Here is a 57,671-nt window from a genome sequence, read left to right on the forward strand (position 1 = left end):
AATGTTAATTTCATAATTATATACCAAATTTAATCCGTTTTTAATAAAGACATGATTGGCTTCCTGTAAAGCACCGTGATGCGAATGATAGTTTTCATTTAAATCATTTATATACAATGTCTTACTGCCATCTTCGGTAGTTCTGATCTCTCTTTCCATCTTAAATTTTTCCAAAATTAATTTAAAATTTTGATATTTGAAAAATTATATTAAATTTGTAGAACATCAAAAATAATTTTTAATATGATAATTCAAAAATCTACCAATCCAAGAATTTCAAGCTTTGATCCTGAAAATTTTTCTTTTGGAAATACGTTTATCGATCACATGATTATCTGCGAATTTGAAGACGGAAAATGGGGCGATGTTAAATTGGTTCCATATGGTCAACTTCCGTTTTCTCCTGCTATGATGGGCGTAAATTACGGTCAAGCCTGTTTTGAAGGAATGAAAGCATATAAAGATAAAGACGGAAAAGTCTTTCTCTTCCGTCCGGAAAAGAATTTTGCGAGAATTAATAAGTCGGCTGCACGTTTGGCAATGCCGGAAGTTACTGAAGAAATGTTTTTGGAAGGTTTGAAGGCGCTTGTCGATATGGACAGAAACTGGATTCCTCAGGGAGAAGGAATGTCTTTATACATTCGTCCACTGATTTTTGCTACGGAAGAAGCTTTGAAAGCGAGAATTGCAAATAAATATATGTTTGCGATCGTTGCAACTCCTGCAAAAAGTTATTACACCGAACCTGTTTCAGTAAAAATATCAGATTTCTATTCCAGAGCAGCAAATGGTGGAGTAGGTTCTGCAAAAGCAGCCGGGAATTATGCAGCTTCATTTTATCCTACGAAATTAGCGATGGAAGAAGGCTACGACCAGATCATCTGGACTGATGATTCTACCCACGAATATTTTGAAGAAAGTGGAACAATGAATGTTTTTGTGAGAATCAATGATACGATTTATACGCCACCAACTTCAGAAAAAATTCTCGACGGTATTACGAGAGACAGTTTTATTGCATTAGCAAATAAGAGAGGAATTGAAATGAAAATTGAACCTATTTCTGTAAAAAATGTTGTTGAAGCTCAAAAGAACGGAACTTTGAAAGAAGTTTGGGGAGTTGGGACAGCTGTTGTAACGACCGTTTTCGAGGCATTAGGTTATAAAGGAGAAAAATTAATGCTTCCGAGATTATCATTAGAAGAAAGTTTCGCATTAACGCTTCAAAAAGATTTGGTAGATATTCAAACCAATAAAGCGGAAGATCCTTTCGACTGGAGGGTTTTGGTAGAAAAAAATGTTTTAGAAACTGTTTAATTTCGATCTAAATTAATATAAAAAACCGGAAAAAATTTTTATCCGGTTTTTTCGTTTTATAATGTGGTGCGAATTTCTTATTTTCGCAAAAGTTTTTATGCAAAAAATAATTATAATTTCCTCGCTGTTTCTAATGGGTTGTGCACAGAATACCCAAACTCATCCTCCTGTAGGCGGATTTTTGAGCGAAAAAGATATGAATACTTCCAGGAACAGAGCGAAAAATTTGAATGTTACCGAAAGAATACAAATTCAGGACTGGATCAGAAATCAAGACCAGAAATTTTATCCAATGAGTTTGAATTATTGGGTAAACATTGATGAGTTGCAGAAGAATCCCAGAAAAAATGATGGTGATGTCATTTCCTACAGATACGATATCTTTGATTTCGATCACGTGAAACTTCTTGATACCTCCAAAGAAAGAATCAATGTTCATTTTGGACATTTTGAAGAGTTAAAGGCAGTCGAAGATGCATTGAGGTATTTACAAAAAAATCAGGAGGCAACGCTTTTGGTACCGTCAGTTTTAGCTTTTGGGACCTATGGAGACAATGAGAAAATCGCAAATGATATGCCCTTGATCATCAAAATAAAAGTACTATAAATCTTATATTAATGTTAAAGAAAAATTTTTTAATCGCAGTAGCGGCACTTTCGCTAACTAGTTGCACCTCAATTTATAAAAAAATGAACGTAGACAAAGAAACTTACGAAGGTCTGAAAGAAGGTCTTTATGGCAATTTCCAAACTTCAAAAGGAAATATGATCGTTAAATTCGAAGACAAAGATGCTCCCGTTACAGTTGCCAATTTTGTTGGTTTGGCTGAAGGGAAAATCGATAACAAAGCAAAAGCTAAAGGAGTTCCTTTTTACGACGGAACTATTTTCCACAGAGTGATAAAGGATTTTATGATTCAGGGAGGTGATCCTCAAGGAACGGGAATGGGTGATCCAGGTTATAAATTTGACGACGAGAAAAATAATTTGCAGCACACTGGGAAAGGAATTCTTTCTATGGCCAATTCTGGTCCTAATACCAACGGTTCTCAGTTCTTCATTACTGAAGTTGCGACGCCTTGGTTAGATGGAAAACACACTATTTTTGGTAAAGTAGTCAACGGTTTAGACATTGTTGATGTCATTGCAAATGTTGAAAAAGGACCACAGGATAAACCTAAAACCAATGTTGTTTTAGAAAAAGTGTCGATCTTCTCTAAAGGTGACCAGTACAAAGGTTACGATGCAGCAAAAATTTTCACTGAAGGAAAATCTAAAATTGCAGAAGATAATAAAGCCATGATGGCAAAGATCGAAGCCGATAAAAAGAAAAAAGAAGAAGAATTTGCAGCCAATCAGCAAAGGCTTGTTGATGATTTGAAAGCTACAATGCAATCAACTCCATCAGGATTATTTTATAAGATTACCAAAAAAACAGACGGCGTTGTTCCACAAAAAGGCGACGAAGTTTCTGTACATTATGCTGGTAAATTAGTTGATGGGACTGAATTTGATTCTTCATTCAAAAGAAATCAACCGATCGATATTCCAATCGGAGTTGGTCAGGTAATTAAAGGTTGGGACGAAGGAATATTATTATTGAAAGAAGGCGAAACTGCAACTTTGCTTATTCCGTCTGAATTAGGATATGGCGCAAATGGAGCAGGAGGAGTAATTCCACCAAACGCATGGTTAATTTTTGATGTTGAACTTGTAAAAGTAAAAAGCAATCTGTCAAAATAATTGATATCATATGGTGTAAAAATCACCATTTATTTTAAATAAATACAAACAACACTTCTTATTGAAGTGTTGTTTTATTTTAGGCGTAACATTTAATTTTAAAAAAATAACCTTTTATTTAAAAATAGGGTGATTTCACGGTTGATCGTGATAGAATTAACTTCTATATTTGAGCATCGAAAAGAATCAAACAAAACACAAATGATGGAAACTTTTCAATGATGATCTGTTCGACAGAGCAGGGATTCGAAAGAAACTCTAAACAAACAAAACACAAATGATTGGGGAGTTCGACAAAGATGCATTTTTTAAATGCATCTTTTTTTTATTTTAATTTTTCCGCGCAAATTTTGCAAAATCTGGCATCGTCATCATTATCACTATTACCGCATCTCGGGCAACTTTTATACAAATCCTGACGCTTATTTCGCATCTCTGCCGTTACAATTCCGGTCGGAACTGCAATAATAGAATAACCTGCAAGCATCAAAAGAACCGAAAGAAATTTTCCCAGCGGAGTACCGGGGGAAACATCACCGTAGCCAACCGTCGTCACGGTGACAACTGCCCAGTAAATACTTTGTGGGATACTTTCAAATCCTTCCCGATGTCCTTCTACCATAAACATGAGCGAACCAACGATTACGGAAAAAATCATCAGGAACATCAAGAAAATATAGATTTTACGGGAACTGTTTTTTAAAGCAGTTACAATAAATTTACCGTCATTCATAAAATCCAGTAAATTGAATATTCTGAAAACTCTCAGCATTCTCAACATTCTGAGAATCAAAAAATACTTGGTAATTGGGATGAATAAACTTAGATAAAAGGGCAGTATGGCTAAGAAGTCGATGACTCCAAAAAAACTAAAAATATAGGCTTTCTTATTACGGAGCGTGACAATTCTTAAAATATATTCTATTGTAAAAATGACCGTAATAAAAATTTCTATCACAATAAAGATATGATGAAGTTTCGCATCATAAACACTTACACTTTCCATCATTACGATGAAAGTACTTAGCAAAATAAGAAAAAGGAGAATAAGGTCAAATGCTTTACCAGGTTTTGTATCTGCCTTAAAGATAACCCTGAAAACCAGTCGTTTCCATTTTGTCCTCTCCGGTAAAAAATCGTGTTCTCTTTCCATATTTAGCAAAAAATTAAATTTAAAGAAATTATCCTTAATTTCGCTACAAACTTAAGAAAATGACTATTAATAAAGCAATTTTTGAAATTCAAAAGCGAATTCCTTTAAAACAGGCAGAAGATTTCGATAATGTTGGACTTTTGTGCGGAAATCCTGATCGGGAATTAACTGGGATTCTAATTTGTCATGATGCGCTGGAAAATGTGGTAAACGAAGCGATTGAAAAACATTTAAATTTAATAATTACTTTTCATCCGATTATTTTTTCAGGATTAAAGTCGTTGACTGGAAATAATTACGTAGAGCGATCAGTATTGAAAGCCATCGAAAACCAAATTGCAATTTATGCGATTCATACTGCTTTTGACAATCATTACTTCGGAGTGAATTATGGCATTTGCGAAAAGTTAGGTTTAAAAAATCAACAAATTTTGATGCCTAAATCGAATAATTTAAAAAGTCTGGAAGTTTATGTTCCCACTGAATATTCAGAAAAAGTGAAAGAAGCTTTATATGCAGCTGGTGCGGGAAATATTGGTTTTTATGATGAATGCAGTTTTACAGTTTCAGGAAATGGAACTTTCAGACCAAATGAGGGTTCAAATCCTTTTTCAGGCCAGCAAGACACTCGAGAAAACGCAGACGAGCAAATGATTTCAGTCATATTTGAATCGTACAAACAAAATCAAATACTTGCCGCAATGAAAACTTCGCATCCTTATGAAGAGGTCGCACACAAGATTTTAAGTTTAGAAAATGATAATCAATACGCTGGTTTGGGACGTTTCGGAGACTTGGAAAAAGAAATGACCGAAAATGAATTTTTAAAATTAGTGAAGGATCAATTTAATCTGAAAATAATCCGACACTCTAATTTCAATGGAAAAAATATTAAAAGAGTCGGCGTTTTGGGAGGAAGCGGAACCAGCGGAATAAAAGCTGCATTTTCAAAAAATTGCGATGCTTACTTAACAGGTGATGTAAAATACCACGATTTTTTTAAAAATGAAGACAAAATGATGATCTGCGACATTGGTCATTTTGAGTCCGAACAATTTGTAACTCAACAATTATTTGAGGTTTTATCGGAAATTTTTCCTAAATTTGCAATCTCAAAATCTCTTGAGAAAACCAATCCTGTAAATTATTTTTTATAACAATATGGCTAAGAAAACTGTAGAAATCTCCGTTGAAGATAAGTTAAGAGCGCTTTACGATTTACAAATAATCGATTCCAGATTAGATGAAATTCGTAACACCAGAGGTGAATTGCCGATTGAAGTTGAAGATTTGGAAAGTGAAATCGAAGGTCTTGCTAAAAGATCCGAAAAATTCGCAGCTGAAATTAAAGAACAGAATGACGAAATTAATACAAAAAATGAAGTCATCAATCACGCGAAATCTTTGATCGATAAATACAAATCGCAACAAGATACCGTACGAAATAACAAAGAATTCGAAGCTTTAGACAAAGAAATTGAATTTCAAGAACTTGAAATGCAACTATCAGATAAAAGAATTAAAGAATTTTCTGCGAAAATCTCTCATAAAAACGAAACTTTCGAAGAACTGAATAATAAAATTGCAGAATTAAAAACCCACCTTAAATTTAAAAAAGAAGAGCTGGAAAATTTAGTTTCTGAAACTCAAAAAGAAGAAGATTTTCTGATCGCTAAATCAAAAGAATTTGCAGCAAATATCGATGCGAGATTATTGGCTTCTTACCAAAGAATCCGTACGAACTCTCCAACAGGACTTGCTGTTGTAGGCTTAGAAAGAGGTGCGCCAAAAGGTTCATTCTTCACTTTGCCTCCGCAAAAACAAATGGAAATTGCACAGAGAAAGAAAATCATCATTGATGAACACAGTGGAAAAATTCTTGTTGACGACGATATGGTGAATGAAGAAAACGAAAAAATGAAAGATATTATTAAATTCTAATAATTTCCGAAAAATAAAAAAAGCCAGTTTGAAAATTTCAAACTGGCTTTTTTGTAAATTGTATTTAAAGAAAATTAACTGATCGTGCTGTTTTCCAAACAATCTTTAATTCTTTTCATGGCTTCTATCAGCTCTTTTTCGGATGCGGCATAAGAAAACCTCACACAGTTTGAGTTTCCGAATGAAACACCTCCCACGGTTCCGACATGAGCTTCATCCAGCAAAAACATTGCAAAATCATCTGCATTATTAATAATTTTCCCGTTTAGAGATTTACCAATGTAATAGGAAATATCAGGAAAAAAATAGAAAGCCGATTCCGGATAATTCACTTTAAATCCCGGAATTTCTTTCATCAAATTATAAACGATATCGCGTCGTTTTTTAAATTCCTCAATCATGTAACGATATTCAGAATAATCTGTTTTCAAAGCAGTTACCGAAGCTTTTTGAGCCATCGAATTCGCGCCGCTCGTCATTTGTCCCTGAATTTTTTCGCAACCGATTGCCAACCATTTCGGACAAGCAGAATAACCAATTCTCCAGCCTGTCATTGCAAAGGCTTTCGACATTCCGTTGATCACCGCAGTTTGTTCATAAACCTGCGGAAATTCAGCGATAGAAGTGTGTTTTCCGTCGTAATTAATGTATTCGTAGATCTCATCGGAAATAATAGTAATGTGAGGATATTTCGCGATCACATTTGCAATTTGCTCCAGTTCTTCATATTTATAAAAACTTCCGGAAGGATTACACGGTGAACTGTAAAGCAAAGCTTTTGTTTTAGGCGTGATGGCTTTCTCCAATTGTTCTGCAGTCATTTTAAAATCAGTTTCAATTGAAGTTTCAATAAAAACAGATTTTCCGCCCACCATTTTTACCATTTCATCGTAACTCACCCAATATGGCGCAGGTAAAATCACTTCATCACCATCATTAATAATAGCCGATAAAACATTTAAAATCGACTGTTTTGCACCGTTAGAAACGCATATTTGAGAGGGAAAATACTCTAAATGATTATCTCGTTTTAATTTTTCGCAAATTGCTTCCCGCAAATCCAGAAATCCTGGAACAGGAGAGTAGTGACTGAAGTTATTATTGATAGCAGCAAAAGCAGCTTCTTTAATATTTTTCGGAACATCAAAATCAGGTTCACCAAGGGTTAAACTGATAACATCGATTCCTTTCGCCTTCATTTCCCGCACCTTGTTGCTCATCACAAAAGTCTGCGAAAAACTCATCCGATTCAGTCGCTCTGAGTAATTATTCATAATTATTTTTAAGTTTCTCAAAGATAATTTTTTTCTGCAAAGTTTTAAACTTGTTTCTTTAAATTTGTAGAAATTATAATCAAAGCATGTCAGTTGAATTAATTCAAAAATATTTCCCGGATCTTTCTAAAGTTCATATCGAACAGTTTGCAAAATTAGAGGAACTTTATAAAGAATGGAATGAAAAAATAAATGTGATTTCCCGGAAAGATATGGATTCTCTTTACGAAAAACATATTCTGCATTCCCTCGGAATTGCAAAAGTGATGAAGTTTTCACCCACCACAAAAGTTCTGGATATTGGGACTGGAGGAGGTTTCCCCGGAATACCGCTTGCTATTTTGTTTCCTGAAGTTCACTTTACACTCGTAGATTCAATCGGTAAAAAAATTACAGTCGTGAAAGAAGTTTCAGAAGGAATCGGTCTCAAAAATATCACTGCTATTCATGGAAGAGCCGAAGATGTGAAAGGTCAATTTCACTTTATTGTAAGCAGAGCTGTAACTCAAATGCCTATTTTTCTCCGTTGGTTAAGAGGTAAATTTGAAAAAGAACAGTTTAATCCAAAACACAATGGCGTGCTTTATTTGAAAGGCGGTGATCTCACTGAAGAATTGGCTGGAATGAAAACTGAAATATTTAATCTTCAAAATTATTTTGAAAGTGAATTTTTCGAAACAAAAAAGGTGGTATATTTATCTAAGGGAAATTTTAATTCTTAATATTGCATAATAAAGGTTTTATGTTTATCGTTTTAATAATATAAATAGGACATCATGAAAAAAATATTACTTTTTAGTTTACCAATAATATTGACTTTCAGTGTAATGAGTTGCAATGACCGTTTCGAAGGAGACGAAATTCTAAATACCGAAGCACTCAAAATTGACAGCGTGAAAATTGCACAGGACACGATGGATGTTTTGACTACCCAAACTATTAAAACATACTCCAATTATACCGCAAAATGCGAAGGATTTTATGGATACGATTATTTGCATACGTCCGAGTTTGAAAGAAAGGTGATCTCCTATAAATTTAAAACAACTGCAGCTTGCGGAGATCTGGTGACTAAATCTTCTCAGATTAATTTTAATCCGCAGAAAATAGGAACTTATCTTTTCAAATTTTACAACGGTCAGGATTCTGCAGGTCAAAATATCTACATTCAAAAAAATATCGTCGTTCGATAAATCTTATTTTCAACAATTATAAAACCTCAGGAAAAACTCATTTTTCTGAGGTTTTCTATTTTAATTTTCTTATTTTTCATCTTTCCATTTTTATATGAAATTTCTTCAAAAAATAATTACCGAACTCCTGGAACAAAATGCTGATTTATCGGGATTTGATATTGTTCTTCCCGGTAAAAGACCGATTGTTTTCATCAAGAAAATTTTGAGAGAAAAACAATATTCTGGTTTTCTACCCAACTTCTTTACCATTGAGGATTTAATAACAGATCTTTCCGGAAAGCAGCCTGTTCAGGGAATTTCTTTATGGCTATTTGCTTTCCAGATCTATCATGAACTTCATCCGTCGGAAGATTTCGCCAATTTTTTGAAATGGTTTCCGACTTTGTTGAAAGATTGGGATGATATTTTGAAATTTTCTGAAAGCGATAAAGCGGTTTTAGAATATATGTTTGATGAGGAAAGAATTAAAAACTGGTCCGAAAACTTAGGAGATTCAGAAGATCTTCCACGCAGAAAGTTTTTAAATTTCTGGCAGAAGATGAATGTTTTTCTACCCATTTTAAAGCAAAAACTGAACGAAAAAAATTGGGCAACTTCTGGAATGATTCACGAATCAGCCAAAGATAAAATTGAAAATTTTGCGCGAAAGACGGTGCAAAAATTTGTGTTTTGTGGCTTTAATGCCTTTACGCCAGTTGAGGAAAAATTGATAAAAAGTCTTTTACAATGGGATAAAGGACAATGTTTTTTTCAGGCAGATTCGTATTATTTCAATGATGAAAGACAGGAAGCCGGGAAATTTTTGCGCAGTCATAAATTTTGGAAAGAGTTTACAGAAAAAAGACCTTTCCAATGGATCGAAAATGATTTTGCCCAAGCAAAAAATATTAAAGTTTATGAAGTTTCCGGCAACATAACGCAGACAAAGGTTTTACCTGAAATCTTCAAAGAGATCAATGATCCAAATCTTTCTAAAACAGCAGTGGTTTTACTCGACGAAAATCTGCTTCCTGCGAGTTTAGATGCCATGAATTCAGTGCAATATCTTAATATTACGATGGGATTTCCGTTGAAAAATTTAGGGTTTAGCAATGCGATGAAGCAGCTTTTCTATCTTCAAAAGCAATTGGAGAAAAAGAATTCCTCGTATTATTACAACGACGTTTTGTCCGTTTTAGAAGAATTGCCTAATTCAGAAATTGATCAGGAAATTATTACCAATTTTAAATTTAATATTGAAGAAAGAAACATCGTTTATATTTCTAAAAAACAGTTCACAGAATTTCTTGCGGAGCTCTCTTATTTTGAACTTTTCAAGAAAGCATCTTCAATTAAAGACTTTTTAGATCTGCTCATTAAATTTTGCTATGAGTTGAAATTCAGAGATCTGGATGATATTTTATACGAAAATATCGCTCATTTTGAAAAGAGTTTTAAAATCATTCAAAATCAAATTTCACCGTATTCTTTTGAAATTAAAATGGAAACGCTGGAAGTCTTGATCAATCAACTGGTAAGTTCGGAATCCATTGATTTTCAAGGAGAACCACTGCAAGGGTTACAAGTTATGGGACTTTTGGAAACACGTCTTCTCAATTTCGAAAATGTAATCCTTTTATCCGTAAATGAAGGTAAATTACCGCTCGGAAATTCACAGAATACCTATCTACCGTTTGATGTACGTCAACATTTTGATCTGCATACTTTTTTGGAAAACGACAGCATTTATGCTTATCATTATTATCGCTTAATTCAGGATGCCAAGAATGTTCATCTTCTTTTTAATGCTTTAAATTCCGGCGTAAATACGGGAGAAAAAAGCCGTTTTATTACCCAGATGGAAATTGAAGATGTTCATCATCAAATTGAAAATGTCATCATTGAAAATTCCTCAGATCCAATTCAGCAGGAATTGATTCAAATTGAAAAAACTCCAAAAGTTCTAGAGAAATTGGAAGAATGGAAAACCCGGGTTTCCGCGTCTCATTTAACATCTTATCTCTATAATCCGGTAGATTTTTATCTTACAAAAATTTTGAGTACGCGGGAGACAAATGAAATTGAAGAAGAACTGTCCCAAAGAAGTTATGGCAATTTAGTGCATTATGCACTTCAATATATTTATGAGAAATTAGTCGGTAAAAAACTAACTGTAAAGGATTTGACTCTTACTGATGAAGCGTTACTCGAATCCATTAATGCAGCCATAGAAACTTTAAAACACCAGGTTGAATTTTATGCAAAAGGAATGAATTTTATTCACAAATCAATTGCGGAAAGAGTAGTGCGCAATGTTTTGGATTACGATAAAAAAATGGTGGAGGAAGGAAATTCTCTCGAGATCTTAAGCGTTGAGGGAAATTTCGAAGGCATTGATTTTTATTTAGATGAAGCGAAAACGGACAAAGTTTCTTTTTATGGATTCATTGACCGGGTTGACCGACTCAACGGAAATTTAAGAATCATCGATTTTAAAACTGCAAAGACGAAAAACCTCTCCATTTCAGCTCCAAAAAAACCAGAAGATGTAGAAAAATTAGAACAGCTTTTTTTCCGCGATGATTACAAACAGGCGATGCAATTGTGTATTTATGCGTATTCAGTTTTAAAGCAAAACAAAAATCCCGATAATTTCGTCGAATGTGGAATCTGGAGTTTTGCAGAAGTGAATAAAGGGGTTCAGAATTTACAGATTTTTGGAGAAGATGAAATATCATTAAAACTTTTGGAAACTCCCATGAAATCAATAAAAAATGTAATTCTTGATATCTTAGATAAGGAAAAACATTTTGTTGAAGAAGAGAAAGTAAGTTGGTAATTGAATTAAAATTCGAACTTTTTAAGACCTAAAAAAAACCTTCAATTAATTGAAGGTTTTCTATTTTATTTGAAAGAATTAAAATTATCCGAAAGCATTAATTCCTGTAATATCCATTCCGGTGATCAATAAATGAACGTCATGCGTTCCTTCATAAGTAATTACAGATTCAAGATTTGCAGCGTGACGCATCATCGGGAATTCACCCATAATTCCCATTCCGCCAAGAATCTGACGCGATTCTCTCGCGATGTCTATCGCCATTTTTACGTTATTTCTTTTCGCCATAGAAATCTGTGCAGGCGTAGCTTTATGGTCATTTTTCAACCTTCCTAACTGAAGACAGAGCAATTGTGCTTTTGTAATTTCTGTTAAGAATTCAGCTAATTTTTTCTGTTGCAACTGGAATCCGGCAATGGGTTTTCCAAATTGTGTTCTTTCTTTTGCATATTGTAAAGCGGTGCAATAACAATCTACTGCAGCACCGATAACGCCCCATGAAATTCCGTAACGTGCAGAATTTAGACAAGATAAAGGACCTTTTAATCCTGTAACATTTGGTAATAAATTTTCTTTTGGAACTTTGACGTTATTAAAAACCAGTTCCCCGGTTTTCGAAGCACGAAGACTCCATTTATGATGCGTTTCGGGAGTTGTAAAACCTTCGAAAGCTCTTTCTACAATCAATCCCTGAATTTTTCCTTCTTCATTTTTTCCCCACACAACGGCAATATCACAAAGCGGTGCGTTGGTGATCCACATTTTAGCACCATTCAATAAATAATGATCACCTTTATCTTCGAAATGCGTTTCCATGGAACTTGGATCAGACCCGTGATTAGGCTCTGTCAATCCAAATGCACCGATCATTTCTCCCGAAGCCAAATGAGGTAAGAATTTTTTCTTTTGCTCTTCAGAACCGAACTCATTGATAGGAAACATAACCAAAGAACTTTGTACAGAAGCCGCTGAACGAATCGCAGAATCTCCGCGCTCCAATTCCTGCATAATTAATCCGTAAGAGATCTGATCTAAACCAGAACCGCCGTATTCTTCGGGAATGTAAGGACCTAAAGCTCCAATTTTCCCCAATTCTTTCATCAGGTTTGGAATATCGGTATGGTTTTGTGCAGCTTCATCAATTTTCGGCATCACAAAACTTTCAACCCAGTCTCTCACCGATTGCCGAATCAGCTTGTGTTCTTCGGTCAATAGTTCATCCATTAAATAGTAATCAGGAAGGGTCGTAAGAGGGTAGTATGACATTTTTTAGATTTTGTTAAAATTAAGATTTTTTGGAACGATGAGGAAATTTTTAAGCGTATTTCCGGAAGATCTTACTGAAATAAATGAGTAGTATTCGTAGAATTTCATGAAAGTGATCATTAGAGTAATTCGTACAATTTTTTATCTGCAAATTTATAAAGGTAAGGTGCTTTATTTGCAGAACCATCGAATAGTTTTTCCAGTCTCTCCAAGGAATTTAAGGCTAAAATTTTTCGCTGGAAATTATTTCTTCTGAATTTTTCATCAAGTACAATTTCGTAAACGGTCTGTAATTCTTTCATGGTAAATTTTTCCGGCAACAAACTGCTTGCAACGATCTGAGTATCAATATTTCGACGGATAAATTCCAGTCCTTTCTTAATAATTTCTTCATGATCGAAAGCCATTTTTGGGAGATCATTTACTTCAAACCATTTACATTCTTCAATTATATTATTGGGAAAAGTATCTACCAAAGAAAAATCGATCAGACTGCAATAGCCGACTGTCACGAAACGTTGGAATGTCCAGTGATCTTTCGGAACCTCAATGTGTTTGCTTGCGAGTAAAACCCGGTGTGCATTATTCTCAGTTCTATTCCGATCTCCAAAAGTCTGAAACTGTTCCAAGAAAATATTTGAAAGATGTGTGCGCTCGTACAAAACACGAGCTGCAGCGTCATGTAGATCTTCATCATTAAAAACGAAACCTCCAGGTAAAGAGCACAGATTGAGATCATGATATTTGAGAAGCAAAACTTTCATAATGCCCTTATGAAACCCAAAAATCACGCAATCAACAGATATATGCTGCACAAAATCCCGTGTATCCAGAAGTTCCTGTAGGTTTTGTTTATTTTTAGAATCGTCGATTTTCATACGGAGAAATTAATAAATAAAGCTTTTAAAAATTTGATTAGTCTAAAGTAGTTAAACTTATCACATGAACTATGTTTATTGCAATAGATAATGAAAATTGCTACAATCATTTAAATTTATATGATATTACACTGATAAGATCAGTCTTATTTTACCGTCATTTTTTTATCAAAATCCTTGCAATCAACTTGTTTCAGACTTGAACCATCAAATTTAAGTTTGGAGGTATTTACATATAAATCTTTTTTATCTTCAACTTTATGGTCGCCAATACCTTCTTTTAATAGATCTTTCTTTTTCAGGAAATAAATTTCGCGCTCCGACTTCATACCTTCTGACTGAAAAGTGTAGTTTAGTTTTAAAGTATCGCCGTTCTGCGTTCCCACAATATCGCCAAATGAACTGTCTTTTTCCGCATTTTTATAACGCATTTTTCCTGTGATAGTGCCCAGATTATCATCCAGAGAAATAAATACAGAGTCTTTTCCTGTAACTCCTAAATAGCAGGTTTGTTGGGTAGAAGATTCTATTGGTTCTGAATTTTCCGGAACAACGACAACCGAATCGTTTGTATTTTTTATATTAATGTTTTCGGAGATTTTTTTTTCGCAGCTCAGAATAAAGAGCAATGCACACGTTGTCAAAAGATATTTTTTCATGTCAGTTTTAATTGTTTAGTGGCTCAAATTTAATGTTTTTTAGCTGAAAAAAGTTTCGTTGTAAATCAGCTTGCTAGAAATTTATTTAATTCCGGTGATGATGATGAAAACTTTTAAGCTGAGTTTGTAGATTTCCAGCTAAGAGAATTATTTTCTTTACACTTAAACTTTTCGCTAACAGTTTATTGGAGTTAATAAATATTTTAAAGCTAATCGATGAGAATCTGCTGAATTATTTAATTCAGATAAATCCCGGGAAAAGAGGATTTGGTGTAAAGTAATATGGTCAATACACCCATATTTTAATTTCTCTAAAAAGTCCTATAATTTATATTATGTTAAATAGAATATATTTTCTGAATTATAATGTTATGAGAAAATTCATTGTCATAAACTCGGAACTAATTATCAAACCCGTTAACTATAGGAGTTCAACGAATGACTTTCTTCTATTTCTTCATATAAAGTTTCCTTTGTCTGCATTTCAAATTTCCTTCCGTTAACCAGGATTCTGACCATTTTTTTGCGCCGGATAAATTATCCAGCCAAAGATGTCCCACATTTTCCAGCGAAGTATTTCTCCAGTGAAAATGATCAACCAATCGTAAAGCTTCTATGGCAAAAGCGGTGACAATATCTTTATCCCGAATTTCCAGTAAATTATCACCATTTTTTTGTTCCGGACCGAAAGCTAAATTTGAACTTCCACAATAAACCACCGGATCATTTCCTTTAAAATTGACAACGATAAATTTATGATGAATTGCGTAACCATCTATTCCGGGAACTGTTCCGAAAGGTTCTGGTAGATTGTTTTCAATTCCTCTTGCCGCAACTCTAATTCCTCTTTTTGAGTTCGGTTTGTACAGGAAAATTCCAAAATCTTCGTCATTTTTTCCGATGGTATCGGTAATTCCGTAGCTGAAAACATTTTCATTTGATATCTGTTTGCGAAGTGAACTTAAAATACTTCCTGCGCTTCGATCATTCATCACTGCAAATAAAATATCTGTAGTATCTGCTTTCTCGATTTTGGTGCTGATCCGGTCAAAAATCCTTTCTGCATCTACTTTGCTATGAGGTGCAACAGTCACTGTCATTTCAGGAGATGACGCCGTTTTAAGAATTTGGTGGTCTTTCTGTGGAAACGCTTCTGCTTTAAAATTCTTCATATTTTCATCTCCAAAAGAAGCATCAAAAATATCAGAATAAAGTTGTGCTATTTTAGAGTTTTTAAAAATAATTACGTGATTGCTGTTCACATAAAATCCGTTCGTAGAGAAATTTGCAGATCCTGTCAACACTTTTTTTGGAACGGCTTTTTTCAATTGAATCATTATTTTACAATGCGCCAAAGCACTGAAATGTCCTCTTTTGATATGATCAGTATCGCTTACTTTGAGAAATTCTGTTTCAAAAATTGTTTCAAAAGCTTTTTCTTCTTTGTGACCCTTGGAATCATCCAGAATGATTAGCAAGCGTTTTTCTTTTGCCAACTGAAGCAATCTTTTACAAATTTCAGGTTCATCTAAATCGAAGGCAAAAACCTTTAAATTTAAAGTTTTATCTTTTATCGTCTCCTCTAAAAATTCTATAATTCTGTTTCTTGCCTGCCATCCTAACCATTCATGCTGTTCCTCAAAAGTGTATGGAACCAGCTCATTTTTCCGGGTCGTTTCGTTCCATCTCATTGCAGAATCAGCGATTTGCTTGATGTTAAAGATCAATTCATTATTATTCTTCGGGCGAACAGAATTATTTTTCCGACTGAATCTTGTAGCGTACGCAACGGAGGAAACAAATCCTCTCGTAAAAGCCAGTGTTGTACTTTTTTCCTGATAAGGTTTTACCGGAATATCAATTTCCACAGAAAGATCTGAATTGAGCGGCAACAATTTCCCGTCTTCGATAGATCTCGGTGTAATGGTATAAATATAATCTCCAAAAATTGCTTTCTTGGTTGTGATGTCGGTGTTTGGCACGTGAACCCAATTGAATTTTTGTATGGGTGAATAAAGGGTTGAATTTCTGTCATATTGTTTAATTCCGCTATTTTTTCTGAACTCATCATCGAAAGTCAGGCGGTTGTAAATATACTTTTCAATCCATTGATCACCTTCTTTGTACTTGAAAGCGATTGAAAAACCTGCTAAGTTTTTAGTCAAATGCTCGGTAAGATCGAATGCCAAAAGTGTGATCGCATCTCCGCTGTAAGCACGAACACTTACCCCATTTTTGGTTTTAAAATTTTCCATGGTTATCGTTTTTGATTAGTTTTATGAAATAAAATTACAACTAATTTACTGATAACCAATTGATACGGAAAAAATATTGAAGGAGAACTACTTTAAAACATCAATTTATTTGGAGTTCTGCTTTTAAAAAAATCGCTCCTCCCCTTTTTAAAAACGATTTTTTATCGTCTTTCAATTTTAAAATAATCATCCAAAAAAAAGTCTTCCATTTCAGGAAGACTTTATCTTTATTTTTTTAAACATTTTTCCAGAAACTGATCTTCTTCCCAAAGAACATGGAAAATATTTTCTTTCGCTGCATAACCGTGAGCTTCTTTCGGTAAAAGTACCATTCTTACTGGTGCTCCCAGGTTTTTCAAAGCCTGAAAATATCTCTCTGTCTGAAGCGTAAAAGTTCCGGGATTATTGTCGGCATCACCATGAATCAATAATAGTGGAGTTTTCATTTTATCTGCATTCATAAAAGGTGACATTGCATTATAAATTTGCGGAATGTCCCAGTAGTTTCGCTGCTCGCTCTGGAATCCAAATGGTGTTAAAGTTCGGTTATAAGCGCCACTTCTTGCAATTCCACACGCATAATCTTTGGAATAAGTGAGAAGATTTGCCGTCATAAATGCGCCATAAGAATGACCACCAACTGCAACTTTATTGCGATCGATATACCCTAATTGATCAACCGCATCGATTGCAGCTTTTCCATTGGCAACTAGTTGTGTTATAAATGTGTCGTTGGGTTCCGTTTTTCCTTCGCCAATAATCGGGAAGGCTGCATCATCTAAAACCGCATAACCTTTCGTCACCCAATAAATGAAAGATCCATAACTAGGAAAAGTAAAATCATTCGGATTCTGCGTATTTTGACCCGCAGTATTTTTATCCTTATATTCAGTTGGATAAGCCCAAATTAGAAGCGGTAATTTCTCTGTATGATTTTTTCTGTCATAATTTGCTGGTAAATAAAGCGTTCCAGTTAATTCTACGCCGTCATTTCTTTTATATTTAATAACTTCTTTATACACCTTTTTTAAAGATTCAAAAGGATTTGCAAAAGCGGTCACGGGAGTTGATTTCTTCGATCTGATATTTCTGACGAAATAATTAGGATACGAATTTGCAGACTGCTGAATGGTTAAAACATCACCTTTTTGCGCATCAAGAATATCGATCAGGTTTTCTTTAGCTCCAGTTAAATTTGAAGTATACCATCTTTTTTTCTGCTGGGTTGTTAAATCCATTTCATCGATGAACGGTTTTTGTCCGTCTTTCGTAAAACCGGCGCCAATTAAAAATGCTTTATTGTTTTTAATGTCAATCACATTTCTGCCATACTGGTTTTTAGTTTTATTAAAATTACCGGGATCGCTGTAAACATCTTGTGAATTCCGGTCTTCAATGACTTTCGAAGTATTGTCTTTTAAATCGATCAAATAAGTTTTAAAATTTCTGGTATCATACCAATCTTCGGATACGAAAGCATAATCTGAGTTTGACCAATCTAAACCGGCGTATCTTTGTTTGGTTTTGAAGAAAGATTTCGGAGAGTTTGCAAAAGGAGCTTCCCAAATAAAGATCTCATCCCGAAAATCAACTGATTTTGCTTGGTCTCCACCGTCTAAAGCTTCTGCATAAACTAAAGTTGAAGGCTTATCATCTCGCCATTCCATGTATCTTTTGCCGGTTCGGACAGATGAAAAACCTTTCGCCATAATTTCATTTAAAGGAACTTCATTTACCGTTTTTACCAATGATCCGTTTTTATCATAAACGTTCGTTACCATTGGAAATCTGCTCAACGGAACGATATAAGAAAAAGGTTTTTTAATGGTTGTTGCCATCAAATAATTACCATCTGGGGAGAAACTTAAACCAGCATATAGATCAGCCTCTTTAAATGGAATGGCATTTCCATTCAAATCAATTTTATATAATTCCGCCGAAGTCAAGATCTCAAAATTCTTTTCGTCTTGTGGATTTTTCAGTAAATCCTGATATGTTCTGTTTTGCGAAACTTTTCCGTCTGAAGTCGAAACAATTGGTCCTGTTGGCAGATCTTTTTTGGTGTCCAGAAGTGCAGGCCGATCTTTTGGCAACATTTTTACCAAAAGATTTTCGGAATCTTTAAACCAGATAAATGGTGAACCTAAGTTTGAATTTAAATTAGAAGAAGATATTTTTTTTGCAGTTGCGGTTTCCAAATCTAAAACCCAGAGTTCTACTCCACCTTTGACAGTATTCGTAAAGGCAATTTTTCTTTCATTTGGTGACCAGGAAATATTGGTGATCTTTAGATTTTCCGGTAAACCTTTGACCTGAATCTCAGACTTATCTTTCAATTTCCGAACCTTCAAATTATTGACATAAGTAACACTGCTGGAAATATTGGTAACAGGATTAATCCGTAAACCACCGAGTTTTACTTCATCCTGATTGAGATCCTCTAAAGTTTTATAAGTATTTCGGTAAGAAAAAATCATCCAGTTTTTTTTACTGTCCATCATGACAGAAGGCGCTCTCTGAAAATCAGCAAGTTTCAGAATTTCTGCGGAAGGCTTTTGATAAGTAATATTTTCCTGCGCATCGCTAAAATTCAAAAACGCAAGCAAGCAAATTGTTAATTTTAATTTCATAAAAATTCTAATTTAAGTTTATAAAAAAAACAGCAAAAAAATTACTGTTTATTTGTGATCTGTTGAATCTGTAATTTCAGACATTACCAGCGAGATTCTCTCCTTTTGCTGATCATAGCGTCAATCGAAAATCTTCCCGGTCCTAAAGCCAAAATTAACAGATATACGGAAAGATATAGCAAACTTAGTTCACGCGTCGCAAAAACATCTGCGCTGTGTATAAATAATCCTGCTACAGCCATTGTTATCACCAGAAAGAAAACGGCTATTCTTGTGAACAGTCCTAAAATGATAAATATTGAGCAAACAAATTCGGCAAAAACAGCAATTGCTAAAGAACTTTTTGCACCCATTCCCAAAATATCGACAAACTTAATTTCTTCGCCAGAAAATAAAAGCTGAAGTTTGGGAAAACCGTGCGAAAGCATTGCGAAACCTATAAAAATTCTAATAACAAGAAGAACAATATCTGTAATTAAAGGATTGTTTTTCGTCGAAGTTAAATAATTCATTCAAATAATTTTAAAAGCAAATTTAATAAATCCTCTCCGTAACGGTATTCTGTGGTTATTTAGTTTTAGCTGTACCCAAAATTCTTTAAATCTCTGTCATTTTTTCGCCAGTCTTTTTTCACTTTTACAAATAAATTAAGATGGATTTTTTTCGAAAAGAATTTCTCCAGATCTAATCTTGCTTCTGTTCCTACTTTTTTTATTGCATCTCCTTTATGCCCGATAATAATACCTTTCTGGGTATCTCGCTCCACATAAATAATAGAATCAATAAAAATAATTCCTTCTTTTTCGTTAAAGATTTCGGTGACTACTTCTACGGAATAAGGAACTTCTTTATCGTAATTTAATAAAATTTTCTCCCGAATTGCTTCATTGACAAAAAATCGCTCCGGCTTGTCGGTATATTGATCTTTGTCGTAGTAGGGCGGATTTTCTGGTAATAAAGATTTCAATTTTGGCAAAATAGCATCGGTATTAAAACCTTTCAATGCAGAAATTGGCAGAATCTCCGCTTTTGGAATCCTTTCGTGCCACAACTCCATTGTTTTTTCTAAATCTTCCTGGTTTGACTCATCAATCTTATTAACCAAAATTAATACAGGTACAGGAATTTTATTCAGTTTGTCAACCAGAAATTCGAAGGGTTCAGTCCGGTCTAAAATATCAACGATGAAAAGGAAAACATCGGCATCCTGTAAAGAATCTTTCACATAATCCATCATTTTTTCCTGCAAACCATACTTCGGATCTAAAACTCCCGGCGTGTCAGAAAAAACGATCTGCAAATCTTCTTCATTATAAATCCCGAAAATTCGGTGTCTCGTTGTCTGTGCTTTCTGGGTTACAATTGCTAACTTCTCTCCCATCAATTGATTGAGAAGTGTCGATTTACCGGCATTCGGTTTCCCTACTATATTTACAAATCCTGCTTTGTGCATTCTTTTTTATTGAAGTAATTAAAAATTAAAAGACCTCGAAAATTCGAAATCTCTACAAAGGTAGTGAAACATTGTTGTACCACTAAAACTATAATTATCTAATGATCGATATTTTTATCAAAGGTTACTAAAAATTTATTTTCGATTGACCTAAAAATGTTACACAATCTTTCGCCCACAAATCATAACAGAGTTCTGAAGGATGAATTCCATCACTGAAAAATTCCCAAACTGTTTGACCTTCTTTGAGTTTTCCGAGCCATTCTTTAAAATTTATTTTTTCAGTCGGGAAATAAACATTTTTGTTCTTTAGAACTTGTGTGTTGAGATGATCTGCAAGAATATCTTTGTGATTTCCTAAAACCAGCTTCATTTCTTTCGAAAAGGCAGGAAACATTTCGATAGTCGGTAACTGCGCAAATAAAACTGGAGTTTCAGGAAATTTTTTTCGAAGATCATTAATTAAGCATTGAACACTTTCACGCCATTTTTTAGGTTGATTCAACTCAAAAGTATCATTCCCACCAATGCCGATCACCAAAAGGTTGCACTCTTTTTCAACAATTAAAGGAATAAGTTTTCTTTGAATTTTGTCAACATTATAACCTGTTTTAGCATAAACTTTCCAGTTGATATTATAATGAAATTTTTCGCTTAAAGCATTTGAGAAATGACCGGCAAAACCATTTTTGTGATTTTCTACGCCAACTCCGGCAAATGAACTTTCCCCAATAAATAAAATCTTTAAATTTTTATAGGAATTTGCGTTGATAAAACCTTCCGGATTTTTTGCTTCTGGGAATAATTGAATTTCTTTTTTGATCTTCTTTCCCTGAAAATAGATAATCGGTAATAACGGAATCGACTTTAATAAATGGAGGAAATAATTGTTTTTCATTTCAATTATTTTCATTTATTTCTTAGAAACGACGGGTAAAATTTCGTTCTCCATTAAAGAAAATCTTTCCCGTTCATCCCTTGAAAATTTCCTTGAATAAAAATTGATATCTGCTTCAAAACCAACATTTTTCAATCGATCAAAATAATCCATTCCGTACCAGCGAACATGGTCGTATTGTCCGAAATGTTTTTGTCTTTCTTTTGGATCTTTAATGGTGAAATCTTCGTAAGTCTTTTCTAAAGAATTCTTCATAGGAACCTGAAAAATTCCCCAGCCGCCTTTTCTCATCACCCGAAATAATTCGCTCATGGCTTTTTTATCGTCTTCAATATGTTCTAAAACATGGTTGCAAAAAACGATATCGAAACTTTCATCTTCAAAAGGTAAATCTAAAATATCTGCTTTTACATCGACGATCGGCGAGTAAAGATCCGCAGAAATATAATCCAGATTTTTCATTTTTTTGAATTTTCTGAGAAATTCCTGTTCAGGAGCGATGTGAAGAACTTTGTAATTTTTAGTAAAAAAGTCGGTTTCATTTTGCAGATACAACCACATTTGGCGATGACGTTCCAAACTTAATGTTCCGGGAGAAAGTGCATTTTCACGCTGTTTGCCGTAACCATATGGCAGAAACTTCCGATAAGATTTACCGTCGACTGGATCAGTAAATTTGTCACCTTTAAAAAATTGAACGATTAAAGGTCGCGCCAAAATACTCGCTTTGATCAATAAAGGTCTTGGGATTTTATTTAAGAGAAATTTAGTCAGGGTTTTCATTAAAAATCCAAAGTAAATGGTTTTTCCTCCTCACTTACGATTCCCAATGCTTCATAAATATATTTGTACGTAGAAAGTAAAACCGGTTTTCCGTTGATGATGCAAACGTCGTGTTCAAAATGTGCAGAAGGTGAATTATCAAGAGAAGTCACCGTCCAACCGTCATCATGAAATTTTACTTTTTCGGTCCCAAGATTTACCATAGGTTCGATGGCGAGAACGATTCCGTCTTTTAAAACTTTTCCACTGCCTTTTCGTCCGTAATTTGGAACCTGAGGATCTTCGTGCATTTTTCTACCTAAACCATGACCAACCAGTTCGCGAACAACACCATAACCGTGTTTTTCGCAATATTCCTGGATCGCAAAGGAGATATCTCCTACTCTTTTTCCACGAATACATTGCTCGATTCCTTTGTATAAAGATTCTTTTGTGATCTGCAATAATTTTTTTGTTTCCGGAGCCACTTCTCCAACCTCAAAAGAATAAGCGTGATCGCCGTAAAAACCATTCATATAAACGCCACAATCAACAGAAAGAATATCACCTTCCTCCAGCGGCTTTTCATTTGGAATACCGTGAACCACCTCAGCATTTGGAGAAATACAAAGGTTCTTCGGGAAACCATACATTCCAAGGAAAGCAGGTTCACCACCATGATCCCGAATAAATTCACCCCCTAAATTATCCAGATGCAAAGTAGTTACACCAGGTTTTATTTCTTTTGCAATCATTCCCAAAGTTTTGGAAACCAATTGTGCACTTTCGCGCATTAACCGAAGTTCTTCGATTGTTTTTAAGTGAATCATCGTTTATGTTGACAATATATTTTTTAATATTTTAAAACTAAAAGCTTCTATTTATTCCGGAAAAAAATTACCAAAACAAGCCTTTCTTTTTATCCTTTTTCATTTTTGAATAGGCCAAAACTTCATTGCCTTCTACACGAAATTCTATTCTGTCATTAATGATGTTGTAGATTTCTCCCCATCCTGGAAAACCGCCTAAATTTCTATCATCAATAAATAAGTCAGCATCGATTTTTCTGGAGGCTTCGGCGTGGTCAAAAGTCTCACCTTCAAAACTTGAGTTAACCGCATAAAATTCTACGCCATTTTTTTTGCAAAACTCTACTGCTTCGTCTAAAGTTTTACCATGGCGATACGTCCATAGAATTAAACGATACCCTTCTGACTGAAGTTTTTTCAAAGTTTCAAATGCAAAAGTCTTTGGTTTTCCGATCCCCGGATACGCGTCATCTACGACCGTACCGTCGAAATCAATGGCTAGTTTTTTATTGCTTTTCATCTCGGTCAATTTAATTTTTGCAAAGATAAGAAAATAAAAGAGTGGTAGAAAACATCGACCACTCTGAGAATAAATTCTACTATAATTTAATATTAAGATTTGATCCATTTGAACTGATGATCTAAATCTGGAGTTGCAATTCTGTCGGTGATCTTCTGTAATCTACCGGGAAGTTTCATTAAATATTCCTGTGCTTTCTCCGCTTTCTCATTTAATCCACTGATGTGTTCAATTTTCCAGTCATCAAGAAGTTCGCTCAGGATATTAATATAATCATGACCCGTGTAAACCATTGCTCTTTGTGCTGCATCTGAAAAATGAGACCAAAGCTCACCCGCTTTTTGCCCAGATTCGCGCATTAAATGTGCAGGCATAACAATTTTCTTGCGCATCATATCTTCAAAAGCAAGCATCATTTCTGATGGATCTACTTCGAAAATTCTGGTAACGAAATGTTTGTATGCTTTTGCATGTCGCGCTTCATCTGCAGCAATGACGCCACACATTTTGGCTAACTTCACATTTCCGCTTTGTTTTGCCAAAGTACCTACTCTTCTATGAGAAACATTGGTGGCAGTCTCCTGAAAACTCGTATAGACGAAATTTCTGTAAGGATCCATCGTTGTTCCGATATCAAGTCCGTCCTGAATTAAGTATTGAGTTGTAATTTCTACTTCTCTCATATTTACTCTTCCGCAGAGATAGAGATATTTGTTGAGCAGATCGCCGTGTCTGTTTTCTTCTGCAGTCCAGCTTCTTATCCATTGCGCCCATCCGGTAGCTTCTTCCTGATTAACACCATCAACACCCATCAACCACGATTCGTAAGTTGGCAATGCTTCTTCGGTAATACAGTCCCCGATCAACGTTACAAAAAGATCATAATCCATTTCTTGTGCAAACGTTTGAAGTTCCTCAACCTCATATTTAAATTCGTTTGAAGAGGAATCAGGCAGGAAATCGCTTGGTTGCCATATTTTTTCTACAGGAGTAAGGTAGGAGGAAATGAAGTCGTTAACTTCTGTTCCCAGATTTCGCATCACTTCTAATCTTACTAATTTATTGTACATGTTCTTTACTTTTTAAGAGAACAAATATAATCAAATTATTATTTGTTGCATAGAGGAAAAAAATTCAGCAGGAAAAATTTCCTACTGAATTTTGTCTTCATCATTTGTGTTAAAGCTATAAATTTTGAGGCTTTTTATAAAGACTTCATTAAAAAACATTCTAATATTACAATGATCCTCCGTTTATAATTGTTTTGAAGGCAAATTTCAAAAAGGATATTAATAGTTTCATTTTAAAATTATTGAATATCATATAAAACCACACCCGAAAAATCATAAAAACTCATTCAAGATCAGGTGCGGAAATCACGTTTTTTAATGATTATTGATTTAAATCCAGTCTGGAAATTAACATTCTGTCTCCTTTTGGTGTTTCACTGAAGAAATACGTGTAGTCTCCGATCTGGATTCTATTGTATTTTTCGTAGAGATAGTATTTTTTCTTTTCCAGATCTCCCAAAGTTCTAAATTCTGTTGAAGTTCCTGCCTCCAAATTTAATTTTCCATATTCTATGCTGTAGAAAGGCGCATAACTGGTGGTAGTTGTATTGGTAGTAGAACCATTAAAGAAATTGGTTGTGCTATTGAAATCCGTATCAACATCGATCGCCTTTACCATTTCCATGATCCAGTTGACCGATTTTCCATCTTTGCTTTGAATGATATAACTGGTCGCTGAGAAGTTATCGGCGGTCATGGGCGAATTGTTGAAAAATCCTTTTTTGTTCTGCTGATCCAGTAAAACGGTATAATTTTTATTTAGACGACCATCCGGAGTGAAATGCAACATATACAAACCCTGATAAATTCTGTCGTATTTCTTTCCGCTGGAACTGGTGTGAACTCCGGCCAAAGTATTCAAGAACTTACTTCCACCGCCGCCACGACTGTTATTTTTTTTGAAATCCTGAAAGCTTAGAAGCATCGAACCATCATTTAATATTTGGAAATTATTGGTTTTAAATTTCTTCCCGTCAAATTCTAAAGGCTTTTTCATATCTGGACCTGCAACAGCTTTTTGATTTAATTCTGCGATCGGTGTTGCATTAACAAAAACCGCTTTTCCTCCAGACATTTTGCACAAAATAAAATCGGTATATTTTTTTTCATCCATCATCGTATCCAGAGCATCCTGACTTGGCATCATTTCTTCTTTTCCTGAAACTACGTTCACCGTTTTTCGGGCGGCGCTGATCAGACCGCCTAAACCGCTTACTTTGCCTATAATATTTTCGGTCGCCGAAGAACCTCCTTTGGTTTGTTCGATTTCTTCACTATCCATACTGGTCGCAGAAACTGCGGAACCTAAAATTTCTTCCGTTGATTTACCATCTTTTTTAATTCCCAGACCGTACAAAATTACTTCGCCATTTTTTTCGTAGGCATTAATAATTCTGTATCCTGCAGTTGGCGCTATAAATTTAAAATTTTCTTTAATTTTTCCTTCAGGCGAAATCCGGAAATAAGTCATTTCGTTCGGAGCTCCTGCTGTGCCTTTTGCGGGCGACATAATGTGGATCCAGTCTCTTGGGAGATCGTCATTCTCAATATTTTTGCTGTCATCATCTAATAGAGGTCTGGAAAAAACAGGTCGCAGTTGATATCCTGTGTTGATCGTTTCTAAATTCGTGATCTTTCCTGTATTGTTCACTTTCATGAAATCCATTTTCGAAAAGTCCGCTTTTTCTTTATTATAAGGAAAACCTATTACCAAAATTGCGCTGTCCCTTTCCACTTCGTAGGCGCCACCAAAAAGATATTCATCCCCATTTTCATTCGCAAGTTTTTGCTTATCGAGCATTTTCACTTTTTTTACATAACCTCCGGCAAGCCAGTTATATTTTGCAGTTACTTCGCGGTTTTTATAAACCATTCTGCCCATCATGTTCGAACTTACCGAAATTGCTTTGTTGATAAGCAGATCTCCTTTATAAGTTAAGCCTTTGTAGCGTTTTCTTGCTTTTTCTACCTCCCAGTCGTCTTTTACCGTATTGGTAAGATTGGCATCTTTATCAAAAGAATAAGTTTCTATTTTCACTTTTCTTTTGGATGAAGGCAGGAAATAGATCATGTCAAAATTTCCATTTTCTTTACCTTCTATCCCACCGAGATAACCTTTCTTGGCTTTTCGGGAAATGTCGTAATCTTTTTCCAGGACATTGAATCCTGCCTGTTGTGCGGTGATTGCTAGGCAACTGAATGTGCAGATCGCAACGAGTGATTTTTTTAGTTTCATGGTATTTGTGATTTTTTTAACTTAAGTAAAATTATTTTATCTCTGAAAAAAAATGATACCCTGAAATGGGTATTTTTTAAACAAAAGACAAAAAAACCTCAATAAAAATTGAGGTTTTCTCTTTGAATCTACATGGTTAAGCTGGATCATTTTCCAACATTATATTTTTTTCATTATTTTTTATCCTGATTTGACGCTTTTATATTCATCAAATGGTTTGCAAAAGGTTGAGATCATTCACAATTTGTATGAGTTTGGGAATAGAATGGGCTTCTGTTTTTCGATAGATATTCTTGCGGTGCGTTTCGACGGTGCTTTCACTGATAAAAAGTTTTGCTGAAATTTCTCTGTTTGAGAAACCATTGATCATCAAATCGACAATTTCCTTTTCACGGCAGGAAAGTTTTATTTCAGGATAAGAAATAATTTTTTCTCTGAAACAATTTAATGCCTGTTGCGCTTCTTCCGACAGATGAACATAACCTTTGTTCACTTCATTTAAAGCGGTATACAGTTCAGTTCTGCTGATCTTTTTGGAAAGATATCCTTCCACTTCGATTTTTTCTATTAATTCATAAATCACTTTTGGCTCGCAATTCATTGAAAGAATGATGATCTTAATTTCCGGGAATTCTTTTTTAATGATTTTTGAAGATTCCAATCCATTGATCGTTGGCATCATTAAATCCATTAAGAGAATTTTTGGTACTAATTTTTGACCTCGTAAATCGCCCAAAAAATCATACGCGTCATTATAAGTTTTTAGAATTCTCACATTTTTTTCAAAACTTAGAAGCATTTCCAGACCTTCAATAATAATATTGTGGTCATCGATAATTACGACATCAAGTGTATTTTCCATCTAAATTGGGATTTTCATTATGATTGAAGTTCCTTTTCCTTCAGCGCTGTCAATTTTCAGATCTCCTTTTAACATATCGATTCGGGATTTAATATTTTCGAGACCTAAACCATTACTTCGGGAATTTATTTTTAAGGGATTAAAACCAATTCCATCATCTTTGAAAATAGCCTCGATCATAGTATTGTTCTGGATCAGAGAAATTTCTACTTTATTCGCTCTTGCGTGCTTGATCGTATTATTGATACACTCCTGAATAATTCGATACATGACAACCTGAATATTTTGGTTCAGATCTTTTGTCAAACCTTCCATTTTCAGTTCAAGATGTAGTTTTGGCGAATTTGTTTTTGAAATTAAATCGCGCAAAGCATCTGCAAGACTATTTTTGATGAGCATATTGGGCATGATCTGATGGGAAAGCGTTCTCACATCCAACATGGCTTCCGATAAAATTTCCCGGGTTTTGTTGAGAACGTTCGTAAAATTATTTTCATCTTTTTTGTACTCATCCAGAACGCTCATGTTCATATTTGCAGCAGTAAGCAACTGTCCGATTCCGTCGTGAAGGTGAGTTGCCATTCTTTTTCGCTCGTTATCTTCTGCATTCATAACGGCTTTCGTAGCGAGATCCTGCTGATGTAGAATTTCTTTCTGGAGTTTTATTTTTTGTTTGTTCTGATAATTTTTGTAATAAATAAATCCCATCAGTAAAAATCCTAATAGCGAAAAAACAATAACATTGGTCTTGAATATCTTAGATTTCTGTGATAAAATTTCATTGTCCTTCTGTAAACTGCGGTATTTTTTTTCCATTTCAGAAGTATCCTTATTCACACTCGTATTTACCAGATCAGAATCCAGGGCAACATATTTTTCAAAAAAGAGATCTGCACTATCGGTTTGACTGCTGTGATGATAAATATTTGTAAGCAATTTATATGTGGAAAGAAGATTCTCTTTGGAATTTTCCTTTTCAAAAACAGGCAGAATTTTCAGCAATATTCTTTTTGCTTCCACAAATTTTTCCTGGACGATCAAATTTTGCGCGACATCAATATCATTGCTTTCTGTATCTAATTTTGAGTTGAATTCTTTTCTCGTCTCTTTCGAAATTTTAAGATTCAATTCAGCAGCAGAATCATTTTTTAAAAGTGTATTTAAATTACCGAGATTTCTTTTCGAGAAAGCAAAACCTTGCTTATTACCTACTTTATTACAAATCTCAGAACTTTTATTATAATACTTTTCCGCACTGGCATAATCCTTTTTCATTTGAAAGGCTTTACCGAGATTCAAATAATTTTCGCAAAGTTTATTGTCGAACTCAACGCTTTTATCCTGGTCTTCAAAAAAAGCAATTGCTTCTGTAATATATTTTATGGCATTGGTATTATCTTTTAAATCGATAAAAAGCAATCCTATATTGGCTTTTGTAGTATTGATGTTTTTTTCATCCGCCTTACTTTCAAAAAAGTTGAGCGCTTCCAAATACATTTTCATCGCTTTTTTATACTGAAAAGTACTTTGATAAACAGAGGCTAAATTGTTATTGAGTTTTGCAATTCCCGCAATATTATTTTGCTTTTTTCTTATTTGATAAGATTGAAGATAATTTTTTTCGGAATTTCTAAAATCGTTATTTCGGAAATGAACAGCGCCCAGATCACTATAAATTTGAGATAAAAGGGTAGAATCTTTTAGTTTTTCTGTAGCAAAAATTGCTTTGTTGCCGTAATGTAAAGCAGAATCAACAGAAACACTTGCATAATACCAGGTAAGATCAGAATAAATGGAGGCTCGTTTTTTTTCATCGGGACTCTTCGTTAATTCTGTTTTTAAATTTGTGATTACTTCCTGCAGATTCTGAGCTTTCATCACTGAGAAAGAAGTTAGGAAAGTGAGAAAAAACAGCACTCTCAAAAGTAGATTTTTGAAGGGTAGCATAAAAAGCGTGATTTTTATCAAAAATCAACATTCAGGTAATGTTTGGCAATACGTAATTCGACGTAATTAAAACAATGGTAGATAGTTATAAACTATATCCAATTATTTTTGTGTGCTAAACTGATCACTTGAGCTCTGGAATTAAGGTGAAGTTTCTTGTAAATATTATTCACATGCGTTCTTACCGTGTTAGGACTGATGAAAAGTTTCTCCCCAATTTCGGCAGGATTGTTTCCGCCAACAATTTCTTTTAAAACCTGAATTTCCCTTGAACTTAGCTGGTAATCTTCAATTTTTTCCAGAGGAATATTCTTTTGGGTGATACCACTTAAGAGTTTCATGGCTCTTCTTGCAATTGCCGGACTCATTGGGATCCCGTCAAATTCGATGACGTTTGTAACTGCATCTACTATATTTACGGCTCGGTCTTCTTTGAGCAGATATCCACTTGCGCCGGCTTTTATAGCATCGAAAATTTTATCATTATCTTCATAAATGGTCAAGACAATAAATTTAATAGCAGGATAACGAATAGAAGAAAGGGAAATGGTTGAAATCCCGTCTAATAAAGGCATTTCTAAATCAATAAGAACAACTTGAGGATAATCTTCTTTCCGCAAGTCCTTCATTAAATCGAAAAAATGTTCCCCATTTTCAGCCTCAATCACTAACTGAATGTCTTCATAGGGAAGAATTTTTTCCTTGATGATTTTGCGGTTGATAAAATGGTCTTCAACAATTCCAATTTTCACGGTCATTAGTTTGTTCAAAAATATTAATAAGATTCAAAAAATAACATACGCTTAAAAGCGTATTTATATCGTGGAATTTGTGATGGTTATTTTAGTTCCGCTTTCAATGATCTTCTCGATTTTGAGGAACATTCCTATATCTTTTGCGCGTTGCTGCATATTTTTTAAACCGTAGGAATCACCGGAATTATTTTCTGTGAAACCAATTCCATTATCTTCAACACTGATCACAAAATAATCGTTACTAATAATACCGATCGTTACTTTGTCTGCCTTCGAATGTTTCATAATATTTTGGCAAGCTTCCTGAATAATCCGAAAAATATTGCTGGCTTCTGCGGCAGTCAAAATTTTATTTATTTCTATATTCTCATCAAAAACTACCTTAATATTGGTGTTTTTAAAAATCTTTAAAGCATATTGTTTTACATAATCAAAGGAGGATTCCGCCCCAATTTCATCATTATTAAGGACCCATATTGTCTGTCGAAGCAAACTTAAAATACTTTCTGCATTTTCTTTTAAATCTTTAATTTGATGGGTGCTGATGTTTTCATCTGAAGTAGAGATATGATCTATTTTAGAAATGAGACTGTTTGCATATGCGCCGATATTATCATGCAGATCGCGTGAGATATTTATTCTCTGCTCGCTGAGTTTTACTTCATTTTCAGATTTTGCCAAAACGTAATTCATTTCCAGTTCTTTAGATATCATGTTGTTTCGAACCGCTACAACAGAATAGATGAAGGGAAAATAAATGGGCATTCCTATTAAATCTAGATACATTTGAGGAATTTGCATAAAATACGAGGTAATAACAACGATAATTAGAAATGAAAACATACTGAAAATCATATAATTCAGAAATTCATTTGCCCAATTTTTCCGTATTCTTTTTTGTGCATAAAATATATCCTGCGGATTTAGTTTGAAATTTTTCAACCATATTTTTGACTTTACAAAATAATAGAGTGGAACGATAATTACAGCAGTATTAACAATGTTGTAGGGCAAATAAGATCCTGCAGACATTTGCTTTATGACATTGTTTTTTTCCTCCGGAGACCAAAAATTGTACAGAAGTGCACCAAAAAGAGCAATAAAAGGAATTATTAAATGCGGTATTAAATTGGTTATGTGCGAGTCATTGATTTCTCTGATATAAAAATAGATCGCAGGACCAAAAAGAAACGGAATGCACATCAATGCAAAATGTAACGGAAGCAAGCTATAATTTTCAAAATAAAAAATGATCAAATTGCCCGTACAATTTACGATTACTATAAAAAAAATGATAGAAAAGGAAACTCTTACGCCAATTTTTTCTTTCTTGTTGAGTAAAGTTGGCAGAATTAAAAGAAAGAGAACTAAAATCACTGTTAAGTTTAGAATTAATACCAGAGGATCTTTATAATTCATAAGGATTGATTTTAGAACGAAAAACTAGTGTCAATTTAATTTTTAATAATTATTTAAAAATAACAAATTATGGTGAGATACGCAGAAATTTGTGCCATAAAAAAAAACGGCTGTTTTAAACGCCGTTTTTCCTGTAATTTTTTTTTTATATTCTTGCAGAAGTTTGCTTGTTTAACTCACCAGAACTTCACCGGTCATTATAGCGGGAATTTCGATTCCCATTACTTTCAAAATTGACGGAGCAACATCACCTAACTTTCCGGGTTTGAGATTCCAGGTGTGATCTTTGTCCATTACGATCAAAGGAACAAGATTGGTGGAATGCTGTGTATTTGGTGTTCCATCGGGATTGATCATTACATCTGAGTTTCCGTGGTCTGCCAAAATAAATACGACATAACCATGTTCGTATGCAGCAGTTGCTACCTTTTGAATACACTCATCTACAACTTCTGCGGCTTTTACTGCGGCTGAAAAAACGCCGGTATGTCCGACCATATCAGTGTTTGCAAAATTGAGACAGATAAAATCTGCGCTTTCGCTTTCAATTTCGGGAAGAATTTTTCCTGTAATATCATAAGCCGACATTTCTGGTTTGAAATCGTAAGTCGGTACATCTTTAGGACTCGGACAAAGCAGTCTGCGCTCTCCCACAAATTCCGCTTCCTGGCCACCAGAAAAGAAAAATGTTACGTGTGGATATTTTTCCGTTTCAGCAACTCTGATCTGCGTTTTTCCATTTTTTTCCAGAATTTCACCCAATGTTTGGTGCAAAACCTCCTCATCAAAAACGACTTTTACATTGTTGAAATTTTTATCATAATTAGTCATGGTGACATAATACAGATTGAGATGGTGCATCCCGAAATCCGGTAAATCGTGCTGTGAAAGTACTTCTGTAATTTCCCGTCCCCGATCGGTTCTGAAATTAAAGCAGAAAACGACGTCATCATTTTCGATTTTGATCACCGGCACATTGCTTTCTTTCAAGCAGATCATGGGTTTTAGAAATTCATCGGTAATTCCATTTTCATAAGATTTTTGAATAGATGTTAAAACATCGTGCGTTTGTTCACCTACCCCATTTACCATTGCGTCGTATGCTAATTTCACGCGTTCCCATCTTCTATCCCGATCCATCGCATAATATCTTCCAACGACTGTTGCCAGTTTTCCAGTCGTTACAGCCATATGATCGAGAAGTTCTTTTATAAATCCTTTACCAGAATGTGGATCGCAGTCGCGTCCATCTGTAAAAGCGTGAACATAAACATTATCTTGCAAACCATTTTCGTGAGCAGCGCTCAAAAGTCCTTTCAAATGATTAATGTGGGAATGTACTCCTCCATCGGAAACTAATCCAATAAAATGGACATTTTTTTTATTTTGTACGGCGTAATCGAAGGCTGCAGTAATTACATTTTCTTTTCCTAAAGTCGCATTTTCTACAGCAATATTAAGTTTTACTAAATTTTGGTAAACAACGCGACCAGCGCCGAGATTCATATGTCCAACTTCCGAATTCCCCATCTGACCAAATGGTAAACCTACGGCGATACCACTCGCTTCAAGAGTTGTATGTGGAAAATTCTTATAACATGAATCTATGAAAGGAGTATTTGCCTGATCAATTGCAGAGACTTTAGAATCGGTACCGATTCCCCATCCGTCGAGAATAGCTAAGATCGCTTTTTTTGACATTTTTTTAAATTTTATACTACAAATTTAATGAATTACGCCCGATTTTACCAGATTTTGGGGCTTGAATTTCAAAAGCTATAACTCTATTTAAGATAAAATCTTCTCGAAAGCTTTTCTTGGGCTTCCGCGGAAATGCACTTCGCCACAGTAGGAATATTTTAATCTATCAAGAATTTTTAGCATTTGTACATTATCGAAATTTGTATCTACTTTAATACTCACGACTTGCTTAGATTTCACAAAATCTTCAATTTTCAAAAATAATTCTGTTGCGATTCCCTGACCTAAAAACCTCTCGGAAACGGCGACACGATGGATCACCGCATATTCTCCTTCACTCAACCATTTTCCTTCAATATTTTCATAGGCCGGCTCAACATCAAAAATAATTGCGGCATAACCGGCAATTTCATTATCCTTTTCAAATACAAATCCAACTTTATTCTGAATGTCAATGATGGCAGTTTCAGAATTTGGATATCCATCTTGCCACTGATTGCTGCCATCGTTTTTGCGTCTTTGAACAGCCTGTTGTAAAATGTCCCAGATTTTTACCTGATCCGAAATCTCTGCTCTTCTTAAAATAAAATTTTCTTCTGATTCCTTCATTCTGGATTTTTTACAATTACGATTTAATTGCTATCGTTTAATTATTCATCCAAAATTAAAATAAAATTTTTGTAATTTTAAAAAAAATAAGATGAAAAAGAAACTGGTTGTACTTTCTGGAGCAGGGATTTCCGCAGAAAGTGGCGTTAAAACTTTTAGAGATTCAAACGGTTTATGGGAAGACCACAGGATTGAAGATGTTGCAAGTCCGGAAGGTTTTGAACGTAATCCGGAAATGGTTCTGGATTTTTATAACGCACGAAGAAAACAGCTGAATGAAGTTGATCCAAATGAGGCACATCTTATTTTAGCAGAACTCGAAGAATATTTTGAGGTGAAAATTATCACTCAAAATGTAGATGATCTTCATGAAAGAGCCGGTTCCTCGAAAATAGTTCATTTGCATGGAGAACTAAAAAAAGCACGTCCTGTCAATTCAGACTCTAAAATAATTCCCTGGGAAAAGGATCTGAATTTGGGCGACCTCAGTTCTGAAGGGGTTCAACTTCGTCCACATATCGTATGGTTTGGCGAGATGGTGCCAGAAATGGATCAAGCCGTGAAAATCGCTGAAACTGCTGATGTTTTTCTTGTTATCGGGACATCGATGCAGGTTTATCCGGCAGCAGGCTTAATACAATATATACCGGATCATTGTGAGGTATTTGTGATCGATCCGCAGCTGCATAATAAGTTTGTGAAGGCGGAGAATTTTTTTAAAACTTCTGCCACAGTAGGAATGAGAAAATTAAAAGACAAATTATTGAAATAGAAAATAGTTTCCTGTAAGATTCAATATTATTTAGCTTTTGAGAAACACCATAAATTTTATAGATAAAATTTACAGCCAGTTTAATACACGAAAAAACCGGTTACAAAAACCGGCCTTCTCTTTTCATTATTTGTGAATTGTGTCCTGCAAAACTATATTTTAAAAAAAAGTAAAACAAGCGTGAAAACACCCTTTTTTACGTAAGATTATTTTTAATCGCAAATAATACAATCCCTACTCTGGTTTTTATATTCAGTTTTAAAAAAACAGAATCGCGATACCCATCTATTGTTCTGGGACTAAGGAACATTTGATCTGCTATTTCTCGATAAGTAAGTTCGGAGCATGCCAGTTTGATAAACTCGATCTCGCGACCTTTCAGAGTTTCGTGTAACTCGTTCAAAAGTTTTTCCTCTGTTTTTATTTTAAGCAAACTTTGAGTTAAAAGATCTGTGTAAAAAATGCCTTTCTTGTGAACAATATCAATGGCATCAAATAAAATATCGGGCGACATATCTTTCAGTAAATAACCTTTTGCACCGGCTTTGAGCATTTTAATGATCGTGCCCTCATTATCTTCCATGGTAAGAGCAATGACTTTTAAATTTGGGAATTCCTTCGAAATTTCCTCCGTCGTTTCAATTCCATTTTTAATGGGCATATTGATATCCATCAAAACAACATCCGGATGATCTTTTCTTGTCCTCAACTGATCCAAAAAATCCTGGCCATTGAAACAATTCATGATTACTTCAAAATTTGAATTAAAAGAAATTAAATTTTCCAAAGCTTTCGAAACTAATTTATGATCATCTACAATCGCAATCTTTATCTTTTCCATGATTTTTTATTTATTATAAGTAATCAAAACTTTCGTTCCGTTTTTATCCGCAGAGTTAATGTCAAATTCGGCATTGATGATCTTTGCACGACTGATCATATTTTTTAAACCGCTGCCATTATCCTCTCTTTTGGCGTTAAATCCGATTCCTGTGTCATTAATTTTAATGCAGATACGATCTTCGGCGTCTATCACAATCAGTTCGATACATTTCGACTTAGAATGCTTAATGACATTATTAATGCATTCCTGAATGATTCTGAACAAGATCAGCGCATGACTGGAATTGATCTCTAAATCCCGATTATTAACGTCATAATGAACTTCCAGAAGTTGTAATCTTTGAATTCTAAAAATTTCCCGTTCCAAAGATTCAACGAATCCAAAATGTTCAACTTGTTTCGTAATAAAAACTTTGGATAAATTTCTGATATCCTGAATACACTCCCCGATCAGAAGATTGATCTCATTCGCAATTTCTTTTTTTTCGCTCTCATTAGAAAATGATAATTTATTTGTCATCAATCTCGCAACCGAAAGTTTCTGTCCCAGATCATCGTGCAGTTCCTGACCGATATAATTCAAAGTCTGTTCTTTGATCTCTACCTGTGAATTTGCGAGTTCCTGTTCAAAGGTAGCTTCTTTTATTTTTTGAGTTAAAATTAATTGCGATTTTTTTTTAATAAATACACTGTAGATAGCCACCATCATCAAAACCACTATCAAAATCATGAAAGTGGTTAGAATAAGTAAGAAATCCATTTCAGAAAATTTCATCACCAAAAAATTAAATCTCTCTTTTCGCCTTCAAAATACCAAGAAGCAAAATGGTATATCCCACTACATTTACTAAGAATAATAATATGAAAAATATATTAAGGTTCATCAAATTTGTAGCAGTGTAACTGATGACAAGCAAAGGTAAAACCCCTAAATAAGTCACGAGCAGACTGATGCAAACCCAGAACGGAAAATAATGACCTAATCCCAAAATTTTATCTGAATTAAAAGTTTGAGACATCACCAGGAAAATGCTTCCTGATAATAAAACCACTTCTACAAAATAGCTGAAAAAGGGAAATCTTGTAAAGAAGTTTTCTACCAGTATTGCAGAACCAACATAATTTAAAAGAAATAAAACTATCAATATTAAATTGAGTCGTTTTGACTTTTTTGAAATCAATATACTTTGAAAATAAAGAAAAAACAGCAGAAATACGACCAAATTTATTCCGATCACGTATAAGATCGAAGAGTTATAGGTAATATTTAAAAATCGCTGCGCAATGCAGTAAATTTCAATAAATGTTAAAATCCCAATTGCGGCGGTAAAATAAGTACTGCCTTTCTGTACCTGATTATTCTTCACTATTAAAAACACCAAACACATTAACATTAGGAATGCAACAAAGGAACCTGCTATTTCTCTATTCCAAACCATCGCTAACTTAGTAAGGCGGCGTTATATTCATGTAATTCAAGTCCGGAATGTCATCCAGATTTGCGGATGCATCCATTTCTATGATCACATTGCGGTTATCACTTTGACCGCGGTTCAAATCGGTAGGAGAAAAAAAGATCATTTGATATCCAAGATATTCGGGGTTTAACTTAGGGTCTTTTAAGTCTTCCGGATATTTTCCGAGACATACCTGAACGCCTTTATTTTTAATTCCCCTTTTATCCATTTCTCCACTAATGAGTTTTAAATATTCCTGCAAAACATCTAAATCAATGCTGTACATTTTTGAATCTGGCTTCGAAGCAGGTCTTCTGCTGTTGATTTCTACATAATTTGTTTTAGCATATTCTTCTGCCAGAATACTGCTTTGTTGGGCACTGATAAGATGTTTTTCTAAATTGCTCATGTTTTTTAATTTTGTTAAAAACAAATGTATCATTTATAAGGTTCAGAAAATAGCGTGTAATCACCCAAAAAGAAAGGGTTGGAAAAACGTTTCTCTTTTTTATGTAAAAATTTGCAATCCATTATTAAATTCGGTAATTTTCACGATTAATATTCTAAAGTGCTTCTGGCAGAACATTATGAACGAAGATCTCGACAAATTTTCAGAAATAACAGATAATTACAAAAAAATATCATCAAAAATTCAGGCAGATGTTGAGCTTGTTGCTGTTTCAAAAACACATCCTGTTGAAATGATCCAGCACATCTATGATCAAGGTCAAAGAGTCTTTGGCGAAAATAAAGTGCAGGAACTCGTAGAAAAACAGTTGCTTCTACCAAAAGACATTCGGTGGCATTTGATCGGTCATTTGCAAACCAATAAGGTAAAATATATCGCGTCTTTTATCGACACCATTCAGAGCGTAGATTCCGAGAAATTATTAGAGGAAATTGATAAACAGGCTGAAAAAAATAACCGAAAAATTAAAGTGCTTCTTCAGGTAAAAATTGCAGAAGAAGAAACGAAATTCGGTCTTGAAATTCACGAAGCTAAAGAGATCTTTCAGGAGTATTTGAACGGAAAATTTCCAAATATTGAGGTCAAAGGTTTGATGGGAATGGCAACCTTAACGGAAGATAAGAATCAGGTGAAGAAAGAATTTACATTATTAAAGCAGATCTTTGATAAACTGTCGCTTCAAAGAAAATTAGATATTTTATCAATGGGAATGAGCGACGATTTTCCTGTTGCCATCGAATGTGGCGCAAATTCTGTTCGCGTTGGGTCGGCCATTTTCGGTCACCGTAACTATAATCTGTAGCATTTCAAGGTACGATTATTGCTACGTTATCTACAAATTTTAAACTAAATTTTTACAAAATCAATAAATTTCAATAAATGCAAAAAATCTTAATAGTTGAAGATGAAAAAGCCATTTCAGGTGTACTGCAAAGTATCCTGCATGATGAGCTTCCAAATTATGAATTCGTAATTGCCGAAGATGGTCTGGAAGGTTTAAAACAAATTGAAAAAGAAGATTTCGCTTTGGTGGTTTCTGATATTAAAATGCCGAAACTTTCTGGAACTGAATTGCTAAAACAGGCACTACAACTAAAACCAGATACCACTTTTGTTATGATTTCAGGTCACGCAGATATCGATACTGCGGTAGATTGTCTGAAAGTAGGTGCATATGATTTTATCTCGAAACCGATTGATATCAACAGATTAATTACGAGTGTGAAGAATGCATTGGATAAAAGAATTTTACAGAAATCTAACCAAAATTTAAAAGTAGAAAACACGACTTTAAAGAAAAAAGTTAACAAAAAATATCAGATGATCGGTGAATCTCCTGCTTTGAAAAAAATTCAGGACATGATCGAAAAAGTTGCAGCTTCTGACGCGAGGGTTTTAATTACAGGACCCAATGGAGCTGGAAAAGAATTAGTCGCTCATGCAATTCATGCACAAAGTGATCGCAGCAAAGGACCGATGATCGAGGTAAATTGTGCAGCAATACCTTCAGAATTAATTGAATCTGAATTATTCGGGCACGTAAAAGGAAGTTTTACCGGAGCAATCAAAGACAAACAAGGGAAATTCGAATTGGCGAATAACGGAACTATTTTCTTAGATGAAATTGGTGATATGACTTTGGTTGCACAGGCTAAAGTTCTTCGTGCACTGCAGGAGAGCAAAGTTTCACCGGTTGGTAGCGATAAAGAGATCAGAGTCGATGTGCGTATTTTGGCCGCGACGAATAAAAACATGAAGCACGAAATTGAGACCGGTAAATTTCGGGAAGATTTATATCACCGACTTTCTGTTATCGAAATTTACGTTCCACCTTTGGATGAAAGAAAAGAAGATATTAAAATGTTAGTACAGCATTTTTCTAAAATAATTTCAGAAGAACACGGAACAGTTCAAAAAGATTTCGATGAAGAAGCGATCAGAAGTTTAGAAAATTTCAAATGGACCGGAAATATTCGGGAGTTAAGAAACGTGGTTGAACGCTTAATTATTTTGGGATCTAATCCGGTTTCCGCGGAAGATGTTGCCAGTTTTGTAAGAAAATAAAATTTCCTTCCATTATAACTATTTATTTGCGGTAATTTTGCCGCAAATTTTATTTTAAAAATTTCCATGCAAATTTTAAATCCTGTACATACCAAAAGATTATTTCAACTTGCAATACCCGTAATGATCACTCAGGTCGGGCAAGTTTCTGTACAGCTTTTTGATAATATCATGGTGGGAAAACTTTTGGGCGCCGATGCGTTAGCTTCGGTCTCGCTTGCGAACGGAGTTTTCTTTTCGATCTTTGTTTTGGCTCTGGGTTTTTCGCTCGCAATTCCGCCTCTGGTTTCTGAGGCTCAATCAAAAAATGATCATACGGCGATCAACCGTATTTTTCGACATGGTTTTGTTTTGAATATGACCGTCGGATTGGTTTTGGTTATTATCATGCTCTTTGCTTTGCCACTCCTCTATCATCTCGATCAACCTGAAAAAATTATTCCTGATACAGAAAGTTATCTTCGAATTACGGTGATCAGTATAATTCCATTTATGATGTTTCAGACAATGCGCGAGGTTTCTGAAGGATTGAGTTTTACCATTGGCGTTACGAAAGCGACAATTATCGCGAATGTGATCAACATTGTATTGAATTATATTTTTATTAAAGGAATTTTCATGGAAAGTCTGGGCGTTGACGGCTCAGCTTATGCGTCATTTATTGCGCGTGTATTCATGGTGATCTTTCTCTTTTTTGTAATGAAAAAGAATCCTGCGACTAAAAGATACATGGCAGATTTCAGTTTGAAAGCAAAACTTTTTCAAAAAACGATGTTCGAAAAATTGGTGAGGTTAGGACTTCCAACTGCTTTGCAAATGTTTTTTGAAGTTACTGCTTTTGCGGCGGCTGCCTTTATTTGCGGTCTTGTTTCTGCGAATGATATCGCCTCACATCAGATCGCTCTTTCGATGGCGTCTTTCACCTTTAACCTTTGTATCGGTTTTAGTGTGGCTTCTACCATCATGATCGGCCGAAGATTAGGCGAACAGAGTTTTGTCGAACTAAAAGAAGTAGGAATCAATAATATGAAGATCGTCTTTCTCTTTATGGGTGTTTGCGGAATTTTATTTATTGTTTTCAGACATGTTTTGCCCACCTTTTTTACACAGAAAGAAGATCTGGAAGTTATTCATCTTGCCGCACAACTAATGATCATTGCAGCATTATTCCAACTTTCGGATGGTGTGCAAGTGGTTGCTTTGGGATGTTTGCGTGGAATTCAGGATGTTAAAATTCCTTCTATTATAACTTTTATTGCCTACTGGATCATCACGATTCCTTTGGGATATTTCCTTTGTGTTCCTATGAAAATGGGCGCTTTCGGAATGTGGATCGCACTTGGTTTAGGTTTGACGATTTCAGCAGTACTGCTCGTCTTCCGTTTCCTAAAACTATCTCAAAGAAAAATTGATGCTTTTGAAAAGACACGGATTTAAAATTTAATCTTTTTATTATAAATTAAAGAAGCCGTTTCAAATTAATGAAACGGCTTCTCTTATTATATTGAGTTTTTTACATCGTATGTTTCGTTGTGAAACCGTCGTCACTTAATTCCACGTGGTTGTAATCTGCTTTTATTTCTGCTTCATAATCTACTTTTTCACCTTTAGAGAATCTATAAATTAAGCCATCAAAAATTGAATAAACAACAGGAACGATAACCAATGTCAGGAATAAAGAAGAGATTAACCCTCCAATAATTACCCAAGCTAAACCGTTGTTCATTTCTGCTGCAGCTCCACCTGCCAAAGCAATTGGAAGCATCCCGATCACCATGGCAATCGTCGTCATCAAAATTGGTCTTAACCTCGCGTGATTTGCCTGCAACAAAGCTTTGTACGTACTTTCACCTGCTGCTTTTCGCATGTTGGTGAAATCGACAATCATGATCGCATTTTTCGCAACCAAACCAATCAACATGATCATTCCCAAAATGGTAAAGATGTTTAATGAGTTATTCGTTAAAGCCAATGCAACTAAAACTCCGATCAATGCCAATGGAATAGAAAACAATACCACAAACGGATAAATGAAACTGTTGTAAAGTGCGACCATCACTAAGTAAACTAAAATAATAGCGGCTAATAAAGCGACTCCCAAAGTTCCGAAACCTTCTGTTTGATTTTCCTGATCACCACTCCAAAGATAATTGACTCCAGTAGGTTTTTTCAGAGTTTTAAATTTATCTTCCCATTCTTTCGCTACGGTTCCGGTTGTTTTACCAATAGTTTGCGCCTGAATGGTAACCGAAGGAGATTTATCACGTCTTTCTAAGAAACTCGGTCCAGAACTTTCGGTCACGGTTGCGAACTGACTTAATTTAATTTGTTGACCCTGATCATTAACGAAAATCAAATTATTAACATCATTAATGGTAGAACGGCCTTTTTGATTGTATTGAATATTAATATCGTACTCATAATCTCCAGCACGGAATTTACCATCCGTATTTCCACTAAAAGCCGTTTGCATGGTAAGTCCAACTGTTTGTAAGTTCAATCCTAAAGCAGACATTTTATCACGGTCAACCTGAACATTGATCTCGGGATTTCCGCCTTCAGTTGTTAATTTAACTTCCGAAGCACCATCGATCGATCTCAACTGAGCTTCAGCCTGTTTCGCAAAAGTCATTGCGCTTTTTAGATCCGGTCCTGTAATTACCAAAGCTAATGGTGCCTGTTCTGCACCTAATAAACCAACTGGTACGGTTTTTACTTTTGTACCAACCAAAACATTTTCTAGTTCTTTCTTCAATTTAGCAGCATAAACAAAAGAGTTATCTGCTCTTTTATCTTTTCCTACTAGAATAACATCGATCTCAGATTTGTAAGCTGTAGCCTGTGCGCCACCTTGACCATCACTGGTTTGACCAACGGTTGTAATTATTTTTTCAACTTCTTTTTTACCCGCTAAATATTTCTCCGCTTTCTGCGTCATGAAATTCGACTGCTCGATGGAAGCATCTTTTGGCAGTTCGATCTGTACTAAAAATTCTCCTTTATCAATTTTAGCAAAAAATTCACCACCAATAAAGCCCATTCCAACCAGAACAAACGAACTAAAGAACAAAACAACGACTAATCCTAAAGTCATTAATTTCGTTTTCCAGCTTCTTAAACACCATTCCAGTAATCCGGAAATCCAGTGTGTGAAAGCATCTAAACGTTTTTCAAAAGCTAAAATGAATTTCTCAAACCAGTTTTTACCGGTTAAATGTTCCAGTTTTCCAAATCTTGACGATAACCAGGGAACGATCGTAAACGATGAAAGTAAAGACAATAATGTCGCAATAACTACTGTAACACAGAATTGTGAAATAATATTTGAAACTAATCCCGTACTTAAAGCAATTGGTAAAAATACGACCACGATCACTAAAGTAATTGCCATTACTGTAAATCCGATTTCTGCTGTACCGTCATAAGCGGCTCTAACCTTACTTTTACCCATCTCCATGTGGCGGTAAATATTTTCGAGTACCACAATGGCATCATCGACCAAAATACCAACAACGAGCGACAGTCCAAGTAAACTCATTAAATTCAAAGTATATCCTAAAAGATACATTCCGATAAAAGTTGCAATTAACGACGCCGGAATTGAAACCATTACGATAAATGCATTTCTGATACTGTGAAGGAAAAGCAACATTACAATTGCTACCAAACTAACCGCGATCAACAGATCATGCGTTACATTATTGGCTGCATTTAATGTAAAATTGGTCGAATCATTAACGATATCAATTTTTACATTTTGAAGTTTGTAATCCTCCTGAATTTTTGCAATCGCAACTCTACTGAGCTCGCTCACTTCTACCGCATTCGCATCAGATTGTTTTACGATCTGTATAATTACTGCAGGTCTTTGATTAACTCTTGCAATTTTCTGAACGTCTTTTTGGGAATCTTCTACAAAAGCAACGTCACTTAATCTAATTTGAGAGCCGCTTTTAGTTTTGATGACCAAATTATTTAATTCGCCCGTATCTTTGTATTTTCCGGAAAGACGAATGATCGTCGTATTATTTCTGGTTTTAATGTTTCCTGTCGGGAAATCCAAGTTAGAACTTAAGATCGCCTGCTGAATTTCCGGAACAGATAAACCGTACCCTTCAATCTTGGCTTGATCCATATTTACACGGATCTCTCTTTCTTCACCACCGATCAGATTAACTTGCGCCACTCCTTTTACACGAGATAAAACGGGCTCAATTTTTTTATCTAAAAGGTCATAAAATTCTTTTTGAGGAAGCGATGAAGTTGCTCCTGCCGTGATAATTGGCAAATCACTCAAGGAGAACTTTAATAAAGAAGGCGGTTTTGCATCCTCTGGTAAGGTGGATACGATCGCATTAATTTTTCTCTGCGCATCATTCAAAGCGTAATTGGTATCGGTTCCTGAATTCAGGGTTACCATTACCAGAGAAAGGCCTTCGTAAGATTTCGATTCTACTTTTTTTACGTTTTCTAAAGAAGAAATCGCATCTTCAATTTTTTTGGTCACCGAACTTTCCACTTCACTAGGCGATGCACCCGGATAAACCGTGGAAATCGTAACGACATTGATCTCAAATTTCGGGATCAGTTCATAGCCCATTTGACTATAACTGAAAAGACCGCCCAAGGTGAGAATCGTAAATAATACGATGATCAACGTAGGACGTTTTATGGATATTTCTGCTAATTTCATATAATTATTTAGATTTTAGATTGCATATTTGATTTAAAGATTTCCACGCTTTTCCTCAAATACCTTGCATCTTTTCTATTTTACAATTTTAATTTTGGCACCGTCGATCAGATTGATCTGTCCTGTTGTAACAACGGTTTGTCCTTCTTTAATTCCGCCTAGAATTTCGATTTGATCACCGAAAATCCTGCCCACAACTACTTTGGTTAACTTAACAATATTGTCTTTATTAACAACGAAAACTTCATTGCTGCTTACTCCGCCTACAAAAGCATCTTTTGGTAAAACCAACATTGCATGAGCAGTTCCGGAGTCTTTAGAATTAAAGACAGCTGTTCCGTACATTCCTGCTCTTAATTTATTTTCGTTGCTGTTGTTTATTTCAATTTCAACCGGGAAATTAAGTGATGCATCTGCTAACGGAGCGATAAAACTAATTCTTCCTTTAAACGCTGCATCCGGATAAACACTCGCTTTAACATCGATCTCGTCGCCAACTTTCATGCTTGCAACCTGGGATTCATTCACGTTCACTTTTAATTTTAATCTGGAAACATTTACGATCTCAAACATTACTGTTCCAGGTGAAACTACAGATCCGGGTTCGATTAATCTTTTATTAATGATTCCATTGATGCTCGCTCGAACATTAGTGTCTCCAATTCTCAAATTAGCCTGTTGCAATTGTGCTCTTGCATTTTTTACCTGAAGTCTTGAATTGTCAACCTGTTGTTTCGTAACTCCGCCCGTTTTGAAGGCATTTTCGTAGCGTTGATTATCAACTACGGCATTTTGGTAGGTTGCATTTGCGTTTGAATTATCAACTTCTAACTGATCTTTTTTAATGGTGGCGACGGTTTGTCCTACTCTCACGTAGCTTCCTTCATCTACCAAAACTCTAACAATTCTTCCACTGATCTCTGAAGGAAAAGATAATTCCTGGTATGGTGCAAAAGTTCCGTTTGAAGAATAATCGTTTGTGATATGTTCGTATTTTGCCTGCGTTACATTAACAGAAATAAATTCATTTTTTTGAGAAACAATGGCTGTTTCTGCTTGATTTTTCTTTTTGTTATTACTGATGGTATATATTCCGGCTGCTATAAGTATAACTGCTAATACACTGTAAATTATTGGTCTTGCTTTCATCTGAATAGTATTTCTGCTTATTATTTAATGTAATTTCTGAGTTCTCCTTTGGACTTGTAATATTGTATTTCTGCAATTTTATAATCCAAAATGGCGTTGGTGTAATTATTTTTGGCTTCAACCAAAGCATTTTCAGCCTCTAACAATTCGGTTAAAGTTGCCAAACCGTACTGGTAATTGCTTTTGGTATTCGATAACACAGTTTCTGCAAGACTTACGTTTGCTTTCTGACTTTCCAACGCGGACAAACTATTTTCAATTTGTGATTTTGCATTTTGATAGGATAAGTCTAAACCTAGTTTTGTATCCTTCAAATCAACATCCAATTTATCAAGTTCGATCTGAGCCATTGCAACGCGGGCTTTCGTCGCAAAACCATTAAAAATAGGAATGTTCACGCCCAAAGTTATCGCCGAATAACCGGACCAGTAAACGCCGTTCTTTTCGCCATTAGTTAAAGGAAATTTGTTCCCCAATCCTTGATAGCTGTAATTTGCATTCAAATTAACTGTTGGATAATAAGCCGCTTCAACCGCCTGTTTGTTATATTGTAACAATTCTTTTTGCTTAGAAAGTAATTTAACTTCTGAGCGGTCATCTGTTTTAACCGTGTCTTCTAATAAATGCGGCGTAACTTCCATGTCAGATTTTACAAGCTGAATCTTAGTCTCGATCGGCATTCCCATATAGAATTTCAGCGCATTTTCTGCCTGATTAATTCCGTTTTGCTGTTGTTTTAAAACCGTTGAGATGTTCGTAAGATTTACATTGGTTCGGTCCAGATCTATTTTTTTAGCCAATCCATTATCAAACAAACTTTTGATAATATTTCGTGCTTTTTCTGTACTTGTAAAACTGCTTTCTAAAGTTTCTTTCTTCTGCTGAATGGTAAAAACCTGGAAATAAGCATTTGAAACGCGTTCGATAATTTGCTCTTCTGTCAATTGCTCGTTAAGCTGATAAAATTCTTTGGTTGATTTCGCGGCTTTTAATCCAATAAATACTTTCTGATTAAAAATTGCCTGCGACAACTGTAAACCTGCTCCGGCGTTCCATTTTTGTCCAAATGAGATCAACTGTATGTTACTTGGACCGCCACTAAATGCACCAACATCTAGTGCAGATTTTTGCAATAAAGGATTATACGTAAGATTTGCAACGCCCGAAATTTGTGGTAAAGCATTTGATTTTGCTTCCATGATCTGGTAATCGGCATTTTTTACATCAAGTTGTGCTTTCAACGCATCCGCTTTATTTTGAAGCGCGTAATCTATGGCTTGTTTTAGCGTAACAGTTTCCTGCGCCTTCATTCCGGAAAATGAAATTGCTAAGATTGCGACGAGAGCCATTTTTCTAAAATTGGTCATTATATATTGAGTTGTTATTTATTAGAGACGTTTAACAGTGGGTTTTACTTTTTTTTGAGAAAGTTTTTTATAAATTTTTATTCTTCCTTTTTAAAATCGAAATCTTTCAGGAAATCCTTTCCTTTTTTCGTCGCGATCGAATGCATGTAGAAAACCATGACTTCTAAACAGAAACATTGTCTGTCGTTCACTTCGTTTTCAAACAAAGGTGAATCCTCGTACGAAAACATGAGCTGAAGAAGAAATTTAATGTAGAGTCTTTCATCAAAATCAGTACGGTAATATCCTTGATCTCTTCCAAGTTTAATGTTGTGCGTAACAATTTTTGAGATCTTTTCATCGATGCTCAAGATATGCTGATTGTAGATCGAAGGATAATATTTGATCAGTTGTCGAATAAATGTCGTCTTGTTCGTTCGGGAAAAGCTCTCGAAATCTTTCTCGCGAAGAAACATTCTTTCTATGGCGTTCTCACTCTTCGAATCATTTAAAAGAAGTGTTTCTACAACAAGATCCAGCTTGTAATCCAGAACTTCGGTCAATAGATCTTCTTTATTTTTATAGTGTTGATACAATGTTTTTTTTGACATTGCAAACTCTTTCGCGATGTCATCCATTGTCAAAGTTTTAGCACCATTCTCGGCGAACAGCTCTGCAACTTTCAATAAAAATTCTTTATCTGCACTCATAATAAATGCAAAGGTAAATAATGAAAACTTATAAACAAAAAAAGTTTCCTAGTTTTTTCAGGTGAAATAATTCTAATAGATGTGCTAAATAACTTCTAAGAAAAAATTGATTTTGGAATTCAATTGCAAAAGAAAAGAAGCAAATCAAATGACTTGCTTCTGCATATTTTAATTGGAAGGTGATTTATGGATATACCGCGACAGTTTAATTCCAAGATCTGTCCAGACAATTTTAGCGTTTGCATTTCTTTCCAGATGATAATCAGCTTCAGAAATTTCTGTTAAAATCGCTTCTATGTTTGCGCCGTGAATAAAATTGGAAAAACGATCCCATTTAAAACCTCCCGAATCTATTTTTTTATAAACTAATTTTTCGTTGCCATAATTTTGTAGTAAAGCCAAACGGAACATTTCTGCACAATAATCCAGAAAGCTTTTTTGTTTTTCCCGATTCCAGGTTGCAACATTTCTGCCCCAAAAAACGATATTTTTTAAAAACTCCGGTTTCTTTTTGACCTGAAAAGCTTCCCGAACCCATGTTACAAAAAGATCTTCAAATTCAGAATCAGAATTTTCGGAAAGCAAAAGTTTCTGCGCACTGTTCCAGTTTCCTTGAGCCTGAAAAACGATTTCTTTTATTTTCTCTTCGCTAATTTTATAATTGTTTCGAAGCGAAATTTCAATCTCTTCATCATGAATTCTTGGGATTTCTACAAGTTGCGTGCGGGATAGAATGGTGGGTAAAATGAAGTCGGCATTTTCGGCAGTCAGAATAATTAAAGTATCTTTTGGTGGTTCCTCCAGAAATTTAAGAAATTTATTAGAAGCCGAGATGTTCATTTTGTCCACTTGCCAAACGATGAGAACTTTACTGCCACCTTCAAAACTTTTTAAGGAAAACTTTTTATTCAGTTCATCAATTTCATCAGCGTAGATGGTGAGTTGCTTGTTATCAGAATTCAAAACTTTATTCCAGTCTTCGCTGTTCGAATAGGGATTTTCTAGAATCATTGTTCTAAAATCTTCCAGAAAATTATCAGAAAACCCTCCTTTTTTCTCTTTAAAAACAGGAAAACTGAAATGCAGATCCAAGTGATTTAAATGTTCAACTTTCGAGGATGAATGCTCGTTTTCTTTTCTGAAAACTTCTTTAGCAAATGCCATTGCGAGAGGTAAAGTTCCGTATCCTTCTGCACCGATGAAAAGTTGAGCGTGACTTACTCTATTATCAGAAATACTTTCTCTAAGAAGGTTTTTTAATTTTTCCTGACCTACAATTTGTTCCCAGTTCATTTTTCAAAGATAAAAAATTCAAACTATTTTTCCATGACTAAAATGAGGTTTGAACCTCTATTTGTTTCCAGATCGCCTCGAATTAGAAATTTAATAACAATTAATTACATAACTGCATTTTTTGTTTTTTTTTAATTTAAAAATGGGAAAGACCATCGTAAACAAAGTAATCCCCTTAACAAACTTTAACCAAAGTAAATTTCCTCAATTCAGTAATATTTAAGATATTTGCGCATTATTTTTAAAAATAGAGAATGAAAAGAATTTTTGTATTACCGTTGCTTGCTGCCGGATTATTTTATAACGCGCAATCGATTGGTAATTCTCCCTATGCTGCCTTCGGAATTGGGGATATTAAGTATGACAATACAACTGATGTGAATGCGATGGGCGGTATTTCTACAGCATATATTTGGGACTTCAATAATAATTTTAACTTCAGCAATCCTGCTGCTAATAAAAATTTAGAACTAACCACCCTAAAAGTGGAAGGAACCAACGAAAACAATTTTTTTAAATCGAATTACGATAATATGAGTGTTACCAAACACTCTTCTTATTTATCGAATATTTCAATTGCATTTCCATTATCGCCAAAGGTCAAATTTGGATTAGGTTATCAACCTTACAGTTCAAAAAAATATTCCATCCTTACCAGAGAAACCCTTACCGACGGTTCGACTAAAGCGAATCTTTTTAGTGGTGAAGGAATGATAAGCACCGTTCAGGCGGCAGTTTCATATCAAATTTCTCCAGAGTTTGGAGTTGGTTTAAGAACCAATTTCTATTTTGGTAATGTTTATGACATCAATGAACTTACGTATTCTACCGCAGAATTAATCAACGGATACGAAACGAAAAATAAGACAAAATCTTTTAATTTCACAGTCGGAACTGCTTATCAGAAAAAACTGGCAGCAGATAGAAAACTTACTTTAGGAGGTACTTTAACCTTCGGAAATACAGGCAATTTAGAAACTCAGTATACCAACAGTACTTATTTTTACACGCCGGGTCAAACTAAAAATAATGTAAGCATTATCGATTCGAAATTCAGTAAAAATAAAGATCTCATTCCATTAGGTTTCTCTTTAGGAGCAGGTTATGGTAGAGATGCGAAATGGTTTATGGGAACTCAGGTTGATTACAACAAATCACAGATCGATTTTATAACAGATCCTTTTGCCAATCAGGCTTCTTATAAGATCTCTGCTGGAGGTTGGTACTTGCCGAATTATAACAATTTTAGAAATTATTTCTCGCGAGTAACTTACCGATATGGTGCTTATTTTGAAAAAGGTAATTTGTCATATATGGGAACCAATGTTAATAAATTTGCACTTACAGGCGGATTAACACTTCCTTTTGAAAATAAAAGCGCAAGCAGAATGAGCGGTATCGATGTGGGAATTGAACTAGGACAAAGAGGAACACTTGATAATAATATGATCAGACAGAATTTTGTAAACCTAAGAATCGGACTTAATTTTGCTGATAAATGGTTTAACAAACGTCTTTATGATTAAGAAATGAGTCTTTCCAGAAAAATATTCTATAAAAATATAGCCGCCTTTTTAGGGTGTGCTATATTTTTTGTTTTAATTTCCTGTGATGAAGATCTTACCAAAATCAGTAAAAATAAAAACGTCAATTTTCCTTCGCAAATTATCAATAATGCCAATATCGTACAGCGCGATTCTGGAATGATAAAACTGCGTGCAAAAGCGGCCCTTATTGAAAAATACGAGTATATCGATTCTCCTTACATCGTTGCGAGAAAAGGAATTAATATTCTTTTTTACGATAAAAAGAAACCGAATGTTCCAGGGAAGATCACTGCGAAATATGCCAAGTTTAATGAGAAAAAGAAATTTTACGAGGCCAAAGGAAATGTGAAAATCATCACCAATGAAAATCAAATGTTTGCAATGCAATCGGTTTATTGGGATCAAAATAAAAGATTAATTTATACTTCAGATACGGTTTACGTAACCGATAAAGACGGCTCAACGCTTGTTGGTGCGAACGGAATGAAGGCCAAAGATGATTTCTCTGAATATACTTTCTTTAATAATTCAGGCGATATCAACGCTAAAAAAATCCCTGAAAAAGGAAGGTGATTTTTCGTAAATTCGTGAAAAATTTTTCTTTATGGAGTTTCATGCAATCGGTTTAATGTCGGGAAGCAGTCTGGATGGACTTGACATTTGTTACGCCAAATTTCAAAAGGAAAATAATACCTGGAAATACGAAATCCTAAAAGCAGAAACCATCTCTTATTCTCAACACTGGGATGGAAAATTGCGAAATTCTATCAATCTAAATTCTGAAGAACTTTTCGCTTTACATTCGGAATATGGTTTTTACCTGGGAAAAAGAGTTCAGGAATTTATTGGACAATTTTGGTTAAATAATGTAGATTTAATCGCTTCTCACGGTCACACGGTTTTTCATCAGCCGAAAAATAAATTTACCTTACAGATCGGCGACGGAAGAGCCGTTAAAATTTTAAATCAAATTCCGGTCATTTACGACTTTCGAAGTCAGGATGTTTTGATGGGTGGAAACGGTGCTCCACTTGTTCCGATCGGTGATGAACTTCTTTTTTCTGAATTTGATGCGTGTTTGAACATCGGTGGATTTTCTAATATCTCCTTTAAAAAAGAGGGAAAACGAATCGCTTTTGATATTTGTCCGGTCAATATTATTATGAACCAGTTTGCTAAAAATTTAGGAAAAGATTTTGATGAAAACGGAGATTTTGCTCGAAGCGGAACCGTTAATTTTGAGATTTTATCTTTATTAAATTCTCTGCCTTTTTATGAATCTTCGGCACCAAAATCTTTAGGAATTGAATGGATCAATTCAACTATTTTACCTTTATTAGAAGGAGAAACTGCCGAAAATGTGTTGGCAACTTTTACGGAACACGCTGCTTTTCAACTTGCTGAAATCTTAAATCAATATGAAATTCAAAAAGTTTTATTTACAGGTGGTGGAACGTATAATTCCTATTTAATTGAACGCATCAAAAATAAAACTTCAGCAGAAATCATTATTCCGGAAAAAGAACTGATCGATTTCAAAGAAGCTTTGATCTTCGCATTCATGGGAGTTTTGCGTATGAATAATGAAATTAATATATTGTGCTCTGCGACCGGAAGTTCGGCAGATCACTGCTCCGGACTTTTGATTTAAACTTCCTTTAACTTTAAAAATAAATTTATGCAAATAGATATTAGAAAACTCACTCTTGATGATTACGATGAACTAAGAGATACAATGCAGAAAGCATATCCCACAATGTCGGAAAGTATCTGGTCCAAGAAAAGCATTCAGAAACTGATCAAAATTTTTCCGGAAGGACAAATCTGTATCACCGTTGATGACAAAATTGCGGCGGTTTGTTTGGCGCTCATCGTTCAATATGAATTATATGGTGATGATCATACTTACAAAGAAATTACAGGAAATTATACATTCAACACGCATTCTGACACGGGAAATGTTTTGTACGGAATTGAAATTTTCGTGGATCCAGAATTTCGGGAGTTGCGTTTGGCAAGAAGATTATATGATGCGCGAAAAGAATTGTGTGAAAAACTCAATTTAAAATCGATTATTGTCGGTGGCAGAATTCCTAATTATCATTTACACAGTCATGAACTTACACCGCGTCAGTATATTCAACAGGTTCGAAAAAAAGAAGTTTATGATCCGGTTTTGAGTTTTCAGTTAGCGAATAATTTCCTGCCGGTTCGGGTTTTACAAAATTATTTACCTGAAGATTTACATTCAGAAGAAAACGCCGTTTTATTGCAGTGGAATAATATTTACTACAGCAAAAAACCCAATACGATGCAGGATTCTGTCATCCGTTTAGGTTTGGTTCAATGGCAAATGCGACATTTCAAAGATATTGATGCTTTCTTCGAGCAGGTAGAGTTTTTCATTAATGTGATGGCAGATTATAAATCTGATTTCATTATGTTCCCCGAATTCTTCAATACGCCTCTGCTCGCTCCTTTCAACCATTTAAGTGAAAGAGAAAGTATGTTCAAACTGGCGGAAATGACGGAGGAAATTAAAAACAGATTATCCCAGTTAGCGATCGGTTACAACATTAATATTATCGGTGGAAGTATGCCTTTTATCGAAAATGATGACTTGTATAATATCAGTTATTTGCTTCACAGAGACGGAAAAATTGACGAACACCGTAAAATTCACATCACACCAAACGAAAAGAAATTCTACGGAATGAAAGGTGGAAACGAAATCAAGGTCATCGACACCGATTGTGGTAAAGTTGGATTGGTGATTTGTTATGATGTTGAATTCCCGGAATTACCAAGAATTTTAGCAGATCAAGGAATGAAGATTTTATTTGTTCCTTATTTAACTGATACGCAAAATGCTTACATGAGAGTTCGTCATTGCGCCGCAGCAAGAGCAATTGAAAACGAATGTTATGTTGCTATTGCAGGTTGTGTCGGAAATTTACCTGGTGTCAATAATATGGATATTCAATATGGACAAGCGGCGGTTTTCACACCGTCTGATTTTGCTTTTCCTTCTAATGCGATTAAAGGTGAAGCAACGCCAAATACAGAAACAACTTTGATTGTAGATGTTGATTTGAATTTGTTGAAAGAATTGCATCATTATGGCGCGGTTAGGACGATGAGTGACAGGCGGAAAGATTTGTATGATACAATCAATTACAACAGCGAAACAGAATAAAAAGATCCCGAGACTTTCAAAGTTTCGGGATTTTGTTTTTAAACTTAAATCCGCAAACTTTCCCAAAACGAAATTTCCTCTGGAAAATTAATTTGTACATTTGTTTTATAATTTTAGTAAAATGGCAACACAAGATATTATCATTTTTGAACCTAATTCTTCTGAAGAAACTGATGCATTAATTGCTTTTGGTAAAGCTTTGAAATTAAAATTTAAAATTGCTGAAAGTGAAGAATTTGTTAATAATCAGGGAATTCAAATTCCTGAAGCGCATAAAGCAATTGTAGCCGAAAGATTAGAAGATTACCGGAAAAACCCGCATACCAATTTAAATTTTGATGAGTTACTGAAAGATATCAGAGAAAAATATAACTTGTGAATTATGTGATTGAAAATAGACCGAGAGTTTATGATGATATTTTAGAAGCTGTAGATTATTTCTTTTCAATTAATCCAAAGCTAGCAGAAGATTTTCTAGACAGAATCGAGGAAGCAAAAATTAAAATAGAAAATACTCCGAAAGGTTTTCAAATACAATATCTTAATGTTAGAACAATCTTGTTAAGGCAATTTGCTTATCATATTTATTACATTGTTGAAGACTATAAAATAATTATTCTCGCTGTTCTTCATGCTCAAAGTGGGGAAGAGAAAATTAGTAAGATTTAAATCCTTTTTTCTAAAATATATCTAAAACAAAACCCAGTACAAAATGTGCTGGTTTTTGTTTGATTTTCAAAACCACACAATAAAGATATTTATCTTTATTTAATTTCCTGAATCTCATTTTATAATTCTTAATAAATTATTTAATTATAAATCCCGAAAACAAATTAATTTTCGGGATTTAAATATTTTATTAAAATGAGATTGAGTGATTAAAAACTAATTACACTTGGCTCTTTCTACTTTTTCAATGGCTCTTATTTAAAGTTTAAACTCCAATTTCACATTAAAGAATCTCCCCGTCAATCTCACAGGAACCGGATAATTATAACCCGTAGAAACATCATTCACCCATTGGTTCGCAACGGTATTGCTAATGTTGAAAGCATTGAAAATCTGTACGCCTAAAGTCAATTCTTTAAATTTACTCCAAACTGCACCTCTTGCTTTATTGTCTTTTTGATCGATGAAAACTTTAGACAAACCAATGTCAACTCGTTTGTAAGAAGGTAAAGTTCTTTGGTATTTATAAGGTGCTTCGAAATCTGGTTTACCGTTACCATCTAAAGAAATCGGTGTTCCGGAAGGTAATCCGTTGGCGAAAACTAAAGTTAAGTTTACGCGCATTGACGGAAATTTCGGCATATAATCCTGATAGAACATCGAAAATCTAAATCGTGGATCGGTTGGTCTTGAAATATATCCTCTTCCATCAATATTTTCTTTTACGCGCGCATAACTCGCAGAAATCCAGGAATCAACTCCCGGAACAAATTCACCAAATAATCTGGTATCGATTCCGTAAGCATAACCTTCAGAATTATTTTCTCCAGAATAACGGATTCTTACATTATCTAAATAGTAAGGAATCAAATGATCCATCTTTTTATAATACAGTTCAGTCGTCAATTTAAATGGACGATTCACCATCTTAAATTCGTAATCATTCGCCAGGATGATCTGCATTGATCTTTGCGACTTGATGTTTGGATTAAAGTTACCATCCAGATCCTTGATCTCTTTATAGAAAGGCGCCTGGTAATAAATTCCACCCGAAACTTTGAATAACATATCCATTTCCCAGTTCGGTTTTACAGCAAATTGTGCTCTTGGAGAAATGATGGTTTCATTGTTGAAATCCCAATGAGACGCGCGAACTCCGGCATTTACAAAAACACGATTATCGCCCCAGAAGAATTTTTTGGAATATTGTGCGTAACCTGACATTCTGGTCGGTTGAATATGATTTGCACCAGCAATATTAAATCTCAAACGAAGTTGAGAAGCATCTAAAGTGCCGGGATTCACAAAATCTCTCGGCGTGCTGTAACCCAAAGAATCGATCAGTTGCCATTCATTGGTGAAATCCTGTAAATTTTCTTTTTCAAATTTTAAACCTATTTCAAAATCTGTGTTGACATCCGGAGAAAACTTAGTTTTAAGCTGTGCGCCGTACGTTTTTACCATCAAATCATTTCTGGCGTGATCAATTTGTCCACCCACATCGTACGAAGTAACTGGCGCTCCGGTAATTGGATCAAAAGTTTGCAACATGTATGCAGAAGCAATCGTGTAATATTCTTTTTCGCGGTTTTGGTACGCAAAACTGTCTAAACTAAACTTCCATTTTGCACTTGGTTTAAAATTAATGGTCGCCGTTCCCATCATATTTTTATACTGATCATCTTCTTTACCGTCATAAAAAACACTCAGTTTTAAAGGAGCTTGCAACGATCCGAAGTCAACTTCTTTTACTTTCGGGATCATTTCATAGTCATTCTTGCTGACATAACCGATGAAAGAAACATCCCATTTATCATTAAACTTATAATTAATGTAGGTCTGAAAATCCATATACTGTGGATTAAAATCAGTGTCTTCATTCAAAGTATTCAGGACTAAATTGGTATTTCTGTATCTTCCGGAAAATAAGGCTGATAATTTTTTATCCTTTGAAGCAAATCCAGTTGAAAGTCTTGCTCCAATTAAACTTACTTCACCTGAAAGTTCAAATTTGGTCGGCTGTCTGTAATAAATATTTAAGGCAGAAGACATTTTATCACCGTATTTTGCTTCAAATCCACCCGCAGAAAAGTTGATCGCCTGAACCATATCGGGATTGATAATACTCAAACCTTCCTGCAAAGAATTCCGAATTAAAAAAGGGCGGTAAATTTCGATGTCATTAATATAAATTAAGTTTTCATCGTAGTTTCCACCTCTAACCATATATTGCGAAGACAATTCGGCATTTGAATTTACAGAAGGTAAAGTTTTCAATAGTCCTTCAACACCGCCGGAAAGTGAGGCAACCTGTTGCGCTTCTTTCGCAGAAATTTCTATAGATGTAAGATCGGTTACTTTTGGCTTTCCTTTTTTCTGAAAAACAACTTCCTGAATTTGACTTTCCCGCTCAATATTTGCAAACAGAACATTTACGTTTTGAACTTTAGGATTGACTTTAATATTTTTGGTAAAACCTCTGAAATTTTCTTTTTCTACCGACAAAATTTGCTCAGATTCGGCAATTGGAATCTTTACAAAACCTTTATCATCAGTCGTAAAAGTTTGATTATTATAAGAAACATTCGCCTGAGAAACAGGATTTCCATCGTTATCTAAAACTTTTAGATTGATTTGCGAAAATGCGAAGATTGGCATTAACGCCAGGAGTAAAAGTATTTTTTTCAAGGCTGAGAATTTAGTTTTTAAAGATAACAAAAAATTAGAGAATCGCTTCTCTCACGCGCGTTAATTTTTGAAGCAGCTCTTCGAGTTTATCGAGTCTGAGCATATTTGCGCCATCAGAAAGTGCGACACTTGGATCGGGATGTGTTTCAATGAAAAGTCCATCAGCACCAACTGCGATTCCAGCTTTTGCGATGGTTTCAATCAATTCTGGTCTTCCGCCGGTTACGCCGGAACTTTGATTAGGTTGTTGCAAAGAATGCGTTACATCCAAAATAACGGGAGCGTAATTTCTCATGGTCGGAATTCCTCTAAAATCAACGACCAAATCAGTATATCCAAAAGAGTTTCCACGTTCGATAATCGCGGTTTTGGGATTACCGGAATCGTTTACTTTTTGCACCGCAAACTGCATAGATTCTGGAGAGAGAAACTGTCCTTTTTTCAGACTCACACATTTTCCTGTTTTTGCAGCAGCGATTAATAAATCAGTTTGACGAACCAAAAACGCTGGAATTTGTAAAACATCAACATATTGTGCGGCTAAAGCTGCATGTTCGTTTTCATGAATGTCGGTCGTTGTAGGAATATTGAAAGTTTCACCGAC

51 protein-coding genes (2 of these 51 running past the window's edge) are annotated in these 57,671 nt (G+C 34.8%); 18 read left to right on the forward strand and 33 right to left on the reverse strand.

Annotation, left to right across the window (positions count from 1 at the left end):
• Positions 1-159, reverse strand: partial view of a tRNA (5-methylaminomethyl-2-thiouridine)(34)-methyltransferase MnmD gene (gene mnmD / locus IV494_RS03760; protein WP_196078819.1) — the 5' end (the start) only. It extends 528 nt beyond the left edge of the window; the window shows 159 of its 687 coding nt (coding positions 1-159); its start codon is at positions 157-159; its stop codon lies beyond the left edge, outside the window.
• Between the two features lie 84 nt (positions 160-243).
• Between mnmD and IV494_RS03765 the strand changes: the two genes are divergently transcribed.
• The 3 genes from IV494_RS03765 (at position 244) to IV494_RS03775 (ending at position 3,060) form a co-directional block, all read left to right on the forward strand.
• Positions 244-1,317, forward strand: a complete 1,074-nt coding sequence (locus IV494_RS03765) for a branched-chain amino acid aminotransferase (protein WP_196078820.1) — start codon at positions 244-246, stop codon at positions 1,315-1,317.
• A gap of 97 nt (positions 1,318-1,414) precedes the next feature.
• Positions 1,415-1,924, forward strand: coding sequence for an FKBP-type peptidyl-prolyl cis-trans isomerase (locus IV494_RS03770; RefSeq protein ID WP_196078821.1), 510 nt, complete (start codon positions 1,415-1,417; stop codon positions 1,922-1,924).
• Between the two features lie 83 nt (positions 1,925-2,007).
• A complete protein-coding gene (locus tag IV494_RS03775; protein ID WP_196078822.1) occupies positions 2,008-3,060 on the forward strand; it encodes a peptidylprolyl isomerase in 1,053 nt (350 codons plus the stop codon).
• Between the two features lie 325 nt (positions 3,061-3,385).
• On the opposite strand, the gene IV494_RS03780 is transcribed toward IV494_RS03775, so the two are convergent.
• Complete coding sequence (locus IV494_RS03780) at positions 3,386-4,213, reverse strand: ion transporter (protein WP_196078823.1); 828 nt, start codon at positions 4,211-4,213, stop codon at positions 3,386-3,388.
• Between the two features lie 59 nt (positions 4,214-4,272).
• Here IV494_RS03780 and IV494_RS03785 point away from each other — a divergent pair, with 59 nt between their 5' ends.
• A complete protein-coding gene (locus IV494_RS03785) occupies positions 4,273-5,370 on the forward strand; it encodes a Nif3-like dinuclear metal center hexameric protein (protein ID WP_196078824.1) in 1,098 nt (365 codons plus the stop codon).
• Between the two features lie 4 nt (positions 5,371-5,374).
• Entirely contained in the window at positions 5,375-6,154 is a 780-nt protein-coding gene (locus IV494_RS03790; RefSeq protein ID WP_196078825.1) for a zinc ribbon domain-containing protein, read from the forward strand.
• 74 nt (positions 6,155-6,228) lie between these two features.
• Here the strand turns inward: IV494_RS03790 and IV494_RS03795 are convergent, their stop codons facing one another.
• Positions 6,229-7,428 (reverse strand): pyridoxal phosphate-dependent aminotransferase, encoded by a 1,200-nt coding sequence (locus IV494_RS03795; protein ID WP_196078826.1) that lies wholly within the window; start codon positions 7,426-7,428, stop codon positions 6,229-6,231.
• 86 nt (positions 7,429-7,514) lie between these two features.
• Here IV494_RS03795 and rsmG point away from each other — a divergent pair, with 86 nt between their 5' ends.
• The 3 genes from rsmG to IV494_RS03810 all read left to right on the forward strand — a co-directional run bounded on the left by rsmG (position 7,515) and on the right by IV494_RS03810 (position 11,442).
• Positions 7,515-8,150, forward strand: a complete 636-nt coding sequence (rsmG, locus tag IV494_RS03800; RefSeq protein ID WP_196078827.1) for a 16S rRNA (guanine(527)-N(7))-methyltransferase RsmG — start codon at positions 7,515-7,517, stop codon at positions 8,148-8,150.
• A gap of 54 nt (positions 8,151-8,204) precedes the next feature.
• On the forward strand, positions 8,205-8,621 hold the full coding sequence (locus tag IV494_RS03805; RefSeq protein WP_196078828.1) for a hypothetical protein: 417 nt from the start codon (positions 8,205-8,207) through the stop codon (positions 8,619-8,621).
• A 94-nt stretch (positions 8,622-8,715) separates the two neighbouring features.
• Positions 8,716-11,442 (forward strand): PD-(D/E)XK nuclease family protein, encoded by a 2,727-nt coding sequence (locus tag IV494_RS03810; RefSeq protein ID WP_196078829.1) that lies wholly within the window; start codon positions 8,716-8,718, stop codon positions 11,440-11,442.
• An 84-nt stretch (positions 11,443-11,526) separates the two neighbouring features.
• On the opposite strand, the gene IV494_RS03815 is transcribed toward IV494_RS03810, so the two are convergent.
• The 19 genes from IV494_RS03815 to IV494_RS03905 form a co-directional block, all read right to left on the reverse strand.
• Entirely contained in the window at positions 11,527-12,708 is a 1,182-nt protein-coding gene (locus IV494_RS03815) for an acyl-CoA dehydrogenase family protein (protein ID WP_196078830.1), read from the reverse strand.
• A 119-nt stretch (positions 12,709-12,827) separates the two neighbouring features.
• The gene (locus IV494_RS03820; protein ID WP_196078831.1) at positions 12,828-13,586 is read right to left on the reverse strand and encodes an NUDIX hydrolase; all 759 of its coding nucleotides are present in this window, start codon (positions 13,584-13,586) and stop codon (positions 12,828-12,830) included.
• Positions 13,587-13,732: 146 nt separating this feature from the next.
• Positions 13,733-14,245, reverse strand: a complete 513-nt coding sequence (locus IV494_RS03825; protein ID WP_196078832.1) for a hypothetical protein — start codon at positions 14,243-14,245, stop codon at positions 13,733-13,735.
• A 449-nt stretch (positions 14,246-14,694) separates the two neighbouring features.
• Entirely contained in the window at positions 14,695-16,500 is a 1,806-nt protein-coding gene (locus tag IV494_RS03830) for a phospholipase D-like domain-containing protein (RefSeq protein WP_196078833.1), read from the reverse strand.
• 227 nt (positions 16,501-16,727) lie between these two features.
• On the reverse strand, positions 16,728-19,130 hold the full coding sequence (locus IV494_RS03835) for a S9 family peptidase (protein WP_196078834.1): 2,403 nt from the start codon (positions 19,128-19,130) through the stop codon (positions 16,728-16,730).
• Positions 19,131-19,213: 83 nt separating this feature from the next.
• Positions 19,214-19,642, reverse strand: a complete 429-nt coding sequence (locus tag IV494_RS03840) for a DoxX family protein (RefSeq protein WP_196078835.1) — start codon at positions 19,640-19,642, stop codon at positions 19,214-19,216.
• Between the two features lie 65 nt (positions 19,643-19,707).
• The gene (gene era, locus IV494_RS03845) at positions 19,708-20,583 is read right to left on the reverse strand and encodes a GTPase Era (RefSeq protein ID WP_196078836.1); all 876 of its coding nucleotides are present in this window, start codon (positions 20,581-20,583) and stop codon (positions 19,708-19,710) included.
• A 127-nt stretch (positions 20,584-20,710) separates the two neighbouring features.
• Positions 20,711-21,481: an SGNH/GDSL hydrolase family protein gene (locus IV494_RS03850; RefSeq protein ID WP_196078837.1), complete on the reverse strand. Its 771-nt coding sequence runs from the start codon at positions 21,479-21,481 to the stop codon at positions 20,711-20,713.
• A 15-nt stretch (positions 21,482-21,496) separates the two neighbouring features.
• Positions 21,497-22,264, reverse strand: a complete 768-nt coding sequence (locus IV494_RS03855) for a class I SAM-dependent methyltransferase (RefSeq protein WP_196078838.1) — start codon at positions 22,262-22,264, stop codon at positions 21,497-21,499.
• On the reverse strand, positions 22,264-23,073 hold the full coding sequence (gene map / locus IV494_RS03860) for a type I methionyl aminopeptidase (RefSeq protein ID WP_196078839.1): 810 nt from the start codon (positions 23,071-23,073) through the stop codon (positions 22,264-22,266). Before map ends, IV494_RS03855 begins: the two co-directional genes overlap by 1 nt.
• Before the next feature lie 67 nt (positions 23,074-23,140).
• Positions 23,141-23,572, reverse strand: a complete 432-nt coding sequence (locus IV494_RS03865) for a BT0820 family HAD-type phosphatase (RefSeq protein WP_196078840.1) — start codon at positions 23,570-23,572, stop codon at positions 23,141-23,143.
• A 92-nt stretch (positions 23,573-23,664) separates the two neighbouring features.
• Positions 23,665-24,642 (reverse strand): acyl-ACP desaturase, encoded by a 978-nt coding sequence (locus IV494_RS03870; protein WP_196078841.1) that lies wholly within the window; start codon positions 24,640-24,642, stop codon positions 23,665-23,667.
• A gap of 322 nt (positions 24,643-24,964) precedes the next feature.
• Entirely contained in the window at positions 24,965-26,878 is a 1,914-nt protein-coding gene (locus tag IV494_RS03875; protein ID WP_196078842.1) for a hypothetical protein, read from the reverse strand.
• Positions 26,879-27,086: 208 nt separating this feature from the next.
• On the reverse strand, positions 27,087-27,740 hold the full coding sequence (locus IV494_RS03880; protein ID WP_196078843.1) for a response regulator: 654 nt from the start codon (positions 27,738-27,740) through the stop codon (positions 27,087-27,089).
• Positions 27,741-29,687, reverse strand: a complete 1,947-nt coding sequence (locus tag IV494_RS03885; protein WP_196078844.1) for a tetratricopeptide repeat-containing sensor histidine kinase — start codon at positions 29,685-29,687, stop codon at positions 27,741-27,743.
• Between the two features lie 92 nt (positions 29,688-29,779).
• Positions 29,780-30,445: a LuxR C-terminal-related transcriptional regulator gene (locus IV494_RS03890; protein WP_196078845.1), complete on the reverse strand. Its 666-nt coding sequence runs from the start codon at positions 30,443-30,445 to the stop codon at positions 29,780-29,782.
• 57 nt (positions 30,446-30,502) lie between these two features.
• Complete coding sequence (locus tag IV494_RS03895; RefSeq protein ID WP_196078846.1) at positions 30,503-31,861, reverse strand: ATP-binding protein; 1,359 nt, start codon at positions 31,859-31,861, stop codon at positions 30,503-30,505.
• Between the two features lie 171 nt (positions 31,862-32,032).
• Positions 32,033-33,562 carry a 2,3-bisphosphoglycerate-independent phosphoglycerate mutase gene (gene gpmI / locus IV494_RS03900; protein ID WP_196078847.1) on the reverse strand — a complete coding sequence of 510 codons (1,530 nt, stop codon included), beginning with the start codon at positions 33,560-33,562 and terminating at the stop codon, positions 32,033-32,035.
• 87 nt (positions 33,563-33,649) lie between these two features.
• Positions 33,650-34,171 carry a GNAT family N-acetyltransferase gene (locus IV494_RS03905; RefSeq protein ID WP_196078848.1) on the reverse strand — a complete coding sequence of 174 codons (522 nt, stop codon included), beginning with the start codon at positions 34,169-34,171 and terminating at the stop codon, positions 33,650-33,652.
• A 91-nt stretch (positions 34,172-34,262) separates the two neighbouring features.
• On the opposite strand from IV494_RS03905, the gene IV494_RS03910 reads away from it, so the two are divergent.
• Positions 34,263-34,943 (forward strand): SIR2 family NAD-dependent protein deacylase, encoded by a 681-nt coding sequence (locus IV494_RS03910; RefSeq protein WP_196078849.1) that lies wholly within the window; start codon positions 34,263-34,265, stop codon positions 34,941-34,943.
• A gap of 196 nt (positions 34,944-35,139) precedes the next feature.
• Here the strand turns inward: IV494_RS03910 and IV494_RS03915 are convergent, their stop codons facing one another.
• The 4 genes from IV494_RS03915 to IV494_RS03930 form a co-directional block, all read right to left on the reverse strand.
• Entirely contained in the window at positions 35,140-35,784 is a 645-nt protein-coding gene (locus IV494_RS03915) for a response regulator transcription factor (protein WP_196078850.1), read from the reverse strand.
• A 6-nt stretch (positions 35,785-35,790) separates the two neighbouring features.
• On the reverse strand, positions 35,791-36,546 hold the full coding sequence (locus tag IV494_RS03920) for a sensor histidine kinase (RefSeq protein WP_196078851.1): 756 nt from the start codon (positions 36,544-36,546) through the stop codon (positions 35,791-35,793).
• A gap of 25 nt (positions 36,547-36,571) precedes the next feature.
• On the reverse strand, positions 36,572-37,153 hold the full coding sequence (locus IV494_RS03925) for a hypothetical protein (RefSeq protein WP_196078852.1): 582 nt from the start codon (positions 37,151-37,153) through the stop codon (positions 36,572-36,574).
• 79 nt (positions 37,154-37,232) lie between these two features.
• Positions 37,233-37,652 (reverse strand): hypothetical protein, encoded by a 420-nt coding sequence (locus tag IV494_RS03930; protein WP_196078853.1) that lies wholly within the window; start codon positions 37,650-37,652, stop codon positions 37,233-37,235.
• Between the two features lie 178 nt (positions 37,653-37,830).
• On the opposite strand from IV494_RS03930, the gene IV494_RS03935 reads away from it, so the two are divergent.
• From IV494_RS03935 to IV494_RS03945, 3 genes are all read left to right on the forward strand, one after another.
• Positions 37,831-38,514, forward strand: a complete 684-nt coding sequence (locus IV494_RS03935; RefSeq protein WP_196078854.1) for a YggS family pyridoxal phosphate-dependent enzyme — start codon at positions 37,831-37,833, stop codon at positions 38,512-38,514.
• 77 nt (positions 38,515-38,591) lie between these two features.
• Complete coding sequence (locus IV494_RS03940; RefSeq protein ID WP_196078855.1) at positions 38,592-39,776, forward strand: sigma-54-dependent transcriptional regulator; 1,185 nt, start codon at positions 38,592-38,594, stop codon at positions 39,774-39,776.
• A 66-nt stretch (positions 39,777-39,842) separates the two neighbouring features.
• A complete protein-coding gene (locus tag IV494_RS03945) occupies positions 39,843-41,213 on the forward strand; it encodes an MATE family efflux transporter (RefSeq protein ID WP_196078856.1) in 1,371 nt (456 codons plus the stop codon).
• Positions 41,214-41,289: 76 nt separating this feature from the next.
• Here the strand turns inward: IV494_RS03945 and IV494_RS03950 are convergent, their stop codons facing one another.
• From IV494_RS03950 to IV494_RS03970, 5 genes are all read right to left on the reverse strand, one after another.
• A complete protein-coding gene (locus IV494_RS03950) occupies positions 41,290-44,469 on the reverse strand; it encodes an efflux RND transporter permease subunit (protein ID WP_196078857.1) in 3,180 nt (1,059 codons plus the stop codon).
• Positions 44,470-44,544: 75 nt separating this feature from the next.
• Positions 44,545-45,618 (reverse strand): efflux RND transporter periplasmic adaptor subunit, encoded by a 1,074-nt coding sequence (locus IV494_RS03955; RefSeq protein WP_196078858.1) that lies wholly within the window; start codon positions 45,616-45,618, stop codon positions 44,545-44,547.
• Between the two features lie 20 nt (positions 45,619-45,638).
• Positions 45,639-46,985 (reverse strand): TolC family protein, encoded by a 1,347-nt coding sequence (locus IV494_RS03960; RefSeq protein ID WP_196078859.1) that lies wholly within the window; start codon positions 46,983-46,985, stop codon positions 45,639-45,641.
• 77 nt (positions 46,986-47,062) lie between these two features.
• The gene (locus IV494_RS03965) at positions 47,063-47,674 is read right to left on the reverse strand and encodes a TetR/AcrR family transcriptional regulator (RefSeq protein ID WP_196078860.1); all 612 of its coding nucleotides are present in this window, start codon (positions 47,672-47,674) and stop codon (positions 47,063-47,065) included.
• Between the two features lie 168 nt (positions 47,675-47,842).
• Positions 47,843-48,967, reverse strand: coding sequence for a DNA polymerase III subunit (locus tag IV494_RS03970; protein ID WP_196078861.1), 1,125 nt, complete (start codon positions 48,965-48,967; stop codon positions 47,843-47,845).
• A gap of 254 nt (positions 48,968-49,221) precedes the next feature.
• Here IV494_RS03970 and IV494_RS03975 point away from each other — a divergent pair, with 254 nt between their 5' ends.
• The 6 genes from IV494_RS03975 to IV494_RS04000 all read left to right on the forward strand — a co-directional run bounded on the left by IV494_RS03975 (position 49,222) and on the right by IV494_RS04000 (position 54,379).
• Complete coding sequence (locus tag IV494_RS03975) at positions 49,222-50,493, forward strand: hypothetical protein (protein WP_196078862.1); 1,272 nt, start codon at positions 49,222-49,224, stop codon at positions 50,491-50,493.
• Positions 50,494-50,496: 3 nt separating this feature from the next.
• On the forward strand, positions 50,497-51,087 hold the full coding sequence (lptC, locus tag IV494_RS03980) for an LPS export ABC transporter periplasmic protein LptC (RefSeq protein WP_196078863.1): 591 nt from the start codon (positions 50,497-50,499) through the stop codon (positions 51,085-51,087).
• Positions 51,088-51,118: 31 nt separating this feature from the next.
• On the forward strand, positions 51,119-52,165 hold the full coding sequence (locus IV494_RS03985) for an anhydro-N-acetylmuramic acid kinase (protein WP_196078864.1): 1,047 nt from the start codon (positions 51,119-51,121) through the stop codon (positions 52,163-52,165).
• A gap of 27 nt (positions 52,166-52,192) precedes the next feature.
• A complete protein-coding gene (locus tag IV494_RS03990) occupies positions 52,193-53,710 on the forward strand; it encodes a carbon-nitrogen hydrolase family protein (protein WP_196078865.1) in 1,518 nt (505 codons plus the stop codon).
• A gap of 121 nt (positions 53,711-53,831) precedes the next feature.
• Positions 53,832-54,089, forward strand: coding sequence for a hypothetical protein (locus IV494_RS03995; protein WP_196078866.1), 258 nt, complete (start codon positions 53,832-53,834; stop codon positions 54,087-54,089).
• A complete protein-coding gene (locus IV494_RS04000; RefSeq protein ID WP_196078867.1) occupies positions 54,086-54,379 on the forward strand; it encodes a type II toxin-antitoxin system RelE/ParE family toxin in 294 nt (97 codons plus the stop codon). The genes IV494_RS03995 and IV494_RS04000 overlap by 4 nt, the downstream gene beginning before the upstream one ends.
• A gap of 258 nt (positions 54,380-54,637) precedes the next feature.
• On the opposite strand, the gene IV494_RS04005 is transcribed toward IV494_RS04000, so the two are convergent.
• Together IV494_RS04005 and kdsA are read right to left on the reverse strand one after the other, a co-directional pair.
• Positions 54,638-57,067, reverse strand: a complete 2,430-nt coding sequence (locus IV494_RS04005; RefSeq protein ID WP_230379895.1) for a TonB-dependent receptor plug domain-containing protein — start codon at positions 57,065-57,067, stop codon at positions 54,638-54,640.
• Positions 57,068-57,101: 34 nt separating this feature from the next.
• Positions 57,102-57,671, reverse strand: the 3' portion of a protein-coding gene (gene kdsA, locus IV494_RS04010; protein ID WP_196078868.1) for a 3-deoxy-8-phosphooctulonate synthase. 240 nt of this gene lie beyond the right edge of the window; the window shows 570 of its 810 coding nt (coding positions 241-810); its start codon lies beyond the right edge, outside the window — the gene reads right to left on this strand; its stop codon occupies positions 57,102-57,104.

This window comes from Kaistella gelatinilytica (genome assembly GCF_015679325.1).
GTDB lineage: Bacteria > Bacteroidota > Bacteroidia > Flavobacteriales > Weeksellaceae > Kaistella > Kaistella gelatinilytica.

What these genes read in the sequence shown, in the direction of transcription:
- IV494_RS03765 (WP_196078820.1), top strand. Translation starts at nt 244, where the DNA reads ATGATAATTCAAAAATCTACCAATCCAAGAATTTCAAGCTTTGATCCT.
- IV494_RS03770 (WP_196078821.1), top strand. Translation starts at nt 1,415, where the DNA reads ATGCAAAAAATAATTATAATTTCCTCGCTGTTTCTAATGGGTTGTGCA.
- IV494_RS03775 (WP_196078822.1), top strand. Translation starts at nt 2,008, where the DNA reads ATGAACGTAGACAAAGAAACTTACGAAGGTCTGAAAGAAGGTCTTTAT.
- IV494_RS03780 (WP_196078823.1), bottom strand. Translation starts at nt 4,213, where the DNA reads ATGGAAAGAGAACACGATTTTTTACCGGAGAGGACAAAATGGAAACGA.
- IV494_RS03785 (WP_196078824.1), top strand. Translation starts at nt 4,273, where the DNA reads ATGACTATTAATAAAGCAATTTTTGAAATTCAAAAGCGAATTCCTTTA.
- IV494_RS03790 (WP_196078825.1), top strand. Translation starts at nt 5,375, where the DNA reads ATGGCTAAGAAAACTGTAGAAATCTCCGTTGAAGATAAGTTAAGAGCG.
- IV494_RS03795 (WP_196078826.1), bottom strand. Translation starts at nt 7,428, where the DNA reads ATGAATAATTACTCAGAGCGACTGAATCGGATGAGTTTTTCGCAGACT.
- rsmG (WP_196078827.1), top strand. Translation starts at nt 7,515, where the DNA reads ATGTCAGTTGAATTAATTCAAAAATATTTCCCGGATCTTTCTAAAGTT.
- IV494_RS03805 (WP_196078828.1), top strand. Translation starts at nt 8,205, where the DNA reads ATGAAAAAAATATTACTTTTTAGTTTACCAATAATATTGACTTTCAGT.
- IV494_RS03810 (WP_196078829.1), top strand. Translation starts at nt 8,716, where the DNA reads ATGAAATTTCTTCAAAAAATAATTACCGAACTCCTGGAACAAAATGCT.
- IV494_RS03815 (WP_196078830.1), bottom strand. Translation starts at nt 12,708, where the DNA reads ATGTCATACTACCCTCTTACGACCCTTCCTGATTACTATTTAATGGAT.
- IV494_RS03820 (WP_196078831.1), bottom strand. Translation starts at nt 13,586, where the DNA reads ATGAAAATCGACGATTCTAAAAATAAACAAAACCTACAGGAACTTCTG.
- IV494_RS03825 (WP_196078832.1), bottom strand. Translation starts at nt 14,245, where the DNA reads ATGAAAAAATATCTTTTGACAACGTGTGCATTGCTCTTTATTCTGAGC.
- IV494_RS03830 (WP_196078833.1), bottom strand. Translation starts at nt 16,500, where the DNA reads ATGGAAAATTTTAAAACCAAAAATGGGGTAAGTGTTCGTGCTTACAGC.
- IV494_RS03835 (WP_196078834.1), bottom strand. Translation starts at nt 19,130, where the DNA reads ATGAAATTAAAATTAACAATTTGCTTGCTTGCGTTTTTGAATTTTAGC.
- IV494_RS03840 (WP_196078835.1), bottom strand. Translation starts at nt 19,642, where the DNA reads ATGAATTATTTAACTTCGACGAAAAACAATCCTTTAATTACAGATATT.
- era (WP_196078836.1), bottom strand. Translation starts at nt 20,583, where the DNA reads ATGCACAAAGCAGGATTTGTAAATATAGTAGGGAAACCGAATGCCGGT.
- IV494_RS03850 (WP_196078837.1), bottom strand. Translation starts at nt 21,481, where the DNA reads ATGAAAAACAATTATTTCCTCCATTTATTAAAGTCGATTCCGTTATTA.
- IV494_RS03855 (WP_196078838.1), bottom strand. Translation starts at nt 22,264, where the DNA reads ATGAAAACCCTGACTAAATTTCTCTTAAATAAAATCCCAAGACCTTTA.
- map (WP_196078839.1), bottom strand. Translation starts at nt 23,073, where the DNA reads ATGATTCACTTAAAAACAATCGAAGAACTTCGGTTAATGCGCGAAAGT.
- IV494_RS03865 (WP_196078840.1), bottom strand. Translation starts at nt 23,572, where the DNA reads ATGAAAAGCAATAAAAAACTAGCCATTGATTTCGACGGTACGGTCGTA.
- IV494_RS03870 (WP_196078841.1), bottom strand. Translation starts at nt 24,642, where the DNA reads ATGTACAATAAATTAGTAAGATTAGAAGTGATGCGAAATCTGGGAACA.
- IV494_RS03875 (WP_196078842.1), bottom strand. Translation starts at nt 26,878, where the DNA reads ATGAAACTAAAAAAATCACTCGTTGCGATCTGCACATTCAGTTGCCTA.
- IV494_RS03880 (WP_196078843.1), bottom strand. Translation starts at nt 27,740, where the DNA reads ATGGAAAATACACTTGATGTCGTAATTATCGATGACCACAATATTATT.
- IV494_RS03885 (WP_196078844.1), bottom strand. Translation starts at nt 29,687, where the DNA reads ATGCTACCCTTCAAAAATCTACTTTTGAGAGTGCTGTTTTTTCTCACT.
- IV494_RS03890 (WP_196078845.1), bottom strand. Translation starts at nt 30,445, where the DNA reads ATGACCGTGAAAATTGGAATTGTTGAAGACCATTTTATCAACCGCAAA.
- IV494_RS03895 (WP_196078846.1), bottom strand. Translation starts at nt 31,861, where the DNA reads ATGAATTATAAAGATCCTCTGGTATTAATTCTAAACTTAACAGTGATT.
- gpmI (WP_196078847.1), bottom strand. Translation starts at nt 33,562, where the DNA reads ATGTCAAAAAAAGCGATCTTAGCTATTCTCGACGGATGGGGAATCGGT.
- IV494_RS03905 (WP_196078848.1), bottom strand. Translation starts at nt 34,171, where the DNA reads ATGAAGGAATCAGAAGAAAATTTTATTTTAAGAAGAGCAGAGATTTCG.
- IV494_RS03910 (WP_196078849.1), top strand. Translation starts at nt 34,263, where the DNA reads ATGAAAAAGAAACTGGTTGTACTTTCTGGAGCAGGGATTTCCGCAGAA.
- IV494_RS03915 (WP_196078850.1), bottom strand. Translation starts at nt 35,784, where the DNA reads ATGGAAAAGATAAAGATTGCGATTGTAGATGATCATAAATTAGTTTCG.
- IV494_RS03920 (WP_196078851.1), bottom strand. Translation starts at nt 36,546, where the DNA reads ATGGATTTCTTACTTATTCTAACCACTTTCATGATTTTGATAGTGGTT.
- IV494_RS03930 (WP_196078853.1), bottom strand. Translation starts at nt 37,652, where the DNA reads ATGAGCAATTTAGAAAAACATCTTATCAGTGCCCAACAAAGCAGTATT.
- IV494_RS03935 (WP_196078854.1), top strand. Translation starts at nt 37,831, where the DNA reads ATGAACGAAGATCTCGACAAATTTTCAGAAATAACAGATAATTACAAA.
- IV494_RS03940 (WP_196078855.1), top strand. Translation starts at nt 38,592, where the DNA reads ATGCAAAAAATCTTAATAGTTGAAGATGAAAAAGCCATTTCAGGTGTA.
- IV494_RS03945 (WP_196078856.1), top strand. Translation starts at nt 39,843, where the DNA reads ATGCAAATTTTAAATCCTGTACATACCAAAAGATTATTTCAACTTGCA.
- IV494_RS03950 (WP_196078857.1), bottom strand. Translation starts at nt 44,469, where the DNA reads ATGAAATTAGCAGAAATATCCATAAAACGTCCTACGTTGATCATCGTA.
- IV494_RS03955 (WP_196078858.1), bottom strand. Translation starts at nt 45,618, where the DNA reads ATGAAAGCAAGACCAATAATTTACAGTGTATTAGCAGTTATACTTATA.
- IV494_RS03960 (WP_196078859.1), bottom strand. Translation starts at nt 46,985, where the DNA reads ATGACCAATTTTAGAAAAATGGCTCTCGTCGCAATCTTAGCAATTTCA.
- IV494_RS03965 (WP_196078860.1), bottom strand. Translation starts at nt 47,674, where the DNA reads ATGAGTGCAGATAAAGAATTTTTATTGAAAGTTGCAGAGCTGTTCGCC.
- IV494_RS03970 (WP_196078861.1), bottom strand. Translation starts at nt 48,967, where the DNA reads ATGAACTGGGAACAAATTGTAGGTCAGGAAAAATTAAAAAACCTTCTT.
- IV494_RS03975 (WP_196078862.1), top strand. Translation starts at nt 49,222, where the DNA reads ATGAAAAGAATTTTTGTATTACCGTTGCTTGCTGCCGGATTATTTTAT.
- lptC (WP_196078863.1), top strand. Translation starts at nt 50,497, where the DNA reads ATGAGTCTTTCCAGAAAAATATTCTATAAAAATATAGCCGCCTTTTTA.
- IV494_RS03985 (WP_196078864.1), top strand. Translation starts at nt 51,119, where the DNA reads ATGGAGTTTCATGCAATCGGTTTAATGTCGGGAAGCAGTCTGGATGGA.
- IV494_RS03990 (WP_196078865.1), top strand. Translation starts at nt 52,193, where the DNA reads ATGCAAATAGATATTAGAAAACTCACTCTTGATGATTACGATGAACTA.
- IV494_RS03995 (WP_196078866.1), top strand. Translation starts at nt 53,832, where the DNA reads ATGGCAACACAAGATATTATCATTTTTGAACCTAATTCTTCTGAAGAA.